The organism is Candidatus Methylomirabilota bacterium, assembly GCA_035764725.1.
In the GTDB taxonomy this organism is placed as follows: domain Bacteria; phylum Methylomirabilota; class Methylomirabilia; order Rokubacteriales; family CSP1-6; genus DASRWT01.
Map to the genome: position 1 here is coordinate 1 of DASTYT010000106.1, position 55,793 is coordinate 55,793.

General features: G+C 71.0%; 59 protein-coding genes and 1 riboswitch (1 of these 60 running past the window's edge). Of the genes, 41 read left to right on the forward strand and 18 right to left on the reverse strand.

The window, feature by feature from the left end:
• Positions 1 to 1,068: TRAP transporter fused permease subunit (locus VFX14_17235; GenBank protein ID HEU5191432.1), on the forward strand; the 1,068-nt coding region annotated here is incomplete at its 5' end.
• On the opposite strand, the gene mutT is transcribed toward VFX14_17235, so the two are convergent.
• The 3 genes from mutT to VFX14_17250 are packed head-to-tail and all read right to left on the reverse strand — an operon-like array spanning position 1,058 to position 2,682.
• Complete coding sequence (gene mutT / locus VFX14_17240; GenBank protein HEU5191433.1) at positions 1,058 to 1,453, reverse strand: 8-oxo-dGTP diphosphatase MutT; 396 nt, start codon at positions 1,451 to 1,453, stop codon at positions 1,058 to 1,060. The two genes, VFX14_17235 and mutT, sit on opposite strands and share 11 nt — an antisense overlap.
• Positions 1,450 to 1,983, reverse strand: a complete 534-nt coding sequence (locus tag VFX14_17245; GenBank protein ID HEU5191434.1) for a hypothetical protein — start codon at positions 1,981 to 1,983, stop codon at positions 1,450 to 1,452. The genes mutT and VFX14_17245 overlap by 4 nt, the downstream gene beginning before the upstream one ends.
• Positions 1,984 to 1,986: 3 nt before the next feature.
• Positions 1,987 to 2,682 (reverse strand): A/G-specific adenine glycosylase, encoded by a 696-nt coding sequence (locus VFX14_17250; GenBank protein ID HEU5191435.1) that lies wholly within the window; start codon positions 2,680 to 2,682, stop codon positions 1,987 to 1,989.
• A 22-nt stretch (positions 2,683 to 2,704) separates the two neighbouring features.
• Between VFX14_17250 and VFX14_17255 the strand changes: the two genes are divergently transcribed.
• The 6 genes from VFX14_17255 to VFX14_17280 all read left to right on the forward strand — a co-directional run bounded on the left by VFX14_17255 (position 2,705) and on the right by VFX14_17280 (position 8,951).
• Positions 2,705 to 3,694, forward strand: a complete 990-nt coding sequence (locus VFX14_17255) for an aminomethyltransferase family protein (GenBank protein HEU5191436.1) — start codon at positions 2,705 to 2,707, stop codon at positions 3,692 to 3,694.
• 53 nt (positions 3,695 to 3,747) lie between these two features.
• Complete coding sequence (locus VFX14_17260) at positions 3,748 to 5,790, forward strand: thioredoxin domain-containing protein (GenBank protein ID HEU5191437.1); 2,043 nt, start codon at positions 3,748 to 3,750, stop codon at positions 5,788 to 5,790.
• A 6-nt stretch (positions 5,791 to 5,796) separates the two neighbouring features.
• Positions 5,797 to 5,897: riboswitch (TPP riboswitch) on the forward strand.
• 48 nt (positions 5,898 to 5,945) lie between these two features.
• Complete coding sequence (gene thiS / locus VFX14_17265) at positions 5,946 to 6,146, forward strand: sulfur carrier protein ThiS (GenBank protein ID HEU5191438.1); 201 nt, start codon at positions 5,946 to 5,948, stop codon at positions 6,144 to 6,146.
• A gap of 1 nt (position 6,147) precedes the next feature.
• The gene (locus VFX14_17270) at positions 6,148 to 6,933 is read left to right on the forward strand and encodes a thiazole synthase (protein ID HEU5191439.1); all 786 of its coding nucleotides are present in this window, start codon (positions 6,148 to 6,150) and stop codon (positions 6,931 to 6,933) included.
• On the forward strand, positions 6,930 to 7,559 hold the full coding sequence (gene thiE, locus VFX14_17275) for a thiamine phosphate synthase (GenBank protein ID HEU5191440.1): 630 nt from the start codon (positions 6,930 to 6,932) through the stop codon (positions 7,557 to 7,559). The genes VFX14_17270 and thiE overlap by 4 nt, the downstream gene beginning before the upstream one ends.
• Positions 7,560 to 7,613: 54 nt before the next feature.
• On the forward strand, positions 7,614 to 8,951 hold the full coding sequence (locus VFX14_17280; protein HEU5191441.1) for an amidohydrolase: 1,338 nt from the start codon (positions 7,614 to 7,616) through the stop codon (positions 8,949 to 8,951).
• A gap of 24 nt (positions 8,952 to 8,975) precedes the next feature.
• Here the strand turns inward: VFX14_17280 and VFX14_17285 are convergent, their stop codons facing one another.
• On the reverse strand, positions 8,976 to 10,373 hold the full coding sequence (locus VFX14_17285) for a type II CAAX endopeptidase family protein (protein ID HEU5191442.1): 1,398 nt from the start codon (positions 10,371 to 10,373) through the stop codon (positions 8,976 to 8,978).
• 34 nt (positions 10,374 to 10,407) lie between these two features.
• Here VFX14_17285 and VFX14_17290 point away from each other — a divergent pair, with 34 nt between their 5' ends.
• From VFX14_17290 to VFX14_17325, 8 genes are all read left to right on the forward strand, one after another.
• Positions 10,408 to 11,220, forward strand: coding sequence for an ABC transporter substrate-binding protein (locus VFX14_17290; protein HEU5191443.1), 813 nt, complete (start codon positions 10,408 to 10,410; stop codon positions 11,218 to 11,220).
• A 177-nt stretch (positions 11,221 to 11,397) separates the two neighbouring features.
• Positions 11,398 to 12,834, forward strand: a complete 1,437-nt coding sequence (gene tldD / locus VFX14_17295; protein HEU5191444.1) for a metalloprotease TldD — start codon at positions 11,398 to 11,400, stop codon at positions 12,832 to 12,834.
• Positions 12,831 to 14,174, forward strand: a complete 1,344-nt coding sequence (locus tag VFX14_17300; GenBank protein HEU5191445.1) for a TldD/PmbA family protein — start codon at positions 12,831 to 12,833, stop codon at positions 14,172 to 14,174. Before tldD ends, VFX14_17300 begins: the two co-directional genes overlap by 4 nt.
• Before the next feature lie 9 nt (positions 14,175 to 14,183).
• Positions 14,184 to 14,969, forward strand: a complete 786-nt coding sequence (locus VFX14_17305; protein HEU5191446.1) for a TatD family hydrolase — start codon at positions 14,184 to 14,186, stop codon at positions 14,967 to 14,969.
• Positions 14,970 to 14,985: 16 nt separating this feature from the next.
• Positions 14,986 to 15,714 carry an alpha/beta fold hydrolase gene (locus tag VFX14_17310; GenBank protein HEU5191447.1) on the forward strand — a complete coding sequence of 243 codons (729 nt, stop codon included), beginning with the start codon at positions 14,986 to 14,988 and terminating at the stop codon, positions 15,712 to 15,714.
• A 6-nt stretch (positions 15,715 to 15,720) separates the two neighbouring features.
• Entirely contained in the window at positions 15,721 to 16,869 is a 1,149-nt protein-coding gene (locus tag VFX14_17315) for a M20/M25/M40 family metallo-hydrolase (GenBank protein ID HEU5191448.1), read from the forward strand.
• Between the two features lie 118 nt (positions 16,870 to 16,987).
• Entirely contained in the window at positions 16,988 to 17,830 is an 843-nt protein-coding gene (locus VFX14_17320; GenBank protein HEU5191449.1) for a hypothetical protein, read from the forward strand.
• Positions 17,831 to 17,852: 22 nt separating this feature from the next.
• Positions 17,853 to 18,656 carry an alpha/beta hydrolase gene (locus VFX14_17325; GenBank protein HEU5191450.1) on the forward strand — a complete coding sequence of 268 codons (804 nt, stop codon included), beginning with the start codon at positions 17,853 to 17,855 and terminating at the stop codon, positions 18,654 to 18,656.
• Here the strand turns inward: VFX14_17325 and tcuA are convergent.
• Genes tcuA through VFX14_17340 form a run of 3 tightly spaced genes read right to left on the reverse strand, consistent with a single transcriptional unit; the run spans position 18,653 to position 21,796 of the window.
• Positions 18,653 to 20,164: an FAD-dependent tricarballylate dehydrogenase TcuA gene (gene tcuA / locus VFX14_17330; GenBank protein HEU5191451.1), complete on the reverse strand. Its 1,512-nt coding sequence runs from the start codon at positions 20,162 to 20,164 to the stop codon at positions 18,653 to 18,655. The two genes, VFX14_17325 and tcuA, sit on opposite strands and share 4 nt — an antisense overlap.
• 8 nt (positions 20,165 to 20,172) lie before the next feature.
• On the reverse strand, positions 20,173 to 20,970 hold the full coding sequence (locus VFX14_17335; protein ID HEU5191452.1) for an undecaprenyl-diphosphate phosphatase: 798 nt from the start codon (positions 20,968 to 20,970) through the stop codon (positions 20,173 to 20,175).
• A 7-nt stretch (positions 20,971 to 20,977) separates the two neighbouring features.
• Entirely contained in the window at positions 20,978 to 21,796 is an 819-nt protein-coding gene (locus tag VFX14_17340) for an SDR family oxidoreductase (GenBank protein ID HEU5191453.1), read from the reverse strand.
• 75 nt (positions 21,797 to 21,871) lie between these two features.
• On the opposite strand from VFX14_17340, the gene VFX14_17345 reads away from it, so the two are divergent.
• From VFX14_17345 to VFX14_17370, 6 genes are read left to right on the forward strand one after another with little or no spacing between them, the layout of a single operon-like run.
• Complete coding sequence (locus VFX14_17345; protein ID HEU5191454.1) at positions 21,872 to 22,612, forward strand: competence/damage-inducible protein A; 741 nt, start codon at positions 21,872 to 21,874, stop codon at positions 22,610 to 22,612.
• A 6-nt stretch (positions 22,613 to 22,618) separates the two neighbouring features.
• Complete coding sequence (locus tag VFX14_17350) at positions 22,619 to 23,938, forward strand: glycosyltransferase family 39 protein (protein ID HEU5191455.1); 1,320 nt, start codon at positions 22,619 to 22,621, stop codon at positions 23,936 to 23,938.
• Entirely contained in the window at positions 23,935 to 24,369 is a 435-nt protein-coding gene (locus VFX14_17355) for a hypothetical protein (GenBank protein HEU5191456.1), read from the forward strand. Before VFX14_17350 ends, VFX14_17355 begins: the two co-directional genes overlap by 4 nt.
• A gap of 18 nt (positions 24,370 to 24,387) precedes the next feature.
• Positions 24,388 to 25,083, forward strand: a complete 696-nt coding sequence (locus VFX14_17360; GenBank protein ID HEU5191457.1) for a methyltransferase domain-containing protein — start codon at positions 24,388 to 24,390, stop codon at positions 25,081 to 25,083.
• The gene (locus VFX14_17365; GenBank protein ID HEU5191458.1) at positions 25,080 to 25,886 is read left to right on the forward strand and encodes a glycosyltransferase family 2 protein; all 807 of its coding nucleotides are present in this window, start codon (positions 25,080 to 25,082) and stop codon (positions 25,884 to 25,886) included. The genes VFX14_17360 and VFX14_17365 overlap by 4 nt, the downstream gene beginning before the upstream one ends.
• Complete coding sequence (locus tag VFX14_17370; GenBank protein HEU5191459.1) at positions 25,883 to 27,448, forward strand: DUF2079 domain-containing protein; 1,566 nt, start codon at positions 25,883 to 25,885, stop codon at positions 27,446 to 27,448. Before VFX14_17365 ends, VFX14_17370 begins: the two co-directional genes overlap by 4 nt.
• Here the strand turns inward: VFX14_17370 and VFX14_17375 are convergent.
• The 4 genes from VFX14_17375 to VFX14_17390 all read right to left on the reverse strand — a co-directional run bounded on the left by VFX14_17375 (position 27,434) and on the right by VFX14_17390 (position 30,864).
• A complete protein-coding gene (locus tag VFX14_17375) occupies positions 27,434 to 29,473 on the reverse strand; it encodes a diguanylate cyclase (protein ID HEU5191460.1) in 2,040 nt (679 codons plus the stop codon). The genes VFX14_17370 and VFX14_17375 overlap by 15 nt on opposite strands.
• On the reverse strand, positions 29,470 to 30,039 hold the full coding sequence (locus VFX14_17380) for a GNAT family N-acetyltransferase (protein HEU5191461.1): 570 nt from the start codon (positions 30,037 to 30,039) through the stop codon (positions 29,470 to 29,472). Before VFX14_17380 ends, VFX14_17375 begins: the two co-directional genes overlap by 4 nt.
• A gap of 64 nt (positions 30,040 to 30,103) precedes the next feature.
• The gene (locus VFX14_17385; GenBank protein ID HEU5191462.1) at positions 30,104 to 30,520 is read right to left on the reverse strand and encodes a nuclear transport factor 2 family protein; all 417 of its coding nucleotides are present in this window, start codon (positions 30,518 to 30,520) and stop codon (positions 30,104 to 30,106) included.
• The gene (locus VFX14_17390) at positions 30,517 to 30,864 is read right to left on the reverse strand and encodes a Rieske 2Fe-2S domain-containing protein (GenBank protein ID HEU5191463.1); all 348 of its coding nucleotides are present in this window, start codon (positions 30,862 to 30,864) and stop codon (positions 30,517 to 30,519) included. Before VFX14_17390 ends, VFX14_17385 begins: the two co-directional genes overlap by 4 nt.
• A 45-nt stretch (positions 30,865 to 30,909) precedes the next feature.
• Here VFX14_17390 and VFX14_17395 point away from each other — a divergent pair, with 45 nt between their 5' ends.
• From VFX14_17395 to VFX14_17410, 4 genes are read left to right on the forward strand one after another with little or no spacing between them, the layout of a single operon-like run.
• Complete coding sequence (locus VFX14_17395) at positions 30,910 to 31,341, forward strand: META domain-containing protein (protein ID HEU5191464.1); 432 nt, start codon at positions 30,910 to 30,912, stop codon at positions 31,339 to 31,341.
• A 38-nt stretch (positions 31,342 to 31,379) separates the two neighbouring features.
• Complete coding sequence (locus tag VFX14_17400) at positions 31,380 to 32,330, forward strand: ABC transporter ATP-binding protein (protein ID HEU5191465.1); 951 nt, start codon at positions 31,380 to 31,382, stop codon at positions 32,328 to 32,330.
• A complete protein-coding gene (locus tag VFX14_17405) occupies positions 32,314 to 33,150 on the forward strand; it encodes an ABC transporter permease (GenBank protein HEU5191466.1) in 837 nt (278 codons plus the stop codon). Before VFX14_17400 ends, VFX14_17405 begins: the two co-directional genes overlap by 17 nt.
• On the forward strand, positions 33,147 to 33,929 hold the full coding sequence (locus VFX14_17410; GenBank protein HEU5191467.1) for a high-affinity nickel-transport family protein: 783 nt from the start codon (positions 33,147 to 33,149) through the stop codon (positions 33,927 to 33,929). The genes VFX14_17405 and VFX14_17410 overlap by 4 nt, the downstream gene beginning before the upstream one ends.
• A gap of 17 nt (positions 33,930 to 33,946) precedes the next feature.
• Here the strand turns inward: VFX14_17410 and VFX14_17415 are convergent, their stop codons facing one another.
• The 4 genes from VFX14_17415 to glp all read right to left on the reverse strand — a co-directional run bounded on the left by VFX14_17415 (position 33,947) and on the right by glp (position 37,446).
• On the reverse strand, positions 33,947 to 34,873 hold the full coding sequence (locus tag VFX14_17415) for a transketolase C-terminal domain-containing protein (GenBank protein ID HEU5191468.1): 927 nt from the start codon (positions 34,871 to 34,873) through the stop codon (positions 33,947 to 33,949).
• The gene (locus VFX14_17420; GenBank protein HEU5191469.1) at positions 34,873 to 35,784 is read right to left on the reverse strand and encodes a transketolase; all 912 of its coding nucleotides are present in this window, start codon (positions 35,782 to 35,784) and stop codon (positions 34,873 to 34,875) included. The genes VFX14_17415 and VFX14_17420 overlap by 1 nt, the downstream gene beginning before the upstream one ends.
• 196 nt (positions 35,785 to 35,980) lie before the next feature.
• On the reverse strand, positions 35,981 to 36,253 hold the full coding sequence (locus VFX14_17425; GenBank protein ID HEU5191470.1) for a rhodanese-like domain-containing protein: 273 nt from the start codon (positions 36,251 to 36,253) through the stop codon (positions 35,981 to 35,983).
• Positions 36,250 to 37,446, reverse strand: coding sequence for a gephyrin-like molybdotransferase Glp (gene glp, locus VFX14_17430; GenBank protein HEU5191471.1), 1,197 nt, complete (start codon positions 37,444 to 37,446; stop codon positions 36,250 to 36,252). The genes VFX14_17425 and glp overlap by 4 nt, the downstream gene beginning before the upstream one ends.
• Positions 37,447 to 37,480: 34 nt before the next feature.
• Here glp and VFX14_17435 point away from each other — a divergent pair, with 34 nt between their 5' ends.
• The 6 genes from VFX14_17435 (at position 37,481) to VFX14_17460 (ending at position 41,623) form a co-directional block, all read left to right on the forward strand.
• The gene (locus tag VFX14_17435) at positions 37,481 to 37,951 is read left to right on the forward strand and encodes an RDD family protein (protein HEU5191472.1); all 471 of its coding nucleotides are present in this window, start codon (positions 37,481 to 37,483) and stop codon (positions 37,949 to 37,951) included.
• 7 nt (positions 37,952 to 37,958) lie between these two features.
• Positions 37,959 to 38,609 (forward strand): DUF309 domain-containing protein, encoded by a 651-nt coding sequence (locus tag VFX14_17440; GenBank protein ID HEU5191473.1) that lies wholly within the window; start codon positions 37,959 to 37,961, stop codon positions 38,607 to 38,609.
• Positions 38,606 to 39,157 carry a hypothetical protein gene (locus VFX14_17445; GenBank protein ID HEU5191474.1) on the forward strand — a complete coding sequence of 184 codons (552 nt, stop codon included), beginning with the start codon at positions 38,606 to 38,608 and terminating at the stop codon, positions 39,155 to 39,157. Before VFX14_17440 ends, VFX14_17445 begins: the two co-directional genes overlap by 4 nt.
• A gap of 13 nt (positions 39,158 to 39,170) precedes the next feature.
• A complete protein-coding gene (locus tag VFX14_17450; GenBank protein HEU5191475.1) occupies positions 39,171 to 39,965 on the forward strand; it encodes a short-chain dehydrogenase/reductase in 795 nt (264 codons plus the stop codon).
• Positions 39,966 to 40,198: 233 nt separating this feature from the next.
• Entirely contained in the window at positions 40,199 to 40,531 is a 333-nt protein-coding gene (locus tag VFX14_17455; protein HEU5191476.1) for an RNA-binding protein, read from the forward strand.
• Positions 40,532 to 40,600: 69 nt separating this feature from the next.
• The gene (locus VFX14_17460; GenBank protein ID HEU5191477.1) at positions 40,601 to 41,623 is read left to right on the forward strand and encodes a radical SAM protein; all 1,023 of its coding nucleotides are present in this window, start codon (positions 40,601 to 40,603) and stop codon (positions 41,621 to 41,623) included.
• A 25-nt stretch (positions 41,624 to 41,648) separates the two neighbouring features.
• Here VFX14_17460 and VFX14_17465 read toward each other — a convergent pair whose 3' ends face one another.
• Both VFX14_17465 and VFX14_17470 read right to left on the reverse strand, forming a co-directional pair.
• Entirely contained in the window at positions 41,649 to 43,949 is a 2,301-nt protein-coding gene (locus tag VFX14_17465; GenBank protein ID HEU5191478.1) for a DNA polymerase domain-containing protein, read from the reverse strand.
• Positions 43,946 to 44,440, reverse strand: a complete 495-nt coding sequence (locus VFX14_17470) for a tetratricopeptide repeat protein (GenBank protein ID HEU5191479.1) — start codon at positions 44,438 to 44,440, stop codon at positions 43,946 to 43,948. Before VFX14_17470 ends, VFX14_17465 begins: the two co-directional genes overlap by 4 nt.
• Positions 44,441 to 44,518: 78 nt before the next feature.
• Here VFX14_17470 and VFX14_17475 point away from each other — a divergent pair, with 78 nt between their 5' ends.
• Genes VFX14_17475 through VFX14_17500 form a run of 6 tightly spaced genes read left to right on the forward strand, consistent with a single transcriptional unit; the run spans position 44,519 to position 49,916 of the window.
• Entirely contained in the window at positions 44,519 to 45,364 is an 846-nt protein-coding gene (locus VFX14_17475) for a dienelactone hydrolase family protein (GenBank protein HEU5191480.1), read from the forward strand.
• Positions 45,365 to 45,376: 12 nt separating this feature from the next.
• Complete coding sequence (locus VFX14_17480; protein ID HEU5191481.1) at positions 45,377 to 46,108, forward strand: 5-formyltetrahydrofolate cyclo-ligase; 732 nt, start codon at positions 45,377 to 45,379, stop codon at positions 46,106 to 46,108.
• 11 nt (positions 46,109 to 46,119) lie between these two features.
• Complete coding sequence (locus VFX14_17485) at positions 46,120 to 46,911, forward strand: SDR family oxidoreductase (protein HEU5191482.1); 792 nt, start codon at positions 46,120 to 46,122, stop codon at positions 46,909 to 46,911.
• A 42-nt stretch (positions 46,912 to 46,953) separates the two neighbouring features.
• Positions 46,954 to 47,769 (forward strand): YihY/virulence factor BrkB family protein, encoded by an 816-nt coding sequence (locus tag VFX14_17490; protein ID HEU5191483.1) that lies wholly within the window; start codon positions 46,954 to 46,956, stop codon positions 47,767 to 47,769.
• A 15-nt stretch (positions 47,770 to 47,784) separates the two neighbouring features.
• Positions 47,785 to 48,984, forward strand: a complete 1,200-nt coding sequence (locus VFX14_17495; GenBank protein ID HEU5191484.1) for a CoA transferase — start codon at positions 47,785 to 47,787, stop codon at positions 48,982 to 48,984.
• A 23-nt stretch (positions 48,985 to 49,007) separates the two neighbouring features.
• Complete coding sequence (locus VFX14_17500) at positions 49,008 to 49,916, forward strand: SDR family NAD(P)-dependent oxidoreductase (GenBank protein ID HEU5191485.1); 909 nt, start codon at positions 49,008 to 49,010, stop codon at positions 49,914 to 49,916.
• On the opposite strand, the gene VFX14_17505 is transcribed toward VFX14_17500, so the two are convergent.
• Entirely contained in the window at positions 49,913 to 51,910 is a 1,998-nt protein-coding gene (locus tag VFX14_17505) for a 6-pyruvoyl-tetrahydropterin synthase-related protein (protein ID HEU5191486.1), read from the reverse strand. The two genes, VFX14_17500 and VFX14_17505, sit on opposite strands and share 4 nt — an antisense overlap.
• 159 nt (positions 51,911 to 52,069) lie before the next feature.
• On the opposite strand from VFX14_17505, the gene thrC reads away from it, so the two are divergent.
• The 4 genes from thrC to VFX14_17525 all read left to right on the forward strand — a co-directional run.
• Positions 52,070 to 53,332 (forward strand): threonine synthase, encoded by a 1,263-nt coding sequence (gene thrC, locus VFX14_17510; protein HEU5191487.1) that lies wholly within the window; start codon positions 52,070 to 52,072, stop codon positions 53,330 to 53,332.
• Positions 53,329 to 53,607, forward strand: coding sequence for a ubiquitin-like small modifier protein 1 (locus tag VFX14_17515; protein HEU5191488.1), 279 nt, complete (start codon positions 53,329 to 53,331; stop codon positions 53,605 to 53,607). The genes thrC and VFX14_17515 overlap by 4 nt, the downstream gene beginning before the upstream one ends.
• A 271-nt stretch (positions 53,608 to 53,878) precedes the next feature.
• Entirely contained in the window at positions 53,879 to 55,048 is a 1,170-nt protein-coding gene (locus VFX14_17520; protein ID HEU5191489.1) for an aminotransferase class I/II-fold pyridoxal phosphate-dependent enzyme, read from the forward strand.
• On the forward strand, positions 55,045 to 55,793 hold the 5' portion of the coding sequence (locus VFX14_17525) for a DUF4147 domain-containing protein (protein HEU5191490.1). The gene runs 580 nt beyond the window's last position; the window shows 749 of its 1,329 coding nt (coding positions 1-749); it begins with the start codon at positions 55,045 to 55,047; its stop codon lies beyond the right edge, outside the window. The genes VFX14_17520 and VFX14_17525 overlap by 4 nt, the downstream gene beginning before the upstream one ends.

Sequence of the window (55,793 nt, forward strand, 5' to 3'; positions counted from 1 at the left end):
ATCATGCCGCCGGTCATGGGCGCCGGCGTCTTCATCATGGCGGAGATCACGGGGATCTCGTACTTCGACATCATCAAAGCGGCGGCCATTCCCGCCATGCTCTACTACGTGGGTCTCTTCGCGATGGTGCACTTCCTCGCGCTGCGCTACGGCGTGCAGGCGGTGCCCCGGAGCCAGCGCCCCTCATGGCGTCCGGTGCTGCGGCGAGCCTACTTCGCGATCCCATTCGTGATGATCGTCTACCTCCTTGCCGAGGGCTACTCACCGACCGGCGCCGCCTTCTACACGATCGTGGCCACGTTCCTCCTCTCGTTCCTGGACCGCGCGACCTGGATGACCCCGCGCAAGTGCTGGGACGCCCTCGTGGAGGCGGCGTTCAGCGCCGCGACGATCGCGGTGGCGCTCGCCGGCTCCGGCATGATCGTGGGGGTGCTCACGCGCACGGGCGCCGCGCTGGCCTTCGGCGGCACCGTCGTGAACTGGGCGGGCGGCGTGCTCCTGATCGCGATGCTCCTGATCTTCATCGTGGTCTCGGTGCTGGGGACGGGGATTCCCACCACCGCGGCCTACGTGATCTCGGTCACGGTGGGCGCGGCCGCGCTCGGCAACCTTGGCGTGAGCCTCCTCGCCGCGCACCTCTTCGTCTTCTACTACGCCGTCCTCTCGGATCTCACGCCGCCGGACGCGGTGACCGCATTCGCCGCCGCCAACATCGCGGGCGCGGACATGTTCGGCACGGGCATCGAGGCGTTCCGGCTCGGCATCGCGGGATTCCTCGTGCCGTTCGCCTTCGTCTTCCATCCGGAGCTCCTCCTCAAGGGCGACTGGGGCCAGGTCGTCCTCATGTCGTCGTTCGCGGCGGTCTCTGCCACCGCGCTGGCCGCGGTCGTGGTGGGCCACGCGTGGGGCCCGATCGGCTGGGGGCTGCGCGCGGTCTGTCTCGTCGCCGCGGGCATGCTGGTCACGCGCGGGCTCGCATGGCAGCTCGGCGGGCTGGTCCTCTACGCGGCGGTGCTGGGCTGGGGCGCCCGGAGGCGTCGCGCCGCGCAGACTCCCGTCACCGCCTGAGCCGCGCGAGCAGCGCCGCGTCGGCGGGCGGGAACTCGTAGCGGTCGAGCTCGGCCGGCGTGACCCACGCCAGCTCCTGACCCTCGAGCGGCCACGGCTCCCCCGTGATCGCGCCGCGGAAGAACGTGATGTGCACGCGCTTGTCCGGGTACTGCCAGTCCACTTCGGCAAGCCGCTCACCCGGCGAGAAGGCGACCCCCAGCTCCTCGCGCACTTCACGGATGAGGGCGCCACGCTCAGTCTCGCCGAGCTCGGGCTTGCCGCCGGGAAATTCCCAGAGGCCCGCGAGGTGCGCGCCCTCGGGCCGCCGCGTGATCAGGATCCGCCCCTCGCGCTCGATCACCGCGGCGACCACGACGATGGCCTCGCCGCCGGGCGCCGTCACGGAAGCACCTCGCGCGCGCGCTGGAGGATGTCCGGCGGCACGGTCAGCCCGAGCGCGCGCGCCGCGCTCAGGTTCACCACGAGATACCCATCGGAGCCGAGGGAGAGGAGGCCGCCCGCGGCGGTGAAGGCGCGCTGGGCCGACGCAGCGGGCAAAGCGTGCGCGGTGGCGAAGGCGGCGAGCCGGGTGAGGCCGTCCTCCCCCAGCCCGCCGGACACGAGGATCAGGAACTCGGCGCGCTGGCCCTCCACCTCGACGAGCACCGCATCGAGCCCCTCCACCCCGGCGAGCGCGACGCCAGACGGATTCAAGCCCTGGCCACGCGCGGCGTCCCAGACGGTGTAGAAGGCGCCCTCACCCTCGGGCACCCCGGGGTCCCACAGGATGGCCAGCCGCCGCGCCGCCGGGGCGATCTGGTGGAGGAGCGCGGGAAGGTCGCGGAGCGACGAGTCTGCGCCGGGGGCGGGAGCGGTGAGCATGGCGACGGCGGCGCAGGCGCCGGTCAGACTCGCGGCGGCGCGGGCTCGCATCGCCTACCGCCGCGGCGACCGCGCTGCCGGGCGCGAAGTGGGATAGCTCGCGCAGAACCTCCGCATCGGGCACGCCCGGCAACGGGGCGCCCGCGCGGTGCACCAGATGGCCCCGAAGTCCATGAGGGCCTGATTCCAGTCATAGGCGCGCCCCCGCGGCAGCAGGGACTCGGAGAGATCCCACATCGCCTTCTGCCCCCGCAGCTTCGCGAGCCGCCGGGGGCCGAGGAAGATGCGGCCGAGCACGCGCCGGACGTTGGTGTCGACGATCGCGGCGTCGCGGCGGAACGCGAAGGAGAGGAGGGCCCCTGCGGTGTAGCGGCCGATGCCCGGCATGCCGCGCAGGGCGCCGGGATCGTCCGGGAGACGGCCGGCGTAGCGGGCCATGGTCTCGCGCGCGATGCCCTGCAGGCGGAGCGGGCGGATGTTGTAGCCGAGGGGATACCAGGTGCGGCGCACGTCATCGGTCTCCGCGCTCGCCAGCCGCTCGAGGCTGGGATAGCGGGCGAGGAACTCGTGGTACTTCGGCACCACGCGCTCGACCTGCGTCTGCTGGAGCATGATCTCGGACACGAGGATGTGATAGGGATCCGAGGTCGCGCGCCACGGAAGATCGCGCCCGTGCCGGCGATACCAGCCGAGCAGTCCGCGCTGGAAGCGACGACGGAGCGCGGGCGCGACGCGAGCGGGCGCGGGCACGGCGGCATTGTACAATGACCCCATGTCGAACGCGTCCGGCCCTGCCGAGCAGTACCGCGCCGTCCGCGAGACGGCGGGCGTCATCGATCGCTCGTCGGTCGGCAAGGCCGAGGTCGAGGGCCGGGACCGCGCGAGCTTCCTCCAGGGCATGCTCAGCAACGATGTGAAGGCCCTCGCCCCGGGGCAGGGCTGCGCTGCCGCGTTCCTCGACGCGCACGGCAAGGTCATGGCGCTGCTGCGCGTGTACACGCTCCCCGATCGGCTCCTCCTCGAGCTGCCGCCCGGCCTCACCCAGAAGACGCTGCTCCTCCTCGACAAGTACCTGATCTCGGAGAAGGTGGCATTCGAGCCGCTGGACGAGGCCTACGCGGTGCTGTCGGTGCAGGGAGCCCAGGCGCCGGCGTTGCTGGCGCGGCTCGCCGACCAACCCATGGATCTGGCCCCGCACGGCCACGTCGAGGCGACGGTGGCGGGCATCGCCACGCGCGTCGTTCAACGGTCTGAATTCGGCGCGCGGCCGGGCTTCTTCATCTGGACCGCGCCCGACGCGGCGCCTTCGCTGCGCGCGGCGCTGGAGGGGGCCGGCGCCACGCCGGTGGAGCCCGCGGTGGCCGAGGTGCTGCGCGTCGAGGCCGGCGAGGCGGCCTACGGGCAGGACGTGGACGAGTCCGTGATCCTGCCCGAGACCAACCTCGAGCACCTCGTGTCCTACACCAAGGGCTGCTACATCGGCCAGGAGGTGGTGGCACGCGTGAAGTACCGGGGTCACGTCAACCGCGTGCTCACCGGCCTCACGCTCGGGGGGCAGCGCGTGCCCCCGCCGGGCGCGGCGGTGGTCGCGGGGGAGCGCGAGATCGGGCGCGTCACCTCCGCAGTGCATTCCCTGGGGCTCGGCGTCCCCATCGCCCTCGCCTATGTGCGCCGCGAGCATCTGGCAGCCGGATCGGAGGTCACCGTGCGCGTCGAGGACGCCCTCCTCCCCGCGCGGGTGACCCCGCCGCCGTTCATCTAGTCGCATCGTCGAGTCGCATCGTCGACGAGGAGCTTCCTCTGCACGAGAACCGCCTGGCGCGCGAGACGAGTCCGTACCTCCTGCAGCACCGGCACAATCCCGTGGACTGGTATCCATGGGGAGACGAGGCTTTCGCCCGGGCGCGCGCGGAGGATCGTCCGCTCCTCCTGTCCATCGGCTACTCCGCGTGCCACTGGTGCCACGTGATGGAGCGCGAGTCGTTCGAGAATCCCGAGATCGCCGGGCTGATGAACTCGCTCTTCGTCAACGTGAAGGTCGATCGCGAGGAGCGCCCTGATGTCGACCAGATCTACATGCAGGCCGTCCAGGCGATGACCGGCCACGGCGGTTGGCCGATGACGGTGTTCCTCACCCCGGAGGGTGTGCCGTTCTACGGGGGCACCTATTTCCCACCCGAGGATCGACACGGCATCCCGGCCTTCCCCCGCGTGCTCCAGGGCGTGGCCATCGCCTATCGCGAGCGGCGCGGTGAGGTAGTGGAGGCGGGACGTCAGCTCCTCGAGCAGATGCAGCAGGGCGAGCGGCTGCGCGCGTCCGTCACCATGCTCACCGACGACGTGCTGATGTCCGCCTTCCAGAATGTGTCCGGCCAGTTCGACGAGCGCGACGGCGGCACCGCGGGGGCGCCGAAGTTCCCCCAGCCGATGATCTGGGACTCGGTGCTGCGCTTCTGGAAGCGCACGGGAAACCCGCGCGCGCTCGACATGGTGGAGCACACGCTCACCCGCATGGCGCGGGGCGGGATGTACGACCAGCTCGGCGGCGGCTTTCACCGCTACTCGGTGGACGCCCACTGGCTGGTCCCGCACTTCGAGAAGATGCTCTACGACAACGCCCAGCTCGCTCGCCTGTATCTCCACGGCTGGCTGGCCACCGGCAACTCCGAGTACCGCCGGGTCGTCGAGGAGACGCTCGACTACCTCGTGCGCGAGATGCGCCATCCCGCCGGCGGCTTCTTCTCCGCCCAGGACGCGGACTCGGAGGGTGTGGAGGGGAAGTTCTTCGTCTGGACGCCCGACGAGCTGCGCGCCGCGCTCGGTGACGAGCCGCTCGCCCACGTGGCGATGACCTACTGGGGGGTGGAGGCCGGCCCCAACTTCGAGGACCACAGCATCCTCCACGTCCCGCGGCCGCCGAAGGAGATCGCCGAGCGTCACGGCCTCACCGAGGAGGGGCTCGCGGGAGCGATCACGCGGGCTCGCAGCACGCTGTACGAGGCGCGCGAGCGCCGGGTGCATCCCGGCCTCGACGACAAGGTGCTGGCCGCGTGGAACGGCCTCGCCCTCGCCGCCTTCGCGGAGGCCGCCCGCGCCCTCGGCCGGGCGGACTACCTTGGCGTTGCGACGGCCAGCGCCGAGTTCCTCACCACGGCCATGGTGCGCGAGGGGCGCCTGCGCCGCTCCTGGAAGGACGGCGAGGCCCGGATCCGCGGCTACCTGGAAGATCACGCCCTCGTCGGGCTCGGCCTCCTCGCCACCTACGAGGCCACGTTCGACCGCCGCTGGCTCGATGCCGCGCGCGGCCTGGGCGACGCCGCGATCGAGCTCTTCTGGGACGCGGAGGCCGACGCCTTCTACGACACGGGCCGCGACCAGGAGACCCTGGTGGTGAGGCCGCGGAGCCTCTTCGACAACGCGGTGCCCAGCGGCACGTCGGTGGCGATCGAGCTGCTCCTGCGCCTGGCGCTGCATACCGGCGAGGACGCTTACGAGCGGCGCGCGCTCGGGGCCCTGCGCCCGATGGCCGACGTGATGGCGCGCTACCCCACCGGCTTCGGCCGCTATCTGGGCGCGCTCGACTTCCATCTGGGCCCGGTTGCGGAGGTCGCGCTCGTGTGGCCGTCGGGCGGCCGCGCGGAGGGGCCCCTGCTGAACGCGGTGGCCGGCCGCTATCTCCCGAATCGCGTGATGGCGGGGGCGGCCGAAGGCGCGCCGGACGCGGCCGGCCTCCCGCTGCTGGAAGGCAAGACCACCGTCGGCGGGCGCCCCGCCGCCTACGTCTGCCGGCGCTACGTCTGCCAGGCGCCCACCACGGACCCCGAGGCGCTCGAACGGCAGCTTGACGGTGGGGTATAATCCGGCCAGCGACGCGGGGGGAGGTTTCCTGAGAACCGGGTGCGGCCCGGGACCCCTCGAACCTGATCTGGATAATCCCAGCGAAGGGAACGCGGCGCGACCGTGATGCTTCGACCGCACCCGAAGGGGTGCGGTTTTTTGCTTTCGGAGGCGCGGTGACCATCACGGTGAACGGCGAGCCGATGGAGCTCCCCGAGGGGCTGACCATCGACGGGCTGCTGGAGCAGCTCAAGGTCCGCCGCGAATACACCGCGGTGGCGCTCAACCGAGAGGTGTGGCCCAAGTCTCGCTACGCGGACACCGTGCTCGAGGAAGGCGACCGGGTGGAGATCGTGCGTCCCATGGGAGGCGGCTGACATGTACGACACATCGCTGTGGCTGGGTGGCAAGGAGTTCAAGTCGCGCCTGATCGTCGGCACGGGTAAATACCCGTCGTTCGAGAACATGCGGGAGGCCATCGAGGCCTCCGGAGCGGAGATCGTCACCGTCGCCGTCCGCCGGGTGAGCCTGCCGGGGCAGGGGGAGTCGCTGCTCGACTACATCGATCCCAAGAAGTACACGCTGCTGCCGAACACCGCGGGCTGTTACACCGCCGACGAGACGGTACGCACGTGCTACCTCGCCCGCGAGGCGGGCCTCGGCAGCATGGTCAAGCTCGAGGTCATCGGCGACTCGCGGACGCTCTTCCCGGACGTGATCGGGCTGCTCGAGGCCACGCGCACTCTGGCCAAGGACGGCTTCACGGTGCTGCCGTACACCAACGACGATCCCGTCATGTGCAAGAAGCTCGAGGACGCCGGCGCGGCGGCGGTGATGCCGCTGGGCGCCCCCATCGGCTCCGGGCTCGGCATCCGCAACCCGTACAACCTCAAGCTCATCCTGGAGGCGGTGACGGTGCCGGTGATCGTGGACGCGGGCGTGGGGACGGCCTCGGACGCCGCCATCGCGATGGAGCTCGGCTGCGACGGCGTGCTCATGAACACCGCGATCGCCGGCGCCAAGGACCCCGTGGCCATGGCCAGCGCCATGCGGATGGCAGTCGAGGCCGGCCGCCTCGCCTTCAAGGCCGGGCGCATCGGCAAGAAGCTCTACGCGACGGCGTCGTCCCCCATCGAGGGCGTGCCCGACTGGAGCACCAGCTGAGCGGCGGACCCGCCTTCGCCCTCTACCTCGTCACCGATCGCCACCAGTCGCGCGGCCCTCTGCCGGATGTCGTGGAGGCCTGCCTCGCGGCTGGGCTCCGCGGCGTCCAGCTCCGCGAGAAGGACCTGCCGGTACGGGATCTGCTCGATCTCGCCTCGACGCTCGGCGGGGCGACCCGCAAGCACGGCGCGCGGCTCATCGTGAACGATCGCGCCGACGTGGCCCTCGCCGCCGGCGCGGACGGCGTGCAGCGCACGCACGAATCGTTGCCGGTGGCCGCCCTGCGTGCCATCGGCGGGGCGCGGCTGCTCGTCGGCGCCTCGGTGCATTCGCTGGACGAGGCGCGGGGCGCCGCCGAGGAGGGCGCCGACTTCCTCGTGTTCGGCCCCGTCTACGACACGCCGTCCAAGCGCGCGTACGGGCCGCCCCAGGGGCTGGAGGCGCTCCGTCGCGTCGCCGGCGAGATCGCGCGGCCCGTGCTCGCCATCGGCGGGATCACCCCCGCGCGGGTGCGCGAGGTGCTCGCGGCCGGCGCCACCGGCGTCGGCGTCATCTCGGCGATCCTGGCCGCCGAGCGGCCGGCCGACGCCACCCGGGCCTTCCTGGACGCGCTCGGACGGGCCTGATAGGATCGCGGGGCGCCGTTCCACGGCAAGCCACCACGCTCGAAAGGACGACCCATGAGCGACACCGCCCGCCTCAAGCGCGAGATCTGCGAGGCCATCGAGCGCCGCGCGGAGGACATCGTCCGCCTCGGCGAGACCATTCGCCGCCACCCCGAGCTTGGCTTCAAGGAGTTCAGGACCGCCAGGCTCGTCGAGGAGACGCTGCGGACGCTGGGGCTGTCCCCCAAGACCGGCCTCGCCATCACGGGTGTGCGCGCCGATGCCCGTGGGGGCGCCGAGGGGCCCACGCTGGCGCTCCTCGGCGAGCTGGATGCCCTGGTCGTGGCCGGGCATCCGGTGGCGGACGCGGAGACCGGCGCCGCGCACGCGTGCGGCCACAACGCGCAGATCGCCGGGCTGCTCGGCGCGGCGATGGGGCTGATCGACGCGAAGGTCATGGATCGGCTCGCGGGTCGCGTCGTGTTCTTCGCGGTTCCGGCCGAGGAATACGGTGACGTGGAGTGGCGGGTCGAGCAGGCGCGGGCAGGGCGGCTCGAGTTTCTCGGCGGCAAGCCCGAGCTGCTCCGGCTGGGCCACTTCGACGACGTGGACCTGGCCATGATGATCCACACGACGCCGCAGCCCGAGATGAAGAAGGCGGGCGTGTCGGCCTCCAACAACGGCTGCATCGTGAAGACCGTGCGCTACATCGGCCGCGCCGCCCATGCAGGCGGGGCGCCCCATCTCGGGATCAACGCGCTCTACGCCGCCAACATCGGGCTGGCCGCCATCAACGCCGTGCGCGAAACCTTCCGCGACGAGGACTCGATCCGCGTGCACCCGATCATCACCCAGGGCGGCAGCCAGGTGAACGTGATTCCCGGCGAGGTGCGGCTCGAGACCTACGTGCGGGGCAAGACGGTGGATGCCATCCTCGACGCCAACGTGCGCGTGGACCGCGCGCTGCGCGCGGGCGCGCTCGCCCTCGGCGCCACCGTCGAGATCGAGACGCTGCCGGGCTATCTCCCGCTGTTCAACCACGCGGGAATGACCGAGCGCTTCGTCGCCAACGCCCGCGAGGTGCTGGGCGCGGACCAGGTCACCCAGACGGGGCATCGCAGCGGCTCCACCGACATGGGGGACATCTCCCACGTCATGCCGACGCTTCACCCCTACATGGGCGGGGCCGCGGGGAGCGGCCACGGGGCCGACTACCGGATCGCCGATCCGCGCCTGGCCTACGTGGAGCCGGCGAAGCAGTTGGCGATGATGGCGGTGGACATGCTCGCCGACGGCGCGACCGGCGCGCGGCAGGTCATGAGCGCGGGGAAGCCGCGCATGACCAGGCCCGAGTACCTCGCCTTCCAGCGAAAGATCGCCAGAAAGGAAATCTTCGACGGCGCGAAGGCCTAGGACGCGAGGCGCGCGCCCGGCGGCTCAGAGCCGGAGCAGGACGAGGTAGGTGACGGTCACCGAGAGATTGTTCACCGCGTGGGCCACGATACCGGGCAGGAGACTCCGCGACTTCTCGTAGGCGAGCGCCCACAGGATGCCCGACATGAACACGGAGGCGAAGCCGGCGAGGCCGTAGCCGTGGGCGGCGGCGAAGAGGCAGCCGCTCGCCAGCGCGGCGAGCGGAGCGCCGGTCCGGGTGCGCAGCGTCCCGTAGAGCAGGCCCCGGAAGGTGAGCTCCTCCACGAACGGCGTCCACACCACGGTGTCGAGCACGCCCACCACAATGCGCCACGGCGGATCCCAGAGAAGATCCTCCGGGAGGCCATCGGCCCAGTGCGACTCGATCCCCAGGGCGCCGACGATGGAGCCGATGCCCGACTCCGCGGCGCCCCCGACGCCCACGAGGATCAGCGCCAGGGCGAGCACGGAGCCGATCGCGCGCGGGGGCAGGTCGAAGCCGAACGTGTAGGAGAACGAGTCGCCCTTGGCCCGCAGGTAGCCGATGGTCCACACGAGGACCGGCACGCCCGCGAGGAACGAGACGAATTGGATGAGCGTGCGCGCGTCGGGCACAAGCACGATCACCATGAGCGTCAGGCCGAGGAGACCCAGCATCCCGCGCACCACCAGCGCGTAGCCGTCGCTGAGCCCCCACGTCGGGGGCATCGGCGCCGTCCCCAACGCCGGCAAGCCGCGGCGGCGCGCGCGCAAGAGCAGGAGCAGGGCGCCCAGGATCAGCGCGCCTTCGAGCGCAGTGAGCGCGCGCCAGCGCATGAGCAGCGAGCGCCCGCGCGCCACCGTGTCCTCCGTCGCCTGCGCCGCCGTCGCAGCATCGCCGATCTTCGCGGCGAGTCGCTGGACGAGCCGGTCGGTGAACCAGTTTGCGGGGAACTCGGCACGGACGCGGGCGATGACCGCGCGCGCGTCCTCGGGATCGACGGGATCGGGTGAGTACGCCAGCGCCACCCAGTCCGCCTCGTCCTCGGGCCCCCGCGGAAGCGGCTCGCCCACCTCCGCCTTGAGCACCGCGTAGTCGAGCTCGGCTGCCGCGGACCCGACGGTGTCGAGCAGTTCCTCGTACCAGCGCAGGGCCTCTTCGATCGAGTCCTCGTCGCCGGACAGGAGCCCGTACAGCCACTGCTCCCACGACGAGGTGCCGCGCAGGGCGTCGCGGAGATCGAGGTCGCGCGAGACGAGCCGCTCCAGCGCCTCCGCCGGACGGTCCAGTGAGTCGAGCGGGGAGCCGCGCCAGGGGGCGGCATAGACCACGATGAGCCCGATTGCGAGGAGCGTGCAGAGGAGGGTGAACCAGGGAGAGAAGTAACGACGGTGACGGGGCGGCGGGGAATCCAGCGTCGGGATCTCGTCCGCGCCGAGCATGCGCGCGCAGTATACACCGGGTACAATCGGCGGCATGTACGGCGGCTCCGACGCGGCGCCTCCTCGCCGTATCGTGTGTCTCAGCGCCGAGCACGCGGAGCTGTGCCACGCGCTCGGCGCGGGCGACCGCGTGGTGGGCGTGCCCGGCACCGCGCAGCGGCCGCCCGCCGTACGCGACACGGCTCGGGTGGGCGGCTTCACGACGTTTCGCGTCGACCGGATCCTCGAGCTCGAGCCCGACCTCGTTCTGGCCTTCTCGGACCTGCAGGCCGACGTGGTCGCCGAGCTGATCCGCGCCGGGCGGAGCGTGCTCTGCACCAACCCGCGCTCGGTGGACGACGTCCTGCAGTCCATCCTCGTGGTGGGCGGCGCCATCGGGCAGTCCGAAGCGGCGCGGGCCCTCGTGCTCGACATGCGGGACGAGATCCGACAGGTGCGGGAGTACTCGAGCGTGTGGCCGGACCATCCGCGCGTGTACTTCGAGGAGTGGCCGGACCCGCTGATCGTGGGCATCCGCTGGGTATCGGAGATGGTGGAGCTGGCCGGCGGACGCGATGTCTTCCCCGAGCTGCGCGCCGAGCGCGCCGCGACGGGCCGAGTGGTGAATGCTGACGAGGTCGCGCGGCGCGATCCGGACATCATTCTCGCGTCGTGGTGCGGCAAGCCCGTCGACGTCGACGCGATACGAACGCGGCCGGGCTGGGAGGGCGTGAGCGCGGTGCGGCGGGACGAGATCCACGTGCTGGACGGGGCTGATATCCTGAGTCCAGGGCCCTCGCTCCTGCAGGGGCTCCGGCAGATTCACGAGATCGTTCAGGCTTTCATGGCCCGACCCCCGGACGGTTGAGCGCGAGCTCGAGGAACGTGTACGCTGCTGGCATTGAAGTGACTGATAAGTAGGATGCATCGCGCGTGCGCGATCGGCATCGAGAGCATGGAACTTCGCGTCACAAAAAGTGGAAGGCGCAAAAGACCCGGGTGCTAGGATGTGTTCCTCCTGACGCCCTACGGAGATCGAACAAACATGCTCGCGCAACCAGAGCGATTCTTCGCGGACCGATTCGGCCTGAGCGCCTCCGTCACGGAGCGCCTCCTCGGTGGCGCCCTGGCGCGTCGCGTGGATCATGCCGACCTCTATCTGGAGTACCGCGTGAGCGAGGAGCTCGTGCTGGAGGAAGGGGCGGTGAAGAAGGCCTCGCGGCACGTGAGCCAGGGCGCCGGCGTCCGCGCTCAGTCCGGCGAGCGCACCGGCTACGCCCACACCGATGACCTCGCGCTGCCGAACCTCGAGGAGGCGGTGCGACAGGCGCGGGCCATCGCCGACGGCGCGGGAGAGTCCGCGGTGGTCCCGGTGACGACGCTGAGCCGGCCGCACGACCTCTACGCGCTCGCCGAGCCGCCGATCGCCACCGACGTCCACGCCAAGGTCGATCTCCTGCGCAAGATCGACGCCGCCGCGCGCGCCGCCGATCCACGCGTCAAGCAGGTGATCGCGAGCCTCGGCTGCGAGGAGGTCGTGGTGCTGATCGCGGGCCCGGCGGGCTGGACCGCCGGAGACGTCCGGCCGCTCACTCGGCTGAACGTGACGGTGATCGCCGAGGAGCAGGGCCGCCGCGAGATCGGGAGCTACGGCGGCGGCGGCCGTACGCCGTTCAGCTTCTACCTGGAACACGACCGCTGGCGGCACTTCGCCGCCCAGGCGGTCCGGCAGGCCGTCCTCAAGCTCGCCGCGGTGGACGCGCCCGCCGGCAGCATGACGGTCGTGTTGGGGCCGGGCTGGCCGGGCATTCTCCTCCACGAAGCGGTCGGCCATGGCCTGGAAGGGGACTTCAACCGAAAGGGCACCTCGGCGTTCTCGGGCCGGCTCGGGCAGAAGGTCGCCTCGGAGAAGGTGACCGTAGTGGACGACGGCACCATCGCTAACCGTCGCGGCTCGCTCAACGTGGACGACGAGGGTGTGCCCACGCGGCGCAATGTGCTCATCGAGAACGGCATCCTGTGCGGCTACATGCAGGACCGGCTCAACGCGCGGCTCACCGGCCAGGCGCCCACCGGCAACGGCCGCCGCGAGTCCTACGCGCACCCGCCGCTGCCCCGCATGACCAACACGTTCATGCTGGCCGGCGACGATGATCCCGCCGACATCATCCGCTCCGTCGAGCACGGCCTCTACGCCGTGAACTTCGGCGGCGGGCAAGTGGACATCACGAGCGGCAAGTTCGTCTTCTCGGCGAGCGAAGCGTACCTCATCGAGGGCGGACGCGTCACCGCGCCCGTGAAGGGCGCGACCCTCATCGGGAACGGCCCCGACGCGCTCACCCGCGTGAGCCGCGTGGGCAACGACCTCGCCCTGGACGAAGGCGTGGGCACGTGCGGCAAGGACGGCCAGTCGGTGCCGGTGGGCGTGGGGCTCCCCACGATCCGCATCGACGGCATCACGGTGGGGGGCACCCAGGTTTGAGCGCCCTCCTCGACCTGCTGACGGACGTCCTCGACCGGGCCCGCGCCAAGGGCGCCAGCGAGGCCGACGCTTTCGTGGTCGAGGATCAGTCGTTCTCGGCGCAGGTGCGCATGGGGCAGGTGGACACCGTCAAGCATGCGCGCGACCAGCATCTCGCGCTGCGCGTGTTCGTGGGCCGCTCCGCCGCCGCCGCCTCGACGTCCGACCTCTCGCGGGACTCGTTGGGCCGCCTGGTCGACGAGGCGGTGACGCTGGCGCGCATCACCGCGCCGGATCCTCTCTCGGGGCTCGCGGATCGCGGCGAGCTGGCCCGCGGCGTGCCGGATCTCGACCTCGACGACCTTCGCGGCCACGACCTCGCGCCCGAGGCCAAGATCGAGCTGGCCCGCCGCTGCGAGCAGGCCGCGCTCGGCTACGATCCGCGCATCACCAACTCGGAGGGCGGCGACTTCGGCGACGGCCACGCGCGCTACGCCTACGCGACCAGCCACGGCTTCGCGGGCGAGTACCGCTCGTCGTCGTTCAGCCTCTCGACGTCCCCGCTTGCGTCGCACAACGGGGAGATGCAGCGCGACGGGTGGTATCACACCACCCGTAAGCGCGCGAGCCTCGACGCGCCGGAAGCCATCGGCCGGGTCGCCGCCCAGCGGGCGCTGCGGCGGCTCGGCGCGCGGCGGGTGAAGACCGCCGAGGTGCCGGTGATCTTCGATCCGCAGATGGCGGCCACCCTGATCCGGCACGTCGCGGGCGCGGCGTCCGGGCCCTCGCTCTACCGCGGCGCGAGCTTCCTCCTGAACCGGCTGGGTGAGACAATCGCCGCGCCGTCCATCACCATCGTGGATGACGGGACCCTGCCGGGCGCGCTCGGGTCTCGGCCGTTCGACGGCGAGGGTCTCCCGACCCGACGAACCGTCCTGGTGGATCGAGGGGTCCTGACCTCGTACCTCCTCGACAGCTACAGCGCGCGGAAGCTCGGCCTCGCCTCCACCCATCACGCGGCCCGCGACGGCAGCGGCGTGACCGTCTCGACGACGAACCTCCATCTGGCGCCCGGCGACGCGAGCCCGGAGTCGCTGATCCGCAGCGTGAAGAGCGGGCTCTACGTCACCGAGCTGATCGGCTTCGGCGTCAACGGCGTGACCGGCGACTACTCGCGCGGCGCGGTGGGCATGTGGATCGACAACGGCGAGCTGGCCTACCCCGTGGAGGAGATCACGGTGGCGGGAAACCTCCTCGAGATGTTCCGGGCGGTGGAAGGCGTGGGCAACGACCTCGTGCTCCGGGACCGCGCCGCCGCGCCGACCCTCCTCATCGGCCGGATGGTCGTGGCCGGCGACTAGGAGTCTCCGTTGATCGTCGACACGCATTGCCATCTTCACGACGCGGCCTTCACCGACGTGCGCAGCACGCTCGCACGCGCCAACGACTTCGACGTCTGGGGTGTGGTCGCGGTGGGCTGCGATCCCGCCAGCAATCTGCGAACGCTCGACGCCGCGGCGGGGCATCAGAAGCTGGTCTGGCCGGCGCTCGGCTTCCATCCCGAGTGGGATCAGCTCACCAACGCCGACCTGGAGGCGGTGGAGGCCCAGATCGTGGCGCATCACGCGCACATCGTGGCCGTGGGCGAGGTCGGCCTTCCCTGGTACACGCTGGGCGCCGCCACGGACGCCGCCGCTCTCATCACGCGGGGACGCGCGCGTCTCGAGCGCCTCCTGCGCCTCGCCACGCGCTTCGACCTGCCGGTGATCCTCCACGCGCCCCACGCCGCCGCCGCCGAGGCCCTCGAGGCCGTGCGCGCCGTCGGCGTCGAGCGCGCGGTGTTCCACTGGCACAAGGGGAGTCCCGACGTGACGCAGGCCATCGTGGACGCCGGCCACTTCATCTCGGTCACCCCCGAGGTGGTGTACCGGGAGCGTGACCGCGAGCTGGTCGAGCGCGTCCCGCTCGATTCGCTTCTCGTCGAGAGCGATGCCCCGTGGCCATATCAGGGCGAGTTCGAGAACACGCCCTCGGGCCCCTGGATGGCCGCGCGCGTGGCCGAGGAAGTGGCCAAGATCAAGCGGCTGCCCGTCGAGGAAACGATGTACCGGCTCACCGTGAATGCCTGCCGGCTCTTCCATCTCGTCTGGGCCTGATCCCTCGTCCCTCGCGGTGATCGCCCAGCGGTTCACCGTGTCCATCGGCGGGGCGTCGCTCGTGGGCGTCCTTCACCTGCCGTCTCCCGCGCCCCTCCCCGTCCCGGTGGTGGTCGCGTGCCACGGGCTCGGCGCATCCAAGGACTCGGACAAGTACCTCTTGCTGGGGGCCACTCTGCCCACGGCGGGCCTTGCCCTCGCCCGCTTCGACTTCCGCGGAGCCGGAGAATCCGGCGGCTCCTATCGCGATGCCACCACCGCGACCCGCATCGCCGACCTCGAGGCGGTGCTCGCCTTCCTCGCCGAACAATCGACCCTGTCCCATCAGATAGGCCTGCTCGGCTCGAGCATGGGCGGCTATGTCGCGTGGCATGTCGCCCACCGCCGCATCCAGGCGGGCGGAGCCCCGCTCCCGGTGGTAACGTGGAACGCGCCCGCGGACCTGACGAGCCTCGAGGCGCGTGAGATGTCCGAGGCCTCGGGCCTGGGCCCCGCGCTGGTGGCCGAGGTGCGGAGCGGCCGGCTGGCCGAGGCGCCGGTGGGGGTGAGCCACGCCCTGGTGGTGCAGGGAGAGCGTGACGAGGTCGTGGCGCCCGGACATGGGCGCCGGCTCTACGAGCGGGCGCGTGACCCCCGTGCGCTGCACCTGATCGCGGGAGGCGATCACCGATTGACCGACCTGAGCCATCGTAAAATCGCCGTCGGGCAAAGCCAACGCTGGATGACCGAACACCTGGGAGACTGAGACCCCATGATCAACCGGCGGCGGCTGACCGAGGAGTTCCTGGAGCTCGTCTCCATCCCCAGCCTCTCGCGCCAGGAGGGCAAGGTGGGGCGGCGGCTCGAGTCGATCTTGAAGGACATGGGGGCCAGCGTCGAGGTGGATGACGCCGGCGAGCGCGTGGGCGGCGACACCGGGAACATCCTGGCGCGCTTCCCCGGCAACACGCCGGGCGCGGCGCCGTTCCTTCTCTCCGGCCATATGGACACCGTGGGGCCGGCCGCCCACGTGCACACGGTCGTCGAGGGCGATCTCATCCACACCGACCACACGAGCGTGCTGGGCGGCGACGACAAGGCGGGCCTCGTCGCCATCCTCGAGGCCATCCGGGTGCTGCGCGAGCGCCAACTGCCGCACGGCGACCTCGAGGTCGTGATCACGATCTGCGAGGAAACGGGCCTCATCGGCGCCAAGCACTTCGACTGCGCACGCCTTCGCGCCCGGCGCGGCCTGGTGCTGGACGTGGACGGCGTCAACGAGCTGGTCACGCGCGCCCCTGCGGCGAACCGGCTGTCCTTCACCGTGCACGGCCTCGAGGCCCACGCCGGAATCTGCCCGGAGCGCGGCATCAGCGCGGTGCAGGTGGCGAGCGAGGCCATCGCCGGCATGCGGCTGGGCCGCGTGGACGCCGAGACCACCGCGAATCTGGGCGTGGTCAATGGGGGGCTCGCCACCAACATCGTGCCGAGCCAGCTGGTGGTGCGCGGCGAGACGCGCAGCCTCTCCGAGGAGAAGCTCCAGGCGCAGACCGACCACATGCGCGCGCGCTTCGAGGACGCGGCGGCCCGCCACGCGGTCACGCTGGAGGGCCGGGAGTTCCGGGCCCGCGTGGAGGCCAAGGTCGAGCGCCAGTACGAGCGCCTTCACATCGCCGACGAGGCGGTGATCGTCAAGCTGGTTGCGGATGCGGCGCGCACACTGGGCCGCGTGTGCCCCACTCGCTCGACGGGCGGCGGATCCGACGCCAACGTGTTCATCACCCGGGGCATCGAGGTCGCCAACCTGGCCTGCGGCATGCGCGACATCCACACCGTCAACGAGTGGGTAGACGTGAAGGACCTCGTCGCGACCGCCGAGCTGGTCCTGGAGACCGTGAAGGCGAGCGCGACCCGCGCCTGACACTCGCCTGACGCGGTGCAACAGCACCGCCGGCGCGTAGCTGGCTCCCAGCGCCTCACTGAGCTATTCTGGGCTGCCCCAAAAGGTTGGGGTAGGCTTCACCAGAGAGGTGCTGGCCATGTCTCGGATCCTTGTTCTGGGTCTCTCCGCCCTCGTCGTGTTGACCCCGGTGTCTCTCGCCCTGGCCGCGGGCCCACCGCCGCCCACGGTGACCAACACGCCGCCCTCGAGTGTGAACATCGTGGTCCCGGGGGTGACGCCGCCGCCTCTGACCAACACGCCGCCGCCCAACAAGTTCCTCCCCAGCTCGCCGGGAGGCTTTGTGACGATACAGAGGCCCGTGGCCCCGCCGGTGCTACTCCCGAGTCCTCCGACGCCTACGCCGCTACCCAGTACCCCCGGCGGCAGCGTGACATTCCCCAGCGACACCCCGCCGCCGCCGCTGTTCAACACGGGGCAGCCGAGCGTCCCGATCGTCTTCCCGGTGCCTCCACCGCCGGCGACGCCGCAGCAGGGACTGGGCACGCCCAATGACTTCGCCACGCTGGCGACTCCCGGCAGCACGAGCTTTCAGCCGGGCGTCTTCAACCCGTTCAACAACCCGCATCCGATGCTGCCCTGGGGTGATGGACAGATCGGCGGCCAGCGCTATGGGCAGGTGCTGCGGTACTGGGAGAATCAGCCGCAGACCGTGTCCAACGTGCGGTTCGAGCAGGCGGCGGCGCCCCCGCAGGAGCTGGACAGTAACCCCCAGCCCCAGGGCCAGCCGGGCACCCCTTCGGGCGCGCTGAGCGCCAAGGTGGTGGCGAAGGAGCCCGCGCCGCAGTCGGTGACGGTTCCTGCCTACTGGATCGTCGAGACTACGCGCGGCTATCTGCACATGCCGCGCTGGGTGCTTCAGGAAGTCGGCGGCGGCTATTACCGCTGGGCGCTGGTGAGCGGCTGGTTCCAGCCCCGCTGATCACGTCGACCAGCTCGGACTCGTGAGCGCCGTGGTTCAGGAAAAGGTCGGCGACCTGATCCTGGACCACGCGCCCGCCCGCGCCCCGGCGCGACGGCTTCCGCTCCTCCTCGTCCACGGCATGAACGGGGGGAGCTGGTATCTCCGCTCCTACCTCGAGGCGGCGGCCGCCGCCGGCTGGCATGCCTGGGCGGTGAACCTCCGGGGCCACTGGGGCAGCCGGCCGGTCCCCGATCTCGGCCGCGTCTCCGTCCTCGACTACGTGCAGGACGTCCGCGACTGTCTGACCGCGCTCGGCCCCGCGGTGGTGCTGGGCCACTCCATGGGCGGGCTCGTGGCCCAGAAGGTCGCCGAAGAGGGCGGCGTGCGCGCCGCGGTGTTCCTCACGAGCGCGGCGCCGCGCGGCATCGTCATTCTCAGCTGGCCCGTGCTACGGCGGGTATGGCGCCACGCCGGCGTGGTGCTCGGCAGTCGGCCGTTCACGCCGACCCCGGAGGACGCGGCGGCGCTCATCGCCAACCGGCTGCCGCGGGAAGCCGCCGAGCGTCTCTATCCGCAGCTTGTGCCCGAGTCCGGCCGGGCTGCGCGCGAGCTGGCCTTCGGCAGCATCGCCGTCGATCCCCGCCTCGTGCGGTGTCCAACGCTGGTGGTCGGCGCCGAGCACGACGTGATCACGCCAGCCCGCGTGCAGCGAAGAATCGCCGCGAAGTACGGGGCGACCTACCTCGAGGCGAGGGGGCATGCCCACATGCTGATGCTGGAGGACGGCTGGCAGCGTCCGCTGGACGCCATCCTCGGCTGGCTGGATCGGGCGGCGCCCCGCTAGCGGGCCGCCGCGGCGGCGTTCGCCCCGACGTGCGAGGCGGCCGAGTCGCCGGCCGTCTTGCCGAACACCGAGCCGGACATGAGGCCGGAGCCCCCCGCATAGTTGTGGTAGAAGAGCCCGCCCACCAGCTCGCCCGCCGCGTAGAGCCCGGGGATGGGCTGATCGGCGGTGTCCAGCACCTCGGCGCGCGTGTTGACCTTGAGCCCGCCGAACGTGAACGTGATGCCGCACGTCACCGCGAAGCCCACGTACGGTGGGGTGTCGATGGGCAGCGCCCAGTTGGACTTGGGCGGGGTGATCCCGGCTGTAGACTTGCCGTCCAGCGCCGCAGGATTGAAATCGCCCGGACAGCAGGCCGCGTTGAAGGCCTGCACGGTGCGCACCAGCCCCGGCACGTCGATGTCGAGCTGCCGGGCCAGGTCCTCGATCGTGTCCGCCTCGCCCTTGGTGACCTGGCGGATCCGGTACTCCTCTCGAAGGATGCCCACCGTCTTCTGATCGAAGATCTGGAAGGCCAGCCGCTGCGGCTGCCGGATGATCTCGCGGCCGTACTTCGCGTAGGTGTAGTTGCGGAGATCCGCGCCCTCGTCCACGAACCGCTCGCCGTGGACGTTGACGATGAGGCCCAGGGGATAGGAGTGCTTCTGGAACATGTCGCCGACGCGCCGGTCGCCGAAGGGCGGCGCGCCCGCGTCCCATGCCACCGCGTGGCACGAGGACCAGTGGCCGTACGCCTGCGCCCCGATGTCGAGCGCCATGCGGATGCCCTCACCCGTGTTGTGTCGGGTGCCGCGCACCTTGGCGAGATCCCAGTCCCGGCCGAGATAGCGGGTGCGCCACTCGGGGTTCGCCTCGAAGCCGCCGGAGGCGATGACGACAGCGCGTGCGTGGAAGTCGCGGAGCCCGTCGGGGGTGCGCACCTGTACGCCGATCACGCGGCCCCGCTCGTCCTGGATGAGGCGGTGCGCGGCGTGGGCGTAGCGTACGTCGATGCCCGCGACCTCGGCCCGCTCGAGGAGCATTTGGACAAGGCCGGGCCCGCCGCCCACCGCCTCCACGTTGAGGCCGCCCCAGAACCGATGCTTGCCGCCTACCATGTAGGACTGCCGCCCGTGCATGAGGATCCAGCGGATGCCCCGCTCGCGCATCCAGGCCACGGTAGCGCGCGACCGGCGGATCAGGTGCTCGGAGAGATCGGGGTCGGTGAGACCTTCGGTCACGCGGTGGAAATCGTCGCGGAAGTGCGACTCCGAGTAGGGCGGCACCTCGATGGTGGCCGCCTCCTCGTCGGAGAGATCGGTCAGGATGTCGCGGCGGAGATCGGCCAGACCCCCGTGCGCGAAGCGAAAGCCGCCCGCGGTGAAGAACGAGTTGCCGCCGCGCTCGTGCTCGGGCGCCTTCTCGAGGATCAGCACGGAGGCCCCGTGCTCGCGCGCGGCGAGCGCGGCGCAGAGGGCGGCGTTACCGCAGCCGATGACGATCACGTCGGAGGTGCCGGGAGTGGGCATGGGAGGACTCAGGCGCCGCGCAGGGCGCCGGCGAGGATGACGAGGCCAAGGGCGATGCGATACCAGCCAAAGCCCACGAACGTGTGGCTCCGCACGAAGCGCAAAAGCCATGTCACGGTGATCAACGCCGCCACCGCGGCCACGAGGGTGCCGAGGACGATCATGCCCCAGCCGGTTTCCGCGGGGCCGGGATGCCGCAGACTGTGCGCGGCCTCGAACGCCCCCGCCGCGAGCAGCGTCGGGACGCCCAGGAGGAACGAGAACTCGACGGCGACCGGGCGGGTGAGGCCGAGCGCGAGCGCCACCATGATGGTCGCGCCCGAGCGGGAGAGGCCGGGCAGGACGGCGGCGCCGATCTGCGCCACTCCCACCGCGATGGCCACCGCCCACGTGACCTCTCCGCCCAGGCGCCGCCCTCGCAGCCACCACTCGACGATCAGGATCGCGATGCCGCCCAGCAAGGTCGCCCACACCACCGGCATGACCGTCCGGGGCAGCGTGAAGCCGAGCTTCTTCGCGACGAGCCCACCCACGCCGGTGATGACGAAGGCCAGCGCCAGCTTCAGCACGTAGCTGCGGGTGGCCGGCTCGTCGCGCCGGAGGATCAGCTCGCGCACGCGTCCCGCGAAGGCCAAGGCCACCGCGACCCCGGTGCCCGACTGGATGAGCACGTTGAAGAGGTCGGACTGGCGCGCGAGCCAGCCCGCGTTCTCCACCAACAGCAGGTGGCCGGTCGACGACACGGGGAGGAACTCGGTCACGCCCTCGATCAGGCCGAGAGCGACCACCGTCAGCCAGTCGGGCACGCGGGAGCTATCCGGCGATTTCCTCGCCCCCATCCACCCCGATCACGTTGCCGGTGATCCAGTGGGTGTCGGGATGCGAGAGGACCACGATCGCGCGCGCCACGTCGTCCGTGGTGGTGAGGCGATGGTGCGGGTTGCGCTCGGCCGCCTTCTTGGAGAACTCGTCGTAGTTGGGGATCTTCTTGGCGGCCGGCGTCGCGGTCACACCCGCCCGAATGGAGTTGGCCGTGATCCCGCGCGGCGCCAGCTCCGCTGCGAGCTGGCGGATGTTGGACTCGAGCGCGGCCTTCGCCGCCGACACCGGCCCGTAGAAGGGGAGCACGCGCGCGCCGCCCGAGGACGTCATGGCGAAGATACGGCCGCCCTCGCCCATGAGGCCGCGCGCCACCACCTCCTGCGTCCAGTAGATGAGGCTGTGGGCCATCACGTCGAGCGTCATGTCCATCTGGGCCTTGGTCACCGCCTCCTTCATGGGATCGGCGACGAAGAGCTTGAGGGTGCCGAAGGCCAGGGAGTGCAGGAGGACGCGGAGCTGGCCGAGCTCGTCGCGCTCGCGGAGGATGCGCTCCATCTCCGTCGCCACCTCGACCCGCTTCTCGTCGTCGGCGGCGTTGACGTTGAAGAAGTGCGCCTCGCGCCCCAGGGCGCGGACCTCGGCGACGATGCGCTCCACGTTGGGCAGCGTCGCGCGGCGGTCGAGGTGCACGCCGAAGACGTTGAGCCCGGCGCGCGCGAGGGCAAGGCTGGTGGCCTCGCCGAAGCCCGACGAGGCGCCGAGCACGAGGGCCCAGCCGGAGAGCGCGATCGGGGACGGAGAAAGGCTCATGCGCGGGCATTTTATCATCAACACGGGGCGCGGGCCTATCCGGCGGCGCGGGCCGCCGTGCTACCATGGCCTGCGATGGCGAAGACTGCTGGCATCGTCCTCATCGGCAACGAGATCCTCTCCGGCAAGATCACGGACGCCAATGCGTCGTACCTCTGCAGGGAGCTGCGCGCGCTCGGCGTGGAGGTCCGGAAGATCAGCGTCATCCCCGACGAGGTGGATCTCATCGCCGCGGAGGTGCGCGAGTTCAGCCGCACCCACGACGTGGTGTTCACCTCGGGCGGCGTGGGCCCGACCCACGACGACGTCACCATGGAAGGCGTGGCGCGGGCCATCGGCACCCGCGTGATCCGGCATCCGCAGCTCGTGAGCCTGCTCGAAGGCTACTTCAAGGGACAGAAGGCCCAGCTCACCGAGGCGCGGCTCCGTCTCGCCGAGGTGCCCGAGGGCGCGGAGCTGGTCTCGGACGGGGCCCTCATGTTCCCCGCGGTGACGGTGAAGAACATCTACATCCTGCCCGGCGTGCCGGAGATCTTCCGCCAGAAGTTCGACATGCTGCGGGAGCGCTTCCGCGAGTCTCCGTTCCACCTCACGAGCGTGTTCGTGGCGATCGCCGAGAGCGTGCTCGCCGATCACCTCAACGCCCTCGTGGCCCGGCATCCGGAGCTGATGCTCGGCTCCTATCCCGAATTCTCTAACCCGGAATACAAGGTCAAGGTGACCCTCGAGTCGAAGGACCGCGGGCTCATGGAGCGTGCCGTCGAGGAGCTGCTCGCCGCGCTTCCTCCGGGGGCGCTGGTGCGGGTACAGCGCTAGCGCGCGTTGAGCCTGACCGCCAAGACGCTGCTCGGCGTGGCCCTGGTGGCGGCCGCGCTCTTCCTCTCCGGCCTGGGCGCGGCGCCGTTCGTGGATCCTCCCGAGGGCTTTCACGCCGCCGTCGCCCGCGACATGGTCCGCCTGGGCGACTGGATCACCCCGCGCGTGGACGGCGTGCGCTACTTCGACAAGCCGCCGCTGCTCTACTGGCTGATCGCCTCCGCCTTCCGCCTCTTCGGCTCCGGCGAGGCGGTGGCGCGCCTGGGCTCCGCGCTCCCCGGCGTCGGTGTCGCCGTGCTCACCGCCTGGATCGGCAATCGCCTGGGTGGGCCGCGCGTGGGCCTGATCGCCGGCCTCGTGGTCGCCGCCAATCTCGAGCTCTACCTCTTCGCGCGCCTCGTGAACCCCGACCTCCTGTTCATCCTGTGCATCACCCTCGGCTTCGCCGGCTTCGTCGCCGCGTACCTCGAGCGCGGCGGCGGGCCCGGCGCGCCGTGGGCGCTCCTCGCCTTCTACGCGGGGCTCGCCGCCTCAGTGCTCGCCAAGGACGTGCTGGGGGCGGTGGCGCCGATTACGGTGCTGGCCGTCTTCTTCGCGCTCACCCGCGAGCGGGCGATCGTCCGTCGCTGGGTGCCGTGGACAGGACTGCTGCTCTTCGTCGTGATCGCGGGCCCCTGGTACCTGCTCGTCGAGCTGCGAAGTCCGAACTTCCTCTGGTACACGGTCATGGACAACCACATCCTGAACCTGTTCCGGCTGCGCGCGTACCCCGACGAGGACGTGCCCCTCGGCGCGCTCGAGTTCCTGGCCGTCACCGCCGCGGGGTTCTTGCCCTGGGCGCTCGCGGTGCCGGCGGCGCTGTGGCGCCGTGCCCGTGGGCCGTGGGACACCGCGGAGAAGCGCGTCTGGCTCCTGCTGACCCTGTGGGCGATGGGCGTCATCGGCGTGGTCGCGCTCTCGCCGTTCAAGCTCCCGCACTACGGGCTGCCCGCATTTCCCGCGCTGGCTCTCCTCGTGGCCAAGCTCTGGGACGAGGTGCTCGACGGCAAGCCGGGTGCGCCCTCCGCGGCGAGCGTGCTCGTGCCCCCGCTGCTCGTGCTCGGCGCCGCCACCATCGCCACCGTGCTCATGTGGCAGGGCCGGATCGCCATGCCCGAGGAGGTGCTCACCTCCGCCGAAGTCTCCGCGCGGAACGCCGGCGGCGTCGTCGGGGGCATGGCGTTTCTCTCCGCCGCGCAGGCGGGTTCGCTCTTCTGCTCGGCGGCGATGGCGCTGGGGCTGGGCGCCCTGGGCGCCGCCCTGGGGCTGGCCCTGCGCGGCCGGTGATCGGGCTGGGCGCGCTGCTCGCCGCCATGCTGGCCTTCCTGCCCATCAGCGCCGAGGGCTTCGCGCTGTTCGCCCACAGCCGGTCGGTGCGGGTCGTGGCCCAGGAGGTGGCGCTCCGGGCGGGGCCCAGCGACGTACTCGTCCACGAGGGTCCTCTGGAGAACAGCGGGGCCTGGCTGATGGAGCTGGACCGGCCGGTGAAGGTCGTGGACGGGTTCGTGTCTAACCTCGCCTTCGGCGCCACGTTCCCCGAGGCGCGGGATACCTTCTGGAGCGCCGCCCGGCTCGAGCCGGCGTGGAAGGGGCAGCAGCGAGTCTTCCTCATGACCGGGAAGCGGGCGGATGCCAGCGTGGTCCGGCAGCTCCCCTCGGGCTCGGTGCACCTGCTCCGGGAGGGTGGCGGAAGGTGGCTTTACTCTAATCGCCCCTGACCGGGGTAGTATCAAAGGGTGAGTCGTGCGCCCTATCGGCTCAAGGACGACCCCTACTCGAGCCATTCGCTGATCCTGTCCCGACTCGGTGAAGGCTACGGTCGGCGCGCGCTCGATGTCGGGGCGGCCGACGGCTATCTCGCGGAGCGCCTCACCGCGGCGGGCTGGAAGGTGACGGCGCTGGAGCGCGACCCTGCCCAGGCGGCGCGGGCCGCCGCGCACTGCGAGCAGGCCCTCGTGGTGGATCTGGAGCGCGACTCGCCGGCGCTCGCGGGCGCCTACGACGCCATCATCTACGGTGACGTGGTGGAACACCTCTCGAACCCGCTCCATGTCCTGCGGCAGCTGAACCGCCACCTCGCCCCGGGCGGCGTGGTGGTGGTGTCGGTGCCGAACGTGGCGCATCTCTGGGTGCGGCTGTCGCTGCTGGTAGGCCGCTTCGATTACGGCGAGCGGGGGATCCTCGACCGGACGCACCTCGCGTTCTTCACACGACGGACCTTTCTCGCCTTCCTCAGCGCGGCGGGCCTGGCCCCGCGCGAGATGGCGGTCACGCCGGTGCCGCTGCCCGCGGTGGTTCCCGAGGGCTTCCACCGGGCAACCCTCGCCGCGGTGCACCGCCTGTCGGCGGGCGCGGCGCGGCTCTGGCCGGGCGGGCTCGCGTATCAGTTCGTGGCGGTGTGCGCGCCCGCCGGCGATGGCGACGGCGCGTGACGACGCCCCGCTCGGCGCCGAAGGTCGTGGTGGTCATGCCCGCGTACAACGCGGGACGCACCCTGCGCCTCACCTACGAGGAGCTGCCGAAGGAGTCGGTGAACCTCGTGATCCTCGTGGACGATGGCTCCACCGACAAGACGCTCGACATCGCGCGCGAGCTGGGGCTCGAGATCTTCGTCCACGATCGGAACTACGGCTACGGGGCCAACCAGAAGACCTGCTACACGGAGGCGCTTCGGGCGGGGGCCGACATCGTCGTGATGGTGCACCCCGACTACCAATATGATCCGACGCTGGTGCCGAAGATCATCGAGCCCCTCGTACGGAACGAGGCCGACCTCGTGCTCGGCTCGCGTCTGGCCGGCGGCGGCTCCGCCGTCCAGCAGGGGATGCCGTGGTGGAAGTACGTGGCCAACCGGTTCCTCACCTGGGTGGAGAACCGGGCGTTCGGCCTGAGCCTCTCGGAGTTCCACACGGGGTATCGGGCGTTCAGCCGTGAGATCCTCGAGGCGGTGAACTTTCGGATGAACTCCGACGGCTTCGTGTTCGACCAGGAGATCATCGCGCAGGCCGTGTCGGGCCGGTTCCGCCTCGCGGAGATCGCGGTGCCGGTGCGGTACTTCGCCGAGGCCTCATCCGCGAGCTTCGTGGACTCGTGCGTGTACGGGACCAAGATCCTCTGGGTGGTGACCCGCTACCTGCTGCACCGCACCGGACTCAAGCGCTCGCGCCGGCTTCAAAGCATACGCGGCCGCTACGCGCGGCTCGATCCCGGGTCCGAGGCACCGGGCCCGAGTTGACGGGCCGCCGGGCCCTCGCGCGCGCGCTCGACACGATCGCCGCGCTGCTGGGGGCGGGAATACTGGGGGCGCTCGTGGCACCCTATGCGCGCCCCGAGGATCTCTTCGTCGCCCTGGTCCTCGTGCTCGTGCTGCGGCACACCCTCCAGCCCTTTTCGATCCCGTCCCCCGACCCGTGGCGCGTGACCGTGGTCGCTACCGCCGCCTACGCCGCGATCTTCGCCTTCGTCACGATCACGCGGCACATCAATCTGATGACGCATGCCCTCGACCTGGGCCAGTACGTGCAGATCGTCTGGAGCATGGCGACGGGACGCGGGCCCCGGATGAGCCTGCCCGAGATGCACGCCTGGGGCGACCATCTCTCGCCCATCCTGTGGGGCCTGGTGCCGCTGTTCTGGATCGTGCCCGGGCCGGTCACCCTGCTGGTGGTGCAGTCGATCGCGCTCGCGCTCGGCGCCCCCGCGGTCTATCTCCTCGCGCGCCGCCATCTGGAAGACGACCGGCTGGCCGGCCTCTTCGCCGTCCTCTATCTCTTGAATCCCTCGCTGCACGGCATGAACGTGCGCGACTTCCATCCCGCCGTCCTCGCGGTGCCGCTGCTCCTCTGGGCCTTCGTGGCCGCGGTCGCGGGACGCCCCCTCCTCTGCGCCGGCGCGCTCGTCCTCACGCTCGCGACCCGCGAGGACGCCGCCCTCCCGGTGATCGGGTTCGGTCTCTGGCTCGCGGTCGGACGTCGTCAGTGGCTGGCCGGCGCGGCGACGGCGGCCGCGGCCTTCGCCGTGCTCTGGGCGGATACTCGCTGGGTCATTCCCGCCTTCCGGGGCGAGCCCTACGTGCACCACCTGCGCCGGTACGCGGCCTTCGGAGGCTCGCTGATCGACATCGTGGCCGCGCTCGTGCTCCATCCGCTGCGCGTGCTCGGGCAGATCCTCACCCTGAATCGGCTGGTCTACGCGCTGGCGATGCTGGCGCCCCTCGGATTCCTCCCTCTCCTGGGCCCGGCCGAGCTGGCCGGCGCCCTGCCGGCCCTCGCCCAGAATCTCCTCAGCCGTGACCCGATCCTGTTTCACCACCGCACGCAGTACCAGGCCTTCGTCCTGCCCTTCCTCCTCGTCGCCGCCGTGACCGGCGCGGCGCGCGTCCGCGCGCGGCGACCCGACCTCTTCGCGAAGGGCGCGCTCGTGCTCGCGGTCGCCGCCAGCCTGATCCTGGCATCGAGGACGATCAACCAGTTCGCGATCTACCGCTGGTGGCCGGATGCCAGCGATCGGGCCGCCCACCGGGTCATCGCCCAGGTGCCCGCGACAGGGGCGGTATCGGCGCAGGATCCCTACTTGCCCCACGTGTCGCTGCGCCCGCTGGTGTTCGTTTTCCCCGTGGGCATCGAGAAGGCCAACTACCTGATCCTCAACACCGCGAGCTATCCCTGGCGCGACCTGCCGGGCGTGACCATGGCGCGGGACGGCGAGAGCGTGGTGATCGGCATGCCGGACGGCCAGATCTATCGCTATGCGGTGGCCGCGGAAGGCGGCCCGCACCTCCTGCTACGCCGTCGCTGAGTCGGGGGGCGAGGGCGGGACGGCGTCGGCGAGGATCACGCGGTCGCGCCCCTCGCGCTTCGCGCGGTAGAGGGCACCGTCGGCCGCGCGCAACAGACCGTCGGCCGCCGACCCGTGCTCGGGATAGGCGGCCACTCCCAGCGAGATGGACACCGCCCCGAGGGACACGCCGCGGTGCACGATGCGGAGGCGGCGGGCCGCCTCCCGCAGATCCTCGGCGCGACGGATCGCGTCCTTGGCGGCGGCGCCCGGCAGCACGATCGCGAACTCCTCGCCGCCCACCCGGCACGGCACGTCCTCGACCCGGACGTGCCCGCGCAGGAGCCGGCCCAGCTCGGCGAGGAGCGCGTCCCCGGCGTCGTGACCGTGATCGTCGTTGAAGCGCTTGAAGTGATCCACGTCCACCATGATCACGGACAGCGGCACGGTGTTGCGCTGAGCCCGGCGGAGCTCTCGTTCGAGCGTCTCCTCCATGTAGCGCCGGTTGAAGAGGCTCGTGAGATGGTCGCGCACCGACTGCGTGCGGAGCCGCTCGCGCAGCGCGAGGTTGGCCAGCGAGAGCCCGAGCTTGTCGGCGGCGACGGCGGCGACCCGCTGCTCCTCCGGGCTGAAGGGCGCGATCTCGACGCCGTGGGCGAGGTAGAGCACGCCGACCGCCTCGCCCTGCGCCACGAGGGGAATGCAGAGGTAGGAATCGGGCAGGGGCGTCTCGAGGTGCGCGCAGACGAGACCGTCAACGCTCTTCTCGACCACGTGGGCGCGGCCGCGCCGGAGCGCCCAGCAGTCCGCCGGCGCGAACACCGTCTCGCCGCCGGCGCCGCTCGGGCCCCACGCGGCGACCGTCTCCACGAGGTTGCGGGACGCGTTGATCACGTGAAGCGCCCCCGCGCCCGGGAACATCCCCTCCATCGAGCGCCGCACCACGCCGTACACCTCGGTGAGAGTCAGGCAGGCATCCAGCTGGTCGCCCATCTCCTTGAGCTGGTGCTCCCTCTGCAGGAGCTGGACGAGCCGGTCGGAAGCCTGCTTCCGATCCGTGATGTCGATGATGGTGCCTTCGAAGTGCGGGTCGGCGGGGTCGGCCATGTAGACGACGCTCATGAGGGCCCACACGGTCTCGCCGCTCCGGCGCTTGAGCGGGACCTCCACGTCGTTGATCGTCTCGCCGGCCAGGAGTCGCCGCAGCAGGCCTGCCATCGCCTCACGGTCGGTGTGCAGATCGGCCGCGTTGCGGCCGCGGGCGTCCTCGGGCGCCCGGTAGCCCAGCGTGCGGGCGAAGGCCGCGTTGCACTCGAGGAGCACGCCTTCCCGGTTCGTCCGGAAGATGCCGGCCTGGCTGCGGTCGAAGAGGAGCCGGTAGCGCTCCTCCGCGGCCTTGAGCTCGGCCTCGGCGGTGCGCCGGCGGCCGAGGTCCAGACGGATCAGGAGCCCGGCCAGGCCCATGAGGGCGATGGCCGCAAAGCTCCCGACGCCCACGACCCAGAGCGCCTTGAGGCGGCTCGCTGCCGCGGCGTCCGCGCGCTCGGCGAGCAGGCGCAGCTCCTCCGCCTTGATCCGAGAGATGGTGGTCCGGATCTCGTCCATGGTGGACTGGCTCTCCTCGAGGAGCGTCTGCGCGTCCGCACCGCCTGCGCGCTCGCGCTCGCTGATGCTCTGGGCGACGAGGGCGAGCTTGCGCGCGATGAGGGGCTGCAGGAGATCCAGGCTCTGGCGCTGGACGGGATTGTCGTCGGTGAGGCCGCGCGCGCGGGCGAGCTCGGCGCGGAGACTCTCGCGCGCGACGCGATAGGGCTCGAGGTAGTGGTCGGCGCCCGTGATGAGGAAGCCGCGCTCGCCGGTCTCCACGTCGCCCACCAAAGAGAGGATCTTCTCCAGCACCTGAAGCGTCTGGTAGGTCTGCTCCACGCGCTGCCCGTTCTGGGTGAGGTCGTTCAGGCTCTTGAAGGCTACCCCGCTGATGAGGACGAGGACGATCAGGGCGGCGATGAATCCGACGGCGATTTTCCGCCCGAGCGTGAAGGTCATGCGCGAGCCCGCGCCTCGTCCGCCGCGTTCCGCGCGAGGTGCGCGTCGCGCGACTGCGCGTAGCAGACGGCGGGGATCCCCGCGAGGGTCAGATCCCGCTCGTAGCGCAGGCCCAGCTTCTCCAGCACCGCGCGGGACGCGCGATTGTCGGGGCGCGCCACCGCGACGATGCGGGGCAGGGCGAGCGTGCCGAAGCCATGATCGAGCGCGGCGCGAGCGGCCTCCGAGGCGATCCCCCGACCCCAATGCCGGCGCTCGAGGGCATACAGCACCTCGATCTCGACGGGCCCCTCGGCCTCGAGCCGGAGCGGCTTGAGCCCGCATTGCCCCATGACCTCACCGGTCGCGCGATCGGTGACGGCCCACACGCCCCAGCCATGCGCCGCCCACCCTTCGGCAAAGCGCTCCAGAGTGGCGCGGGATCGGGCGCGCGCGGCGGCGCCCAGCCAGGGACCGTCGCCGAGCCAGCGCGTCACCTCGGGGTCGTCGTAAAGGCGGGCATGCGCCTCGGCGTCGCCAGCGCCGAAGGGCCGGAGCAACAGGCGCGGGGTGGTGAAGATGGTCATGACGTGACCGCCATCGCGATTATACGTGGGCACTGGGCGGGACGGACTGAATTGGACGCACCCATTACTGGCTGCCCGGGGGCTGGCCGGTCAGGATGTGGGAGGCGTGGTGCAGCACCATGCGCCACTCGCCCGCTCCCCGCTCGAAGAGATTGGTGGCGAGGAGGGTGGTCACCGCGATGTTGCCGCGCACCTGGGAGAGGATGTTCTCGGAGCAGGTCACCCAGCCCAGGTCCCCCGCCGCTCGCGCCTGAACGTCGCCCAGGCTGAAGCGCATCTCCCGGCTGTCCTTGAAGATGGCCTCCCAGGACTGCCGCACCGCCTCCCACCCTTCCAGCATCGCCCAGCCGGGGTGGATGCACCGCACGTGCTCACCGTGGGACCACACCGTGTCCATCTCGGTGAGGTCGAGCGCCTCGAACGCCCGATAGAAGCGGGTGTTGGCCTCCTCGAGCTCGGCGCTCTCGTCGTCGGGCGTCATGTCGGGCACGAGATGACGAAGGCGTCGCCGTCACGCGTCACGGTGAGGGGGTCGAGGCGCGCGCCGGGACACGGGCCCTCCGTGCAGACACCGGTGTCGGGGGCGAACACCGCGCCGTGCACCGAGCAGACCAGATGACGCCCGTCCTGCGAGTAAAAGCCCGCGGCGCGGAGGTCGAGCGGGTTGCCGGCATGGGGGCATGCGTTGACATAGGCGACGAGGGTGCCGCCGTGATTCACCACGAAACCCTCCACCAGCCCCCCGCCGTGCCGCCGGAGCCGGAGCTTCACCGTCTGGCCCGGCGCGAGCGTGTGCGCGTCCAGCCGCCAGGTCTCGGCGTCCACGCCCCGGTTCTATCACAACCAGACCCCCAGAGTTACGATGGGGCCATGCGGCCGCGCGTCATCCTCGTCCTGCTCGCTCTGTCGCTCGCCGCCTGCGCCACGCCGCCGATGGCCGACGACGGGACGCTGCCCCGCCATGCCCTGATCGGCACGTCCTGGCTCGCCCAGGCCATCGATGGGACGGTGGCGGATCCCGCGGTGCAATCGACCGTCACATTTCAGCGAGAGGACCAGGTGATCGGCAGTGGCGGCTGCAACCGGTACTTCGGCCGCCTCGGGCTCAGCGGCAGCACGCTGTCGATCAGCGGCGTGGGCAACACCAGGATGATGTGCTCGCCGGTTCCGGTGATGCAGCAGGAGCAGCGCTTCCTGGAGGCGCTGCAGGCCTCGGTGGCCTGGCGGCGCGAGGGGGATACGCTCATCCTCCTCGACCTCGCGGGGCGCGAGCGGCTGCAACTGGTCCGCACCGCCGGCTGATCCGGACCCTCGCGACCGGCGTGGTACAGTGATTGCCTATGGCCGCCGCCGAAGCCCTCGCAGTTGATGCGCGCGGCCTGACCAAGACCTTTCGGGGAGGCTGGCTGGGGCGGCGCCGCACCGAAGCCCTGCGCGGGACGAGTCTCGCCGTGCCGCGGGGCGCCATCATGGGACTGCTCGGCCCGAACGGCGCGGGCAAGACCACGCTGCTGTCCATCCTCGCCACCTTGCTCATTCCCGATGGCGGCACCGCGCGCATCCTCGGACTCGACGTGGTGAAGCAGGCGCGGGAGGTGCGTCGGCGGCTCAACATGACCAGCGGCAACACCTCGTTCGTGTGGAGCCTGCGGCCGCCCGAGGTGTTGGAGTTCTACGGCCGTCTCTACGGGTTCCAGGGCCGTGCCCTCCGGACGCGCGTGGAAGCGCTCATCGAGCGGTGCGAGCTCGGCCCGCACCGGAAGACGCAGTACAACGAGCTGTCCACGGGGCTCAAGCAGCGTCTCGCGTTCGCGAAGTCGCTGCTGAACGATCCCGAGGTGCTGTTCCTGGACGAGCCCACGCTGGGGCTCGACCCCGACGTGTCGGTGCGCATCCGCGCCCAGGTGGCGGATCTCCGGCGCGAGCGGGGCACCACCATCATCCTGACCACCCACTACATGCGGGAGGCCGAGGAGCTCTGCGACGAGATCGCCTTCATCAAGGGCGGTCGCATCCTCGCCCAGGGCCCGCCCGACGCCCTGAAGCGGCAGATCCGCATCGGCGAGGTGGTCGCGCTCAAGCTCGACCCCGTCGAGCCCGCCGGGCTCGCGGACCTGGCGGGGGTGCTCGACGTGCGGCGCCACGGCGACACCGTGGAGGCCACCGTGGACGCGGTCGAGAAGCGCCTGCCCGAGATCCTGCGCTGGCTGCACGACCAGGGCGTGGTGGTGCGCGACTGCCGAGTTCACGAGCCCGATCTCGAGGAGGTGTTCGTTGAGCTCGCTCGCTGAGCGGAGCGCCACGCTTCGCCCGGTCGACGGCCTCCGCGCGGAGTGGACGCGGACCTGGGCCTTCGCGCATCGGAACCTCGTGATGGCGCGGCGGAACGTGTTCTTCGTCTTCGAGCTGGCGTTCTGGCCGGGCGTGGCCATGCTCTCTCACGGCCTCCTCACGCGGTTCCTCGAGCTCACGCCTCAGATGACCGCGTTCATCCTGGCCGGAACGGTGGCGCTCTCCACGGTCCAGGTGTGCCAGTTGGATGTGGCCTATGTCGTGCTCTTCGACATCTGGTCGAAGTCGATGAAGCATCAATTCCTCACCCCGACGGAGGTCCGCCATCTCGCCATCGGCTCGTGGCTGGTCGGGGTGGGGCGAGGCCTCGTGGTATTCGCGCTGATGGCGGCGATCGGCTCGCGCTTCTTCGGCTTCGACTTCCTCGGGGCGGGCCCGCTGAGCCTCGCGCGGTTCCTCCTCGGCTGCTTTCTCTGCTCGCTGATCATCGGCCTCGGCGTGTGCGCACTCGTGGTCCTCTTCGGCACGCGGGCGGAGACCTCCGCGTGGGCCACCGTGAACCTGCTCGTGATGCTCTCCGGCATTTACTATCCCGTCTCGGTGCTCCCGGGCTGGGCGCAAGCGGTGTCGAGGGCGATCCCGCTCACGTACTTCCTCGACGACTTCCGCACGGGCTATGGCTTCCCGAGCGCCTTCGCCCATCCGCTCGTATTGGGCTTCGGCCTCGCCGCGGTCTATCTCGTCCTCGCCCACTGGGCCTTCGCCGCCGCCATCACGCGGTCGCGGCGGACCGGGCTGCTCCTCAAGCTCTCAGAGTGAGCGATCCCCTGACGGGCTCGGCGCTGTCGGCGGTCGCGCTGGGTCTCCTCCTCGGTGTCCAGCACGCGACCGACGCCGACCACGTCGTCGCGATCGCGACCATCGTGAGCCGGACGCACCGCTTCGGAGCGGGCGCGCTGATCGGTATCTTCTGGGGGCTCGGCCACACGCTGACGATCGCCGCGGTGGGGGCGGCCATCATCCTCTTTCGGGTCACATTGACGCCGACGGCTGGCCTCGCGATGGAGTTTGCCGTCGCCGTCATGCTCGTGATCCTGGGCATCGCGCGCCTGGCCCTCGCGCTACGGGGCGTGCGCGCCGTCCCCTCCGAGCATCTCGTCGAGCCCCACCGTCACGACGCCGCGCCCGCCTTCCACAGCCACGTCCACGCGCACGGCGCCCTCGTGCATCGGCACCCCCACGTGCGCCCCTCTGCTCGCCTGGCGGCGGCGCTTGGCGGCGTGGGACTCGGCCAGGCGGTCCGCTCCACGCTGATCGGGGTGGTGCACGGCCTGGCGGGGAGCGCGGCGGTGGCGCTGTTGGCGCTCAGCACCATCGCGGACCCGTACCTCGCGGTGGGCTATTTGCTGGTGTTAGGGGTGGGGACGATCGCGGGCATGACCGCGATCACGGGACTGATGGCGCTGCCCTTCACGGTGGGCGCCGGCTGGCTCGCGCGCTGGCAGCGCGCGCTCGCCCTGGGGACGGGCGCGCTGTCACTGGGCCTCGGGCTCTACCTCGGCTTCCACGTGGGCGTGGTCGACCGCCTCTTTCGCTGAGGCCGGCCGGCAGGGGGCTAGCGAGAGAGGAACTTCTTCACGCTGGCGGTGATGCCGGCCGCGTCGAGGCCGTGCTTGGCGTAGAGGCCCTTCTGGTCGCCCGACTCGCCGAACCCGGTCACCGCGAGCTTGCGCAGCGGGGTCGGCATCACCTCGGACAGCATCTCCGCGACCGCGCCGCCCAGGCCGCCCGATACGCTGTGGTCCTCCACGGTGACGACGTGGCCGGTCTTCCCCGCCGAGCGGAGGATGGTCTCCTCGTCGAGTGGCTTGATGGTGGCCACGTTCAGTACCTCGGCGTGAATGCCCTCGGACTCGAGCCGCTTCGCCGCCTCCAGGGCGTTCCACAGCGGGCCGCCCGTGGCGAGGATGGATACGTCCGTGCCCGGCCGCAGCACCTCGGCGCGTCCGAACTGGAACCGGAAGCCGTCCCCGTGTACGTTCTCCAGGTTCTGGCGGGTGAGCCGGAGATAGACGGGCCCGGGATACTCGACGGCCCACGCGATCGCCTGCTTCGTCTCGATCTCGTCGGCGGGCTGTACGATCGGGATGTTCGGGAGCGCGCGCAGACAGGCCATGTCCTCGAGGCCCATCTGCGTGTAGCCGTCCTCGCCGATGGCCACGCCCACATGCGTCCCCACCAGCTTCACCGGCGCCTGGGTGTAGGCCACGGAGACGCGGATGGTCTCGAAGCGGCCCACCAGGAAGCAGGCGAACGAGCAGGCAAAGGGCACGCGCCCGGAGAGAGCGAGCCCCGCCGCCATACCGATCATGGTCGACTCGGCGATGCCGACATTGAACGCGCGACCGGGATGAGTCTTGGCGAACTTCGCCGTCATCGTCGACTTCGAGAGGTCGGCGTCGAGCGTGACGATCCGCTCGTCCTTGGCGCCGAGATCGAGGAGCGCCTCTCCGAACGCGGCCCGCGAAGACTTGCCCGGCATCACTTCTTCTCCATGGCGGCGAGCTCGGCGAGGATAGGCGCGGCCCACGCGGGCGGCTCGCCGCCGCTGGCGGGGAGCCCGAGGATCTCGCGGACGGCGCGCACGGCCTCCGCGGGGCTGGGCGCCTTACCGTGCCACTCGGGGTTGTCTTCCATGTACGACACGCCCTTGCCCTTCACGGTGTGAGCCACGATGAACACCGGCTTGCCCTTGATGGCCTCGGCCTGGTCGAGCGCCTTCTCGATCTGCCCGAAGTCGTGGCCGTCGATCTCGATCACCGCCCAGTTGAACGCCTTCCACTTGTCGACGATCGGCTCGATGTCCAGGATCTTCTTGACGTGGTCGTCGAGCTGGATGCCGTTGTAGTCGAGGATCGTGCAGAGGTTGTCGATGTGATGATCGGGGGCGCCCACCTTCGGCCCGGACATCGCCGCCTCCCACACCTGGCCCTCCTGGATCTCGCCGTCGCCTACGATGCAGTAGACCCGCGAGCTCTTGCCGGCAAGCTTGAGCCCCAGGGCCATGCCGACCGAGATCGAGAGCCCCTGACCGAGCGAGCCCGTGGCCGCTTCGATGCCGGGCAGGGCCACCCGGTCCGGATGCCCCTGGAGCGGGCTCCCGAGCTTGCGCAGCGTCAGGAGCGCGCTCTCGGGAAAGTAGCCCGCCCTGGCCATGCACACGTACTGCGCGGGCACGCAGTGGCCCTTCGAGAGGACGAGCCGGTCGCGGTCCTCCCACAGCGGCTGCTTCGCGTCGTAGCGCATCCGGGAAAAATAGAGGACGGTCAAGATGTCGATCACCGACAGGGAGCCGCCGGGATGACCGGAGCCGGCGTGGGTGAGCATCCGGATGATCTGCACGCGCGACTCCCGCGCGATTTGTTGCAGCTGGCCGAGATCCGGCTTCGTCATGGCTTCAGATGATACGGACCGCGGGGGTACCGCGCAAGCGCGGGCGGGCTCACGATTTTCCCGGCGCCGCCTTCGACGCCGTCGCATAGCCCTTCGCGACCCAGCCGGGCAGGCCCTCATCGAGGATCTGCATGTTCCGGTGCCCCGCGAGATAGAGGATCTTGTAGGCCCCCCGGGCCAGCTCGTGCGGGCAGGCTCAGTAGAGGACGATGAAGTCCGTGCGCGAGACCTCGGACAGCCGCCGCGGGAACTCGCGCAGGAAGATGTTGCGGGCGCCGGCGATGTGGAGCTCGTCGAACTGCTCGGGGCTGCGCACGTCCACGAAGCCGACCGGCTGCTTGAGATCGAGCAGGGCCTTGGCCTCGTCCACCGAGATGTACCGCTCCGGCACGTCGGGGTCGCCGGCGGGCGCGGCGCCCAGGCCCACGAACGCCAGCGCGGCGACGAGTGCGGCGAGCGCGCCTCTCACTGAAAGGGCTCCACCCACACGCGGTCACCCGCGCGCACGTCGCCTCGCTCCTCCTCGATGACGATGAAGCAATTCCCCTGCGCCATCGACGAGAGGATGCCCGAGCCCTGCGGCCCGGTGGTGCGGACCCGCCACTGATCGTCCACGTACTCGAGAATGCCGCGCTTGAACTCGCGGCGCCCCTCGCGCTTGCGCATGGCCTCGGTGGCCACCGCGTGGAAGCGGGGCGGGACGAGTTCGCGCCGGCCCGCGAGCTTCCACAGCGCGGGGCGGACGAAGAGGCTGAACGTGAGCATCGACGCCACCGGGTTGCCGGGCAGGCCGAAGAAGTGCGCGGCGCCGATACGCCCGACGGCGAGGGGACGCCCCGGCTGCATCGCCACCTGCCAGAAGTCGATGCCGCCCGCCTCCTGTAGCACCGCCTTCACGAGATCGTAGTCGCCGACCGACACGCCGCCGGACGTGAGCACGATGTCGGCGGCCCGCGCCGCCTCGGTGAGCCGCGCGTGGAGGACGTCCTGGAGGTCCGGCACGATCCCGTAGTCCGTCACCGTCCCGCCCGCCGCCTCCACGAGCCCGTGCAGGGAGAAGCGGTTGGAGTCGAAGATCTGGCCGGGCTTGCGCGTCTCGCCGGGCTCGACCACCTCGTCGCCGGTGGAGAGGATGGCCACGCGCGGCCGCTGCCGCACCAGGATCTGCGGGAAGCCGAGCGACGCGGCCACGCCCAGCTCCTGCGGGCGCAGCACCGATCCCGCCGGGACGACCACGCTCCCCGCGCGGACGTCCTCGCCACGGCCGCGCGTGTTGACGCCGTGCTCGATGGGCCCCACCGTGATGCGCGTACCTGCGCGCTCGACGACCTCCTGCGGATACACGGTGTCGGCACCGGCCGGTATGGGCGCGCCGGTCATGATACGCAGGGCGTGGCCGGGACCGACGACGCCCTCGAACACGCCGCCGGCGGCCAGCTCGCCCACCACCATCAGCTCCCGCCGTTCGCCCCATGGGATGACCGCATGGGCCACCGCATAGCCGTCCACCGCGGAGTTGTCGGTGGGGGGCACGTCGATGGGCGCGCGGAGGTCCTCGGCGAGCACGCGGCCGAGCGCGGCGGGGACGGGGACGATGTGCGGCGGCGCCACCGTCGTGATCTGCGCGAGGATGCGCGCCTGCGCGTCCGCGACCGAGATCATGGCCGTCATTATAGACGCTATAATGCGTGACGCGATGAATGAGACGCTCGACTCCTCGCCCGAGATCGACCTGGTCTACGCGGCGGCGGCACCATCGCGGCCGGCCGGCTTCTGGCGCCGCGGCGTGGCGCTGGTCCTCGACTACGTCTTCCTCGTGCTCATGATGGGCGTAGCCGGTGGCATCGTCACCGCGCTGTGGGGCGAGACGGGTCGGAGCACCCGCGTGGCCAACGCCGCGCTCACCGCCTTCCGGTGGTTCCTCCCGCTGCTCTACGCGGTGCTGTTCCACTGGCTCTGGGGGCAGACCATGGGCAAGATCGTCGTCGGCGGGCGCGTGGTCACCCTCGACGGCGGCAGCCTCTCGCTCTCGCGCGCCATCGGTCGCACGCTGGCCTGGGTCGTCGCCGCGCTGCCCCTCGGTCTCGGGCTCGCCCTGGCCGCGGCGCGCCGGGACCGCCGCGGGCTCCACGATCTCCTGGCGGGCACGCGCGTCGAGCGCGTCTGACGCCGTCGTGGCCTTGCCGCTGCCCCTGCGCAACCGCCTCGCCGACCTGGTCCTCGACGCGCTTCACGACGCCGACGCCCGCGAGGGCCTGCGCGCGCTCGCCGCGGTCTGCGCGGACCCGCGCGCCCCCGAGGCCGCGCGCCTGCCCGCGCGCTTCCCGCTGGAATTCTTCGAGCGCGGCGCGGGGGGTCTGGCGGTGCGGAGCGGCTTCGCCGCGCACGCGCGCGAGCTGGCCGAGCGGGCGGAGGCGGCGTGGCAAACCGTGGGCAAGCGCGCGCTCGGCCCCGCGGCGCCGTCGCTCGCGGAGACCCTCGATGCCGCCGGGGCGCTCTTCGACGCCGGGCTGTACTTCGAGGTGCACGAGCTGCTCGAGCCGTGCTGGTTCCGCGCGCTGGGGCGGGAGCGCGAGGCGCTGCAGGGGCTCATCCAGATCGCGGTCGGCTTCCAGCATCTCGTCAACGGCAATCGGCGCGGCGCCCTCGGCCTGCTCCACGACGGCGCGGTCAAGGCCGCCGCCGGGGCGCTCGCCGATCGGTCCCTCGCGGATTTCGCCGCGGGCGCGCGGCGCTGCGGCGCCGCTCTCGCCGCGCACGGCGACGGCGCGCCCTTCGACCTCACGCTCATCCCGACGTTCCCCCGCGCGGGCGCGGCGCGGTGAGCGATCTCTTCCTCGTGCGAGACCCCACGGAGATCCGGCGCCGCCGCCAGGGGCTCGCCAAGGGCCAGATCGTGGAGACCTGGCCCGACCGGATCGAGCCGGGGGCGTGCTGGGTCGGGGAGGCGAGCAAGGCGCTGCTGGATAGCGCGGGTCCGCCTCTGCGCGCGCGCCTCCGGCTCGACGGCGCGCACGTGCCGATCTACTACGGTCCGCGGCTCTGCGATCTGGACTCGCTTCCGACCGAGGAGTCGCTGCGCGGCCGAATCCTTGCCGCCCACGGCATCGCGGCGCTGTGGATCACCCTCGACGCGGCGGGCGCGCGCGTGAGCCACGCGCCGACCTCGCCCGACGATCCGGTGTTCTTCCTTCGCCGCCCGGGGGGCGGACGCCCCCACGTGTGGCGGCTGTTCCGCCGTCGCGACGAGGCGGAGGCGTGCATGCGCGAGCGCCACGAGGGGGACGAGGAGGCGGCGGTTTGGGCGGCCGGTCTGCCGGCGGCGACCTGGGACGATCTCATCGCGCGATATGCCACCAGGGACGACTCCTGAGGAGAGAGCCATCATGGATCTGGGACTCGGCGGCAAGACGGCCCTGGTGACGGGCGGCAGCAAGGGCATCGGCCTCGCGGCGGCGCGCGGCCTGGCCGCGGAGGGCGCGCGCGTGATGATCGCCGCGCGCGACGCGACCGTGCTCGGGCGCGCCGCCAAGGACATCGAAGCGGCGACGGGGCGCCCCGTGGAGACGGCGGCGGTGGATCTGTCCACGCTCGAGGGTGTCCGCGCGCTGGTGGCGGACGCCGTCACGCGCCTCGGGCGTCTGGATATCCTCGTGAACAACGCGGGCGCCATCAAGGGCGGCGACTTTCTCACGACGCCTGACGAGGAATGGCTCCGCGGCTGGAGCCTGAAGCTGCTCGGCTACATCCGGATGGCGCGCGAAGCGCTCCCCGCCATGCGGCGGCAGGGACGCGGCCGCATCATCAACGTGGTGGGCGCGGCCGCGCGCAATCCTGCTCCCAGCTACATGATGGGAGGCGCCGCCAACGCCGCGCTCATCAACTTCACCAAGGCGCTCGCCGATCTGGGCGCGCGCGACGGCGTGCTCGTGACGGGCGTGTCGCCGGGGCCGGTGAAGACGGAGCGCTGGGACACGCTGGTGAGGCAGCAGGCGGAGGCGGCGGGAGAGGACGTGTTCGCATTTGAGAAAGCACGAAGCGCGGAGTATCCGCTCGGGCGCATCGCACTGCCGGAAGAAGTCGCCGATCTGATCGTGTTCCTCGCCTCCGAACGCGCAACTTTCTTGACCGGAATTACGATCACCGTCGATGGCGGCATCACACGCGGGGTGTTCTTGTGAGGAATGTGTCGAGGTGACGTGTGAGCGACCGTGCTGCAACTTCGTGAAATAGAGAACTTCCTGCCATAAAATTCGCTTGACAGCCCCCCGGGCCGTCACTAGGGTATGCCAACCGTCGGAGGCTTGGTTCGCGGGCCCGACCGGCGGTTTAGGTGGTTCCGGGGAGCTGTGCCCCACACGCCGCCGGGGTGCGCCGGGTTGGTCTCGGTCCCGGGTGCGGCAGGAGGTTCGTGATGCCCGCTAAGCTGTTTGTAGGCAATCTGTCCTTCCAGGCGACCGAAGAGGACCTGCGCGAGCTGTTTCAGCAAGCGGGCGTCGTCGACTCGGTCCGTATCGTCACCGACCAGTTCACGGGCCGCCCCCGAGGGTTCGGGTTCGTGGAGATGGCCAGCAAGGAAGAGGCGTCCAAGGCCATAGAAATGCTGAACGGCCGGCTCTTCCGGGACCGGAACCTCGTCGTGGACGAGGCCCGGCCACAGCCCGCCCGGGGGGGAGGCGGTTCGCGGCCCGATCGCGGCCCGCGGCCCGGCGGGGGCCCCGGGGGCGGAGGCGGCTGGCGCCGCTAGCGACTCGAACGCCCAGGCCCCGGGGTCGAAAGCCCCGGGGCTTTTTTCATCGAGGTGTATACTCAACACATGGAGAGGACTCGCTCCAGCACGGCGCGCACCATCCCGGGCATCCCGGCCCCGGGCTTCGCCCGGCGCATCGGTGAGGTCGTGGACAGCCGGCGCTCCGCCACGTTCCAGGAACTCCAGAGCGTGGAGCTGGTGAATCGCCTCAAGCCAGGCCCGGGCGGAGGCGGTATGCCGTTCGGCTGGACGGTGAACCCCTACCGCGGCTGCGAGGTGGGCTGCGTCTACTGCTACGCGCGCCCCACGCACGAATATCTCGGCCACGCCGATCCGGCGGAGTTCGAGTCACGGATCTACGTCAAGCGCGCGGAGCCGGGGCGGCTCCACGAGGCGCTGAAGAAGGCGCGCGAGAGCGGCGAGGAGATCGCCATCGGCACCGCCACCGATCCGTATCAGCCGGCGGACGGCCGCTTCCGTATCACCAGAGATGTCCTGCGGGCGATCGCGCGCGTGCGCGGGCTCCGCGTGGGCATCACCACCAAGTGCGCCTCCATCACGCGGGATCTCGACCTCCTCGCGGAGATCGCGGCGAGCTCCGAGCTGATCGTCAACATCTCCCTGATCAGCCTCGACGCGGATCTCCTTCGCGCGATCGAGCCGCGCGCGCCGCGCCCGGATCTTCGCCTCGGCGCCATGCGCGCCCTCACCGGGGCCCGGGTGTCGGTGCGCCTCTTCGTCATGCCTATTCTGCCCGGCATCACCGACGGCGAGCCGGGGCTGCGCGAGCTGCTCGCCGCGGCCCGGGCCGCGGGGGCGCGTGAGGCGGTGTGGAACGTCCTCTTCCTGCGCGGTAGCGCGCGGGGCTTCTTCCTGGACTACGTGCGCCGCGAGATGCCGTGGCTCAGCGCGCGCTACGAGGCGCTCTACGCGCAGGGGACGCGCGCGCAGGCCGAGTATCGCGGGATCGTCGAGGGCCGCGTGGAGCGGCTGGCCCGCGAGGTCGGGCTCGGCGGCCTCACCCGCGAGGACCGCATCCGGCGCGAGGCGGTGCCGGCGCCGCCGCGTCAGCTCGAGCTGGTCTGGTAGGCCGCCGCCGCGATCCGACTGCCCTTCAGTTCCCAAAATCCAGCGACGTCTGGACCGGCCCCGCTTCCTCGACCTCCTCCGGCTCCTCGACCACCACCGCCAGGCCCTCACGCGCGACGAAGGGCAGGAATTTCTCGGCGAGCTCACGCAGCTTCGCGACGTAGTAGGCGGTGTTCTCGTCGGGCGCGGCGGGATCCCACGCCGCTGCGAGCTTCGCCGCCTCATTGACCTTGACGCGGACGCCCTCGCCGGTCACGTAGTACGAGACCTGATCGCCCGCCTGGTAGGGGCGCTCGGCGCGGAGCGCCAGCTCGTAGGCGGCGCCGGGATTGCGCGTGCCCGCCGCCACCTTCTCCTGGTAGGCCCCCGGCGACTCCTGCAGGGTCTCCGTCTTCATGAACTGGCGCACCGGCACGCGGCGGGCGACGAAGTCCTCCTCCCAGCGGCGGTTGAGCGCGGCGATCTCGTCGCGCCGGCCGGTGAGGAGGAGACGGAACATCTCCTCCATCCACTGCCGCTGGAAAAGCTCGATGCCGCGCGAGCGGAGTCCGGAGCCCTTGATGAGGAGCTTGCCGGCGGGATCGAGCAGCACGTAGTTCTTCATCTTGTAGCTCAGCATCGCCGGATAGCGGCCGCCCAGCTCGAGCTGTATCCACTCGGGGAAGGTCTCGCCGAGCCGCGCGAGCAGCTCGTCCTCGGCCTCGGGGGCGGCGAGCGCGTCCGGCGGCACGAAGTAGATCCCGTCGGTGTCGACCTCGATGACGGTCGCCCCGAGGGCGCCCAGCCGGTCCACGAGCCCGGTGACCAGCCGCCGGCCCTCGCCGGTGACCCGGTTGGCCGCCTCGAAGTCGTTCCAGTGTCCGAAGCCGGTGCCGAGATAGCCGTAGAACGAATTGATGAGGATCTTGAACGTCTGCTGCAGCGCCCCCAGCAGGAGGCGGTCGGCCTCGCTCGTCGCCTCGCGCGCGAGGCGTTTGGCGCTGACGCGGAACTCGCGCAGATCGCCGAGCATGGCGCCGAAGATACCGAGGGCGTCGCCCGCCGGCATGATGCTCTGGCCCAGCATCAGCGAGGGATAGAGCGAGGTCACGTCCACGTGGAGCACGTTCCGCGCCACCCCCTGCTGGTAGACCGCGGTGAATCCGCCCATCACCGAGCGGCCTGCGCCCGCGCGCGGAACGGCCTGGCCGCGGTGGAGATACTCGCGGAGTAGCAGCGCGTCGATCTTCGTCGCATTGCCGCGCAGGACCACCGACTCGTAGTCGAAGGGCAAGGCCTGGGCCTGGACGAAGTAGGGCGGCGAGAGGATGGCGGAGAGGCCGAGCGTCTCCAGCACGTCGTCGCGGGCATAGGCCATGAGGCGCGCGGGATCCTCGGCGAACACGCGGGGAATGTCCTCGGCGGGCAGGTACGTGCGCGCGGGCGCCGCCACCCCGAAGTGACGCGCCACGTCCTTGAGCCCGTAGGAGTCGAGATTCCGCGCGGCCACGTCGTAGAGCTGGGCGAGCATCCACGTGTCCACGATGTGCCGTCCCGCCACGCCGTAGCGCCGGTACGCGATCGTCCGCTCCGCCACCTGCATGCGCGAGGCGTACCCGCGCAGCGTCGAGGCGTCGCGCCCCCACGCCAGCGCCACACGGTGGCGGCGGGCGCGCGCCTCGAGGTACTCCAGGTCGAAGCGGAAGATATTGTGGCCCTCGATCACATCGGGGTCGCGCTCCGCGATGAGCCGGCCGCACGCGCGCAGGAGCTCTTGCTCGTCCATCTCGGCGCCCGACAGGACGGTGGACCAGCCAGTGGAGTCGGCGAGGGCGATCGCGATGATCCGGTCGCCCTCGCGCGCGGCGTTGGGGAACTCGAAGCCCGGCGTGGTCAACACCTCGATGTCCAGCGCGAGGCGCCGGAGGTCGCTCAGAGCCATGCCCCGGAACGAGGTGCGCCCCGTGCGGAGCAAGTATTGATGGACGGGATCGCCCAGGAAGAGATAGGGCCCCTGGGGATCGCCCGGCGAGCGGCCGGAGACCCGGCGGCACTGCTCGCGTGCTTTCTCGGCCTGGCTCCACGAGGGGAAGGTCGCAAGCCAGCGGTAGACACCCTCGCCGGCGAGGGCGATCAGCTCGCGCTCGCCCGGGAGCCCGTCCAGGAGGTCCGCCTCGGCAAGGAGGATGAAGGGGCGAAAGGACTCCTCCACGGTGGAGACGGCGCCCTCCCGGCGCGCGTAGACGCGCACGGTGGTGTCGCCGGGCGCGAAAGCGAGGAGGCTCGGGGTGTCGTCGCGGCCGAAGAGGAGGGGATTGCCGTAGAACGGCAGCGGGATCGCGCTCAATTGAGGCGGCTCAGCTCGGACTGAAGCCGCGTCAGCTCGCGCCGGGCGATCTCGTAGCGCGGCTCGATGCGGAGGGCCTGGCGCAGCTCCGCCACGGCCTCGCGCAGTCGGTTCTGCTTCACGTAGACCCGGGCGAGGTTGAAGTAGGGGAACTGGCGCGGCTCGTAGCGGGGCGCCGTCTTCGCACGCTCGAGCCACGGGGGCGCCTCCTCGTGGCGTCCCAGCTCGATCAGGTAGGCGCCGATGTCGTTGTAGGGATTCCCGAACGACGGATCCACGGCGATGGCGAGCTTGCACTGAGTGATCGCGTCCTCGTGGCGCCCCTGGAACGACATCGCCCAGCCGAGAAAGGTGTGGGCCTCCGCGGTGGGATGCGCGGCGATCGAGCGCCGGTAGCCCTCGATCGCCTCGTCGAGGCGACCCGCCATCTGATGCTCATACGCGCGCTGGAACTCGTCGCGCGCGTCGTCCATTCGTCCGAGCTCGTCCACGACTCCTCCCCTTCGGATTCTACCCCAGCCTCGCGAAGGGCTGGCGGTGACCAGTGGCTTCCGCTATGCTGGGCCGCCATGTGGACTCGCGCACTGGTCGCGCTCACCATCGCCGCGGCGCTCGCAGGCTGCGCGGGACCCACGCGCATCACCTACCAGAACGTCACGCCCGACAAGCCGGAGACGATCAGTGCGACGGTGACGCGCCCGTCCGGCCCCGGCCCGTTCCCGGCGGTGGTGATCATGCACGGCTGCGGCGGCCTCTCGCCGCAACTCGAGCGGTGGGCGCGCTGGTTCGCCGATCGCGGCTACATCGGCATGGTCGTCGACAGCTTCGGCCCGCGGAAGGTCAAGGGCGACTGCGCGCCGGAATCGCCCGACGACATCCCGGTGACCGCGCGGCTCGACGACGCCTTCGGCGCGCTCAGGTGGCTGCAGTCACAGCCCGACGTCCGGAAGGATCGTGTGGGCATCATCGGATACTCGCAGGGCGGCGTGTATGCGATGTCGGCCGTCAACGGCCCCAGCCTGGAACGCGCAGCCCGGCGCGGGGTCAAGATCCCCGAGCCCGGCTTTGCGGCCGGGGTGGGCGTCTACCCCGGCGGCTGCCGCTCCCTGATCCCACAGCTCGCGGTCAAGCCCTTGCTGGTGCTCATCGGCGGGGCCGACGACTGGACGCCCCCCGAGCATTGCCAGCAGATGGTGGAGTCCATGAAGTCCCGGGGTGCCAATACCTCCATCGTCGTGTACCCGGGCGCCTATCACTACTTCGACGTCGAGGAGCAGAAGAAGGAGTATCTGCCGGACGTGGGGAACGACTTCAAGCCGAGCGGACGGGGTGCCACCGTGTCCTATCAGCCCGAGGCCGCCGCGGACGCCTACCGGCAGGTCGAGCGCTTCTTCGGGCGTTACCTCAAGCAGTAGCGTCGGCGCGGGATGGCGGAGTCGGTGGGCAAGCAGGAGATGCGGGAGCGCGTGTGGCGCGCCATGGAGATCCACGGCGCCGCGCGCTTTCCCGGCGCCAAGGGGCGCATCCCCAATTTCCCCGGCGCCGAGCGCGCCGCCCTCCAGCTGCAGACCTTGCCGGAGTGGAAGCGCGCGCGCGTGGTCAAGATCAATCCCGACGCGCCCCAGCTGCCCGTGCGCGGCATGGCGCTTCGCGAGGGCAAGCTGGTCTACGTCGCGGTACCGCGGCTCCGCGCGGAGCGGCCGTTCCTCGAGCTCGATCCCGCGCGCCTCGGCGCGCGCGGGCCCAAGGCGGCCACCATCAAGGGGGCGGCGGTGCACGGCCGGCCGGTGGGCCTCGACGACATGCGGCCGATCGATCTCATCGTGTGCGGCTCGGTAGTCGTCAACGGTCGGGGAGCGCGGCTCGGCAAGGGCGGAGGCTACTCCGACCTCGAGTATGGGATGCTGCGCGCGCGGGGGCTCGTGACCGACCGCACGCCCGTGGTGACGACCGTGCATCCGCTGCAGATCGTGCCGCAGCAGCTCCCCCGGCTTCCGCACGACATCACGCTCGACTGGATCGTGACCCCGGAGGGCCTCCTGCGCTGCGCGCGCGGGCTGCCCCGACCCCGGGGCATCTACTGGGACTATCTCGACGACGCCGCAATCGCGGCCATCCCGGTGCTCGCCGAGCTCCGGGGCGCGCGCGAGGCGCGCTGAAAGGACAGGCAATGGACCTCGGACTGAAGGGCAAGGTGGCGTTCGTGGCGGCGGCGAGCAAGGGCATGGGCAAGGCGTGCGCGCTGGGGCTGGCCGCGGAGGGTGCGCGGGTGGCGATGTGCGCGCGGGGCGAAGCCGACCTCAAGGCCGCGGCCGCCGAGGTGGAACGGAAAACCGGCGCCGAGGTACTCGCGGTGCCCGCCGACCTCGCCAAGGCCGAGGACTGCGCGCGCGCGGTGGCGCGGGCGCGGGATGCGTGGGGCGGAGTGGACGTGCTCGTGGCCAACGTGGGCGGGCCGCCGCCCGGCCCGTTCGAGAAGATGTCGGACGCCCAGTGGGTGCAGGCGTTCGAGCAGGTGCATCTCTCGACGGTGCGGCTGATCCGCGACGTCCTGCCCGGGATGAAGAGCACGCGGTGGGGACGGATCCTCGCCATCCAGTCCACCTCGGTCAAGCAGCCGGTGGACGGCCTCGTGCTCTCCAACGGCATCCGGCCGGCGATCGCCGGCCTCTTCAAGACCCTCGCGGTGGATCTGGCGAAGGACGGCATCACGGTGAACCTCGTGCTGCCGGGGCGGATCCAGACCGACCGCTTCATCAGCCACCAGAAGGAGCGGGCGGAAGCCTCCGGGCGCACGCTCGAGGAGCAGATCGCGCTATCGGCCACCGACATCCCGATGGGGCGGGTCGGCACGCCGGAGGAGTTCGCGGCCATGGTGGTGTTCCTGGCCTCCGCGCGCGCCTCCTACATCACCGGCTCGGTGGTCCAGGTGGACGGCGGCCTCGTCCGGTCCAACGTCTAGACCTGGCGCGGCGCCGCCACCGGCTCCGCCCGCGATGCGCGCGTGATCGTCGCGTTCTGGCACGCCCTCCGGGGCTTCAAGCAGGACAGTGGACTCTTCCTCTCCGCGGGTCTGTCCTTCTACTTCCTCGTCTGCCTGGTTCCCATGCTGTTCCTGTTCGTCTCGGCAATGGGCTATCTCCTCACCAGCGAGGCGGCCACTACCGCGGTGCTGAACCAGCTCTCCCAGCTCGTGCCCGTGTACCGGAAGGAGCTGTCGGAGATGCTCGCGCGCCTCATCGCTACCCGGAAGACCTCGGGGGTCATCGGCACCGTGATCCTCCTCTTCTTCTCCACTCAGCTGTTCGGGTGCCTCCGCACGATCATGAACATCGTGTTCGAGGAGCGGAAGGGCCGCGGCATCCTCCGCGGGATGCTCTACGACGTGCTGATGCTCGCAGTGATCGGCGTCCTGTTCATCACCAGCATGGTGATCACCGACCTCTTCTTCTGGTTCCGCTCGCTCGTGTTCGCGCCCGCCCACATGCCGAGACAGTGGGTGCGCTACACGTTCCTGGCGATCGCGCTGGGCTTCAACACCGCGCTCTACTTCGTGGTCTACCGCTACTTTCCCACCCGCCGCATCCACGTGGGCGCCGCCATGGCCGGGGCCGTGCTCGCGAGCCTCCTGTGGGAGATCGCCAAGCAGATCTTTCGCTGGTACATCCTCTCGATCGGCGTCTACGACCAGATCTACGGCGCCCTCGGCTTCATGGTGGCCCTGACTATGTTCGTCTACTACTCGGCCATCGTCCTGGTCCTGGGCGCGGAGTACGCCGCCGCCGTCGAAGCCCGCTGGCGCAAGGGGCACACGCTCTGATAGCGTAGGGCGCCCATGAGCCAGGCCGACGTGCTTCCTCTCGAAGGCGTGCGGGTGCTCGAGCTGGCGCACCTGATCGCCGGGCCGCTCTGCGGCATGTACCTCGCCGACATGGGCGCGGACGTCATCAAGGTCGAGTCGCGGGAAGCGCCCGACGCGGGACGGCACATCTACCGCCTGTATCGGGGCGGGGAGGGCATCCTGCACCTCACCGTGAACCGGAACAAGCGCGGCCTCTCGGTGGATCTCCGCCAGGACGCGGGCCGAGCGCTGTTCCGCCGCCTCGCCGCCGGCGCCGACGTGGTCATCGAGGCCTTCCGCGGCGGAGTCGCCGAGCGCTTGGGCATCGACGCCGCATCCCTCGCCGCCGTGAACCCGCGCCTCATCTATTGCTCGATCTCGGCCTTCGGCCCCACCGGCCCCTGGCGCGAGAAGCCCGGGCTGGACGCGCTCGCCCAGGCCCTCGGCGGCTTCATGGCGATCACCGGGGAGCGCGAGGGTGGACCCGTGCTGGGCGGCGCGCCGGTGGCCGACACGATGGGCGCCATGCTCGCCACCCAGGGCATCCTCACCGCGCTGCTCGCCCGCCACCGCACCGGCCGAGGCCAGCGCGTCGACGCCTCGCTGCTCGACGCGATGCTGCTGGCGCACACGGCGCGGCTCGCCGTCTTCCACGAGACGGGGGAATCGCCAGGCCGGTGGGGCAGCGGGCATCCGGAGATCGTCCCGTACCGCGCGTACCGCGCATCCGACGGCTGGGTGTTCGTGGCGGTGTGGGTGGACCGTCTCTGGCGGCCATTCTGCGACGCGATCGGCCGCCCGGAGCTGGCGGACGACCCACGCTTCGCGGGCCGCGCCGACCGCATCGCCCACCGCGGCGGGCTCGACGCCATCCTCGAAAAAGTGTTCGCCGTCCGGTCCGCCGCCGAGTGGATCGAGATCCTGGAGCGCGCCGACGTGCTCTGCGCGCCCGTCAACGACTACGCGGATCTGGTGCGCCATCCCCAGGTGCAGGCCTCGGGCATGCTCGCGGAGCAGGAACATCCACGCGTGGGGCGCTTCAAGACCATCGCCACCCCGGTGAAGCTCTCGGAGACGCCGGGCCGCATCCGGACGGGGGCGCCCGCCCTCGGCGAGCATACCCGCGAAATTCTCGCGGAGGCCGGGCTCGCCACCACGGAGATCGACGCGCTGGCCGACGCCGGCGTGATCTGACCGAAAAGGAGATCGGACTCATGATGCTCACGGACAAGGTCGCGGTGGTGACGGGAGCGGGGCGAGGGATCGGGCGCGAGATCGCGCTCCTGATGGCGCGCCACGGCGCCGCGGTGGTGGTGAACGACCTCGGCGGCGGCGCCGACGGCGCGGGCGGGACCCAGGCGCCGGCCGACGAGGTGGTCAGCGAGATCAAGAACCTCGGCGGTCGGGCCACCGCGTCCTACGACTCGGTGGCGACCATGGACGGCGGCAAGCGCATCGTCCAGGCCGCGCTGGACAATTTCGGCGCCATCGACATCGTGGTGAACAACGCCGGCATCCTGCGCGACCGCATGATCTTCAACATGACCGAAGAGGAGTGGGACGGTGTGATCAACACCCACTTGAAGGGCTGTTTCGCGGTCACGCGCGCCGCCGTCCCCCACATGCGTGAGAAGAAGTGGGGCCGCATCATCAACATGACCTCGACGTCGGGACTGGTGGGGAACATCGGGCAGGCCAACTACGCGGCGGCCAAGCTCGGGATCGTGGGCTTCACCAAGGTGGTGGCGCTCGACATGGCGCGCTACAACGTGACGGCCAACTGCATCTCGCCCTTCGCCTGGACACGCATGATCGGCACCATCCCCACCGAGACCGAGGCGCAGAAGGCGCGCGTGGAGAAGATCAAGAAGATGGGCCCCGAGCACATCGCCCCGGTCGCCGTCTTCCTCGCCTCCGAGGCCGCGAAGGAAGTGTCGGGGCAGGTCATCGGTGTGCGCGGCAAGGAAGTGATGATCTTCGGCCACATGCGGCCGGTCATGCGCGTGCACAACGACCTCGGCTGGACGCCCGAGCGGCTCGCCGAGATGTTCCCCGGCACGCTGCGCCACCACCTGGCGCCGCTCGACACCTCGGGCCAGTACTTCAACTACGACCCGCTGGTCTAGCCCACCCGCCGATCGAGCCAGCCGCGGCCGAGCAGGATCATGCCGGCCGCGGCGAGGCTCACGAGCGCGCCGGCCCACTCGGCGAGGCCGGGCCGGTGGTGCAGGGTGACCTCCAACCCGGGCGTCGCCGGCAGCTCGACCTCGAGCAATCCCAGCTCGCCCTGCCGCGTCGCGAGGGGACCGCGCGGACCCCACGCCCGCCAGAGCGGTGACCAGGCAACTCCCGTCGAGACCCAGCCCGCCTCGGGACTGGCCAGGACCGCGAGGTAGCGATCGGGGCCCACGGCTCGGGCGAGGGGACGCGGCGTCGGCGTGGTGAAGAGGAGAAACGGGCCCACGTGCATCGGCGGGGCCCACGCCGGATCGGCGGTGAGGAAGCTCAGGCGTGGGATGTCCTCGTCCAGCGCGACGACGGTGGACACCCGCAGCTGGGCGGCCAGCCGTGACAGCTCGCCCGGCCGCAGGCGGTCAGGCTCTCGGCCGAACAGGGACACCGGGTCCAGCTGCTCGGCCAGCTGTCGGATGGGCTGGCGAAGCGCCGCCGCGCCCTCGCGAAGGCCGGCGTAGAAGTATCCCGCTACCGGCGAGGGATGCGTGAAGGTGCCGCCGATGATCCCCCGGTCCACGAGCGTGGGGGTGAGAGCGGGCAGATGAGAGTGCTCGCGCCACCAGTCCTGGCCAAACTCGAGCGGCACCGACGAACGAAGGAAGAGCACGCGGCCCGGAGGCGTGCGTCGCAACGCGTCCCAGAGGGCGTCGAAGCGATACCCGTGGATCACGCTCTCCATCGTCGGCCAGTCCCTGACGCGCGGCCAGAGCGACACGGTGGGCTCGCGCGACACGGCGGTCGGGGCCGAGAGGAAGATTCCCGCGGCCAGGCCGAGCGTGATCGTGATGCCCGCGGCGGCCCAGGGAGGCTCCCAGCGGTAGCGCGCGAGGCCGGCCCGCAGCAACGCCGCCACCGACGCGCTGGCGCCGAGCAACAGGGCGAGGATCACGCTGTCCATGAGCCGATCGGCCGGGAGCCAGTGGAGCCCCGTCGGCCCGGCGAAGATCGAGTCGAGCAGCGTCACCGCGATGATCGGGGCCGGCAGAGTCTCCAGCCAGAGGAGGGGCCGAGCGGGTCGGGAGCCCATCGTGACCGCGAGGCCGCCGGCCGGGCTCAGCGCCAGCAGAAGGAGCAGCAGGGGACGGCTCGCGAAATCGGCCGCCAGCCCCGCGAGGGAGGCATCGGCCCAGGCGAGCGCGAGCGCCATCGGGGGCTCGATGACGAGATGCGCGACGAGCGGGAGCAGCCAGAACGCGGTGAGGCCCAGGCCGAGCGCGACCACGACCGCCGAGGTGCCGAGCGCGTAGCGCCGCGGCACCGGGGCGAGCGCGCCGACCAGCGCCACCAGCACGACCGCCATCGCGCTGTGCGCGGGATGCGCCAGGATCACCGCGGCGACAAGGAGCGCCGGCACCGCGCGTGGTCGGGCCCGTCCTTCCAGCCAGGGCAGGAGGGTAAAGGCGAGGAGCGGGAGCAGGCCCCAGCCAAGCCGCGCGGCCACGAGACCCCAGCGCAGCCCCTCCTCGGCGCCGCTGCGCGAGCCCGCGGAGATCACAAGCCCCAGGAACGCGGCGGGCAGCGCCGCCCACCCGGAGCCGAGCGCGCGGGCGAGCAGCGCATAGGTCGTCGCGGCCGGGAGCAAGAACACGAGCCAGACTAGGATCAGGTAGAGGGTGCCAGGGCTCGCGAGCCCGAAGGCCAGCCAGTGGAGAACATAGCCCAGATAGAAGAAGAGCGGGGGGTAGTACTGGAGCTCGGGATAGCCGGCCCACCAGCCGGGGTTCCAGTGCCACGGTGCCGGACCGAGCGTGATGACGTGGATCAGCCGATAGAGCTGGCCCGGATGATCGTCTGCGCCCGGGACACCGCGGCCGAGCGCCGTCCAGCCCCACGCGACGGCGTAGACAGCGAGAGGAATTGCCGCGACCATCGTCCGACGCTGCACGCTCGGGCGCGAGTATACCGGGCTTCTCTCGTTGACATTCGTTTCTCGCGAGTGTTAAGTATTCGAAATCGTGTCGCTCGGATCGGTGATCGCGGCAGCGGCCATGCCGGGATCGTGCAGGCACTTTCGGGGCTCAAATCCCCTACCGATGGAGAGGCCATGGATCGAGTGAAGGGACTGACCTGTCGAGAGTGCGGGCGATCATACCCGTCCTCTCCCGCTCACGTCTGCGAGTTCTGCTTCGGCCCCCTCGAGGTCGACTACGACTGGGGCGTCATGCGCGCGCGCGTCAGCCGCGCCCGCATCGAGGCGGGACCCCGCAGCATCTGGCGTTACGCGGATCTCCTGCCCGTCGGGCTCGACGCGGACGGCGAGCCGCCGGTGGGCCAGGCGGCGGGCTTCACGCCGCTGGTCCGGGCCCGCAATCTCGGCGGGGAGCTCGGCGTCACGCAGCTCTACATCAAGAACGACTCCGTCTGCCATCCGACCTGGTCCTTCAAGGACCGCGTGGTGTCGGTGGCGGTCGCGAAGGCCAGGGAATTCGGCTTCGACACCGTGGCGTGCGCGTCCACGGGCAATCTCGCCAACTCGGTGGCCGCCCACGCGGCGGAGGCGCATCTTCAGGCGTACGTGTTCATTCCCACCGATCTCGAGCAGGGCAAGGTGACCGCAACCCTCGTCTATGACCCGGTGCTGTTCGCCGTGCAGGGGACCTATGACGAGGTCAACCGCCTCTGCTCGGAGATCGCCGACAAGTATCACTGGGCGTTCGTCAACATCAATCTCCGCCCGTACTACGGGGAGGGCTCCAAGACCGTCGGCTACGAGATCGCCGAGCAGCTCGGCTGGCGCGCCCCCGCCCACGTGGTGGTGCCGTGCGCCGGCGGCGCGCTCCTCACCAAGATCGCCCGCGCCTTCGAGGAGATGCGGGACCTCGGCTTGATCCCCGCGGCCCACACGAGGATGTACGCCGCCCAGGCGCTCGGCTGCGGACCCATCGTCACCATGATCAAGAACGACACCGACGTGGTGGTCCCGGTGAAGCCCAACACCATCGCCAAGTCCCTCGCCATCGGCAACCCCGCCGACGCCTACTACGCCTACCGCGCCGCCAAGGACTCCGGCGGCCACGGCGAGCACGCCACCGAGGAGGAGATCGTGGAGTGCATGCAGCTCCTCGCGCGCTCCGAGGGCATCTTCGCGGAGACCGCGGGTGGCGTGACCGTCGCGGCAACCCGGCGCCTCATCGAGGCCGGCCGCATCCCGCGCAACGAGCCCATCGTGATCTGCATCACCGGCAGCGGGCTCAAGACCCCGGACGTGCTGCACGACCGGCTGTCCGCCAGCGTGACCATACGGCCGCAGCTCTCGGTCTTCGACCAGGCGCTGGCCGATCTCAAGTCGAAGGGAGACATCGCATGAGCGTGCTCGTTCGCATTCCCACCCCGCTCCGCAGCCTGACCAAGGGAGCCGCCGAGGTCCAGGGGAGCGGGGACACCGTCGGCGACATCATTCAGGACCTGGAGCGCCAGTTCCCCGGCCTCCGCGACCGCCTCGTGGACGAGGGCGGCGATCTCCGGCGGTTCATCAACATCTATGTCAACGAGGAGGACATCCGGTTCCTCGAGGGCGCCAAGACCACGCTCAAGGCAGGCGACTCCGTCTCGATCGTGCCCGCCATCGCCGGCGGCCGGTAGCGATGCGCTGGCCTCAGGGCCGCATGCGCGTCCGGCTGACATTCCCTCCCGATCTCGTACGCAAGCCCGTCGTCTACCACCTCGTGAAGGACTTCGACCTCGTGGCCAACATTCGCCGGGCCGACGTCCAGCGCGACCACGGCTGGGTGGTGCTGGAGCTGGAGGGCGCCGAGGACCGGCCTGCACCAGGGCGTGGCCTGGCTCAAGCAACAGGGCGTCACGGTGGACCCCATCGAGCGCGACGTGGTGCTGTCGTGAGGGCGGAGGGGCGATGATCGGGATCTCCAAGCGGGTCCAGGGATTCACGGAGTCGGTCATCCGCGAGATGACGCGGGTGAACAACCAGTACAACGGCATCAACCTCGCGCAGGGCATGCCGAACTTTCCGCCCCCGCGCGAGCTGGTGGAGGCCGCGCATCGGGCGCTCGACGGCGACTTCCACCAGTATGCGATCACCTGGGGCACTCCGCGCCTGCGCCAGGCCATCGCCGCGAAGTACCGGCGCTTCTACGGGATGGAGGTGGAGCCCGACCGCCACGTCACCGTCTGCTGCGGCTCGACCGAGACCATGCTCGCCACCCTCCTCGCCGTGCTCAACCCCGGCGACGAGGTCATCATCTTCGAGCCCTTCTACGAGAACTACGGCCCCGGCTGCATCATCGCCGGCGCGGTGCCGATCTGGGTGCCGCTCGAGCCGCCGGACTTCAGCTTCGATCCCGACCGCCTGGCCCGGGCGGTGACGCCCCGCACGCGCGCCATCGTCTTCAACAGCCCGAACAATCCCTCCGGCAAGGTGTTCTCGCGGGCGGAGCTCCAGCAGATCGCCGACCTCTGCCTCGAGCACGACCTCCTGGCGATCACCGACGAGATCTACGAGCACATCATCTATGACGGGAGTGGCCACACGCCGATCGCAACCCTCCCGGGCATGGCCGACCGGACGGTGACGATCTCCGGCATCTCCAAGTCCTACTCGGTGACCGGCTGGCGAATCGGCTACGCCATCGCCAATCCCGAGCTGTCGGTGGGGATTCGCCGGGCCCACGATTTCATCACGGTGGGCGCGCCGCACCCGCTGCAGGAGGCCGCGGTCACCGCGCTCCAGTTCCCCGACGCCTACTACACGCGGCTCCGCGAGTCGTACCAGGCGCGAAGAGACCTCCTCTTCTCCCAGGTCGAGGCGGCGGGCTTCGTGGCCTGGAAGCCGCAGGGGGCGTACTACATCCTCACCGACGTCGCCCACTTCATGAAGCAGTACGACTGCGCGGACGACACCGCCTTCGCCATGCACCTCATCAAGGAGGTGGGCGTGGCCACGGTGCCCGGCTCGTCCTTCTATGCGCACGGGGATCTCGGGCGCACCAAGATCCGGTTCTGCTTCCCGAAGACCGACGACATGCTCATCGAGGCGGGCCGCCGGCTCCAGAAGCTGGCGCGGTGACGCTGCGGGAGTCGGCCCGCGCGGTGTTCGACGCCGCGCTGCGGGCCGGGGATGTCCGGCCGCTCGTCCAGCGCGCCCTCGCGGGACTGACCCTTCCTCCCAGCGGGCGCGTCCTGCCACCCCACGGCCGAGTGCTGCCGCCCCACGGCCGAGTGCTGGTGGTCGGCGCCGGGAAAGCCTCGGGTGCGATGGCGGCGGCGGCCGAGGAGGCGCTGGGCGACCGCATCGCGGACGGTGTCGTCGCCGTCAAGGACGGCTATCTCGCCCCCACCCGCCGCGTCCGCCTGCTCGAGTCCGGCCACCCCGTGCCCGATGCGCGAGGGGCGGCGGCCGCCCGCGCCATCCACGACCTCGCCCGTACCGCGCGTCCCGACGACCTCTTGCTGGTGCTGATCTCGGGCGGCGGCTCCGCGCTCACCCCGGCCCCCGCGCCACCGATCACGCTGGAAGAAAAGCAGGCCCTCACCCGGCTCCTCCTCCGCGCGGGCGCCACCATCAATCAGCTCAACGCGGTGCGGAAGCACTGCTCGATCTTGAAGGGCGGCCAGCTCGCCCGGGCCGCCGACGGGGCGAGGGTGCATGCCCTGCTCCTTTCCGACGTCATCGGTGACCCTCTGGACGTCATCGCCTCGGGTCCGACCGCGCCCGACGAATCCACCTATGCCGAGGCGCTCGACATCCTTGAGCGCTTCGGCATCGCCGAGCAGGTGGCCCCAAGCATTCGCCGGCGGCTGGAGGAGGGGCG

Coding starts and splice junctions, on each gene's coding strand:
- VFX14_17450 (HEU5191475.1), top strand. CDS start 39,171: ATGGATCTGGGACTCGGCGGCAAGACGGCCCTGGTGACGGGCGGCAGC.
- VFX14_17515 (HEU5191488.1), top strand. CDS start 53,329: ATGAGCGTGCTCGTTCGCATTCCCACCCCGCTCCGCAGCCTGACCAAG.
- VFX14_17520 (HEU5191489.1), top strand. CDS start 53,879: ATGATCGGGATCTCCAAGCGGGTCCAGGGATTCACGGAGTCGGTCATC.
- VFX14_17340 (HEU5191453.1), bottom strand. CDS start 21,796: ATGAGCCTTTCTCCGTCCCCGATCGCGCTCTCCGGCTGGGCCCTCGTG.
- VFX14_17495 (HEU5191484.1), top strand. CDS start 47,785: ATGAGCCAGGCCGACGTGCTTCCTCTCGAAGGCGTGCGGGTGCTCGAG.
- VFX14_17455 (HEU5191476.1), top strand. CDS start 40,199: ATGCCCGCTAAGCTGTTTGTAGGCAATCTGTCCTTCCAGGCGACCGAA.
- VFX14_17315 (HEU5191448.1), top strand. CDS start 15,721: ATGATCAACCGGCGGCGGCTGACCGAGGAGTTCCTGGAGCTCGTCTCC.
- VFX14_17395 (HEU5191464.1), top strand. CDS start 30,910: ATGCGGCCGCGCGTCATCCTCGTCCTGCTCGCTCTGTCGCTCGCCGCC.
- glp (HEU5191471.1), bottom strand. CDS start 37,446: ATGATCTCGGTCGCGGACGCGCAGGCGCGCATCCTCGCGCAGATCACG.
- VFX14_17415 (HEU5191468.1), bottom strand. CDS start 34,873: ATGCCGGGCAAGTCTTCGCGGGCCGCGTTCGGAGAGGCGCTCCTCGAT.
- VFX14_17380 (HEU5191461.1), bottom strand. CDS start 30,039: ATGACCATCTTCACCACCCCGCGCCTGTTGCTCCGGCCCTTCGGCGCT.
- VFX14_17400 (HEU5191465.1), top strand. CDS start 31,380: ATGGCCGCCGCCGAAGCCCTCGCAGTTGATGCGCGCGGCCTGACCAAG.
- VFX14_17270 (HEU5191439.1), top strand. CDS start 6,148: ATGTACGACACATCGCTGTGGCTGGGTGGCAAGGAGTTCAAGTCGCGC.
- tcuA (HEU5191451.1), bottom strand. CDS start 20,164: ATGCCCACTCCCGGCACCTCCGACGTGATCGTCATCGGCTGCGGTAAC.
- VFX14_17375 (HEU5191460.1), bottom strand. CDS start 29,473: ATGACCTTCACGCTCGGGCGGAAAATCGCCGTCGGATTCATCGCCGCC.
- VFX14_17460 (HEU5191477.1), top strand. CDS start 40,601: ATGGAGAGGACTCGCTCCAGCACGGCGCGCACCATCCCGGGCATCCCG.
- VFX14_17480 (HEU5191481.1), top strand. CDS start 45,377: ATGGCGGAGTCGGTGGGCAAGCAGGAGATGCGGGAGCGCGTGTGGCGC.
- thrC (HEU5191487.1), top strand. CDS start 52,070: ATGGATCGAGTGAAGGGACTGACCTGTCGAGAGTGCGGGCGATCATAC.
- tldD (HEU5191444.1), top strand. CDS start 11,398: ATGCTCGCGCAACCAGAGCGATTCTTCGCGGACCGATTCGGCCTGAGC.
- VFX14_17280 (HEU5191441.1), top strand. CDS start 7,614: ATGAGCGACACCGCCCGCCTCAAGCGCGAGATCTGCGAGGCCATCGAG.
- VFX14_17245 (HEU5191434.1), bottom strand. CDS start 1,983: ATGCGAGCCCGCGCCGCCGCGAGTCTGACCGGCGCCTGCGCCGCCGTC.
- VFX14_17290 (HEU5191443.1), top strand. CDS start 10,408: ATGTACGGCGGCTCCGACGCGGCGCCTCCTCGCCGTATCGTGTGTCTC.
- VFX14_17435 (HEU5191472.1), top strand. CDS start 37,481: ATGAATGAGACGCTCGACTCCTCGCCCGAGATCGACCTGGTCTACGCG.
- VFX14_17255 (HEU5191436.1), top strand. CDS start 2,705: ATGTCGAACGCGTCCGGCCCTGCCGAGCAGTACCGCGCCGTCCGCGAG.
- VFX14_17385 (HEU5191462.1), bottom strand. CDS start 30,520: ATGACGCCCGACGACGAGAGCGCCGAGCTCGAGGAGGCCAACACCCGC.
- VFX14_17420 (HEU5191469.1), bottom strand. CDS start 35,784: ATGACGAAGCCGGATCTCGGCCAGCTGCAACAAATCGCGCGGGAGTCG.
- VFX14_17285 (HEU5191442.1), bottom strand. CDS start 10,373: ATGCTCGGCGCGGACGAGATCCCGACGCTGGATTCCCCGCCGCCCCGT.
- VFX14_17320 (HEU5191449.1), top strand. CDS start 16,988: ATGTCTCGGATCCTTGTTCTGGGTCTCTCCGCCCTCGTCGTGTTGACC.
- VFX14_17475 (HEU5191480.1), top strand. CDS start 44,519: ATGTGGACTCGCGCACTGGTCGCGCTCACCATCGCCGCGGCGCTCGCA.
- VFX14_17345 (HEU5191454.1), top strand. CDS start 21,872: ATGGCGAAGACTGCTGGCATCGTCCTCATCGGCAACGAGATCCTCTCC.
- VFX14_17485 (HEU5191482.1), top strand. CDS start 46,120: ATGGACCTCGGACTGAAGGGCAAGGTGGCGTTCGTGGCGGCGGCGAGC.
- VFX14_17500 (HEU5191485.1), top strand. CDS start 49,008: ATGCTCACGGACAAGGTCGCGGTGGTGACGGGAGCGGGGCGAGGGATC.